Here is a 54,974-nt window from a genome sequence, read left to right as displayed (position 1 = left end):
GTGAGAGCGCCGCGGGCGACGGCAACCCGATCACCATCGGCGGCGTGGTGTACGACGCCGGGCTCGGCGTGCACGCGGCGAGCAGCATCGCCTACTACACGGGCGGGGACTGCGAGAAGGTCACCGCCGAGGTCGGCGTGGACGACGAGAAGGGCGCCAAGGGAACCGTCGCCTTCCAGATCTGGGCGGACGGCACCGAGGTGGCCTCGACCGGGGTCCTCACCAACGCGATGCCGGCCCAGCCGATCACCGCGGACGTGACCGGCGCCGAGGTGGTGCGGCTCGTCGTCACCGACGGCGGCGACAGCACCGACTCGGACCACGCCGACTGGGCGCAGGCCCGGCTGAGCTGCTGACCCGCGGTCGACGTGTCAGACCCCCGCCGCGGTCACGCCCGCCGTCCTGGTGAGCGCGGCCGCGGCGGCCCCGACCAGTCCCGCGTCCGTGCCCATCCGCGCGGGCACGACCGCCAGGCGCTGCACGAAGGACAGCGTCGCGTAGTCGGTCAGGGCCTTGCGCAGCGGCCCGAAGAGTACCTCTCCCGCCTTGCCCACACCCCCGCCGACCACGGCGATGTCGATCTCCACGAGGGTGGCGGTGGCGGCGATACCGGCGGCCAGCGCCTGTGCCGCCCGTTCGAAGGAGGCCACGGCGACGGGGTCGCCCAGGCGGGCGGCGGCGGCCACCGCGGCGGCGGACGTGTCGCCGTCCGGCCCCGGACGCCAGCCGTCGGCGAGGGCGCGCCGCGCGATGTTGGGACCGCTCGCCACCCGCTCCACACAGCCGCGCGAGCCGCACGGGCACGGGTCGCCGTCCAGGTCCACGCTGATGTGCCCGATGTGCCCGGCGTTGCCGGTGGGGCCGGGGTGGAGCGCCCCGTTCAGGACCAGACCGCCGCCGACGCCCGTCGAGACGACCATGCACAGCGCGTTGTCGTGCCCCCGGGCCGCGCCCTGCCAGTGTTCGGCCGCCGTGATCGCCACTCCGTCGCCGGTCAGCTCGACCGGCAGGCCATCGGCGGCGGCGCGGACCCGCCGGACCAGGGGGAAGTCGCGCCAGCCGGGCACGTTGACCGGGCTGACCGTGCCCGCGGAGGCGTCCACGGGTCCGGCGCTGCCGATACCGACGGCCGTGGCCCGTCCCCACAGCGGCGACGCGGTGAGCTCCGCGAGCACCGCGTCCACGGCCCGCATCACGGTCTCGCCGTCCTCCTGGGCGGGCGTCGCACGCTGCGCACGGGCCTGGATCCGGCCGTGGCCGTCCACCAGCGCCCCGGCGATCTTGGTACCGCCGATGTCCAGCGCTGCCACGAGGTCGGTGTGCATCAGAGTCGGATCTCCCCGTCAACCGAAAGAAAATGGAGGAACACGAGCGTGAGCAGCAGGCCGGCCACGCGGTGCGGGCGCGGACCGAAGAGTGCGATGGACAGTGTCTCCCGCATCTGACAACGTTGTCCAGGCTCTATGCTCGACGCCACATCCTCATACAAGCGGATGAGCGCCGCATCCCCCGTGGACGACAGGAGCCGACGCAAGCCCGTGGACGACAGGACAGGACACCGCACCGTGCCCGACACGCCCCGCCGCGCAGACCGGCTTCCCGGGAGCCGCTACGGCAACCGCCCCACCATGAAGGACGTCGCCGCCCGCGCGGGCGTCGGGCTGAAGACCGTCTCCCGGGTGGTCAACGGCGAACCGGGCGTCACCCCGGAGACCGAACGGCGCGTCCAGGAGGCCATCGACGCGCTCGGCTTCCGCCGCAACGACAGCGCGCGGGTGCTCCGCAAGGGCCGTACGGCGAGCATCGGGCTGGTGCTGGAGGATCTCGCGGACCCGTTCTACGGCCCGCTGAGCCGTGCGGTGGAGGAGGTGGCCCGCGCCCACGGAGCCCTGCTGATCAACGGCTCCAGCGCGGAGGACCCGGACCGCGAGCAGGAGTTGGTGCTGGCGCTGTGCGCGCGGCGCGTGGACGGGCTGCTGGTGATTCCGGCCGGGGACGACCACCGGTATCTGGAGCCCGAGCTCAAGGCCGGTGTCGCCACGGTGTTCGTCGACCGTCCGGCGGGGCGGATCGACGCGGACGTGGTGGTGTCCGACAACTTCGGCGGCGCCCGTGACGGCGTGGCCCACCTGATCGCGCACGGGCACCGCAGGATCGGCTTCATCGGCGACATGCCCCGCATCCACACCGCCGCCGAGCGGCTGCGCGGTTACCGGGCCGCCATGGAGGACGCGGGCATACCGGTGAAGGACTCCTGGATGTCGCTGGGCGTCACCGACCCCGAGCGGGTGCGCCGGGCCGCCGAGGAGATGCTCACCGGCCCGCACCCGGTGACCGCGATCTTCACGGGCAACAACCGGGTGACGGTCACCGTGATCCGCGTCCTCGCCGAGCACACCCGGCGCGTCGCCCTCGTCGGCTTCGACGACATCGAGCTCGCCGACCTGCTGCGGCCGGGCGTCACCGTGGTCGCCCAGGACGCTGCGGCCCTCGGACGCACGGCGGCCGAGCGGCTCTTCAGGCAACTGGACGGCACCCTCCTCGCCCCCGAGCGCATCGAACTGCCGACCCGGCTGGTCACCCGCGGCTCGGGCGAACTGCCACCGGCGGACTGAGCGGCCCGTGGACGACGTGGAGGACGCCGGGGAACGGGCGGGGAAGGAAGCCGGGCCGGCCGAGGCCCGTCAGCGGGCGGGAGCCTCCGCGACGACCGGGGACGGCCGTGCGCGGGCCGACGGGAACGGTGCGGACCGGACGCTCACGGCGCTCGGGCTGGCCGAGGCGCCGCGGGAGCATCCGCTGCTGTATCCGGGGGCGTGGCCGCGGGAGTCCGGTCTGCTCGACGGCGACCGGCTGCTGCCGCTGGAGCTGCTGGTGCACGAGGACCGCGCACCGGTACTGGCGATCGGCTCGAACGCCAGCCCGGGCCAGCTGCGGCACAAGATGACCGAGTTCGGGATCGCGTCACCGATCCCGATGGTCAAGGCCCGGATCACCGGCGTCGACATCGGCGTGTCCGCCCATGTGAGCCGCATGGGCTACGTGTCCGCGTCGCCGGTCCGCGCCCCGGGCGTCGTACGGGAGCTGTTCGTGCTCTGGCTCGACGCCGAGCAGCTCGCCGTGATCGACGCGAGCGAGGGCGTGCCGATGGCGGCCGGGAACTTCGACCGCGTCTGGCTGCCCGCGCCCGACGTCCGCGTGGAGCCGGCCGACGGCACGGTGCTGCGCGGCGTGTACGCGTACGTGAACCGGCACGGGGTCCTGCACGACGGCGCCGGGGCGCCCCGCCGGCACCCCGGCGAGCAGCGCCCCCTCCTCACGGAGCTGCTGCGCGGGTCGGCCCGGCTGCGCGAGCTGTTCGGGGCGACGCCCGAGGAGTTCTGCGCGCGGGCGCGGGCCGACCGGCGGCTGTGCGAACGCGGGACGCGGCTGTTCGCCGAGGAGCGGCGGGTGACGGCGTCCGGCCTGGAGCGCTACGTGGACTCCGGCCGGACGGACGGACCGCTTCCCGGGACTCGGCCGCCGCCTACTGCGCCGATGCCGTGAGGTCGCCGCGCCGGGGCGCGGAGAAGCCCTCCAGGTCGGCGCGGGTCAGGCCGGTCAGCCGGGCGACCTCTCCCGTGTCGAGGGCGCCGCAGTCCAGGCCGCGCAGCAGGTAGCCGCTGAGGGCCTTGGCGGTGGCGGGCTCGTCCATGACGTCGCCGCCGGCGTGGTTGGCGTAGCGGGCGAGGCGGCCGGCGGCCTGTTCGAAGCCCTCGCGGTAGAAGGCGAAGACCGCCGCGTACCGGGTGGGGATGTGGCCGGGGTGCATGTCCCAGCCCTGGTAGTAGGCGCGGGCCAGCGCGCGGCGGGTCAGCCCGAAGTGCAGGCGCCACGCGTCGTGGACCTTCTCCGTGGAACCGACCGGCAGGACGTTGGTGGAGCCGTCCGAGACCCGGACGCCGGTGCCGGCGGCGGCGACCTGCATGACCGCCTTGGCGTGGTCGGCGGCCGGGTGGTCGCTGGCCTGGTAGGCGGCGGAGACGCCGAGGCAGGCGCTGTAGTCGAAGGTGCCGTAGTGCAGTCCGGTGGCGCGGCCCTCGGCGGCCTGGATCATGCGGGCGACGGCGGCGGTGCCGTCGGCGGCCAGGATGGACTGGCTGGTCTCGATCTGGATCTCGAAGCCGATCCGGCCGGGCTCCAGGCCACGGGCCTTCTCGAAGGCCTCCAGGAGCCGCACCATGGCGGTGACCTGTTCGGGGTACGTCACCTTCGGCAGGGTGAGGACCAGCCCGTCGGGCAGGCCGCCGGCCTCCATCAGGCCGCTGAGGAAGACGTCGAGCGTGCGGATGCCCCGGGCGCGCACGGGGGCCTCCATGCACTTCATGCGGATGCCCATGTACGGGGCCGCCGTGCCCTGGTCGTAGGCCTCGGCGACGAGCCGGGCCGCGCGGGCCGCGGCTTCGTCCTCCTCGGCGTCGGACCGGTTGCCGTAGCCGTCCTCGAAGTCGATGCGCAGGTCCTCGATCGGCTCCCGCTCCAGCTTGGCGCGCACCCGGGAGTACACGGGCTCGGCGAGTTCGTCGGACAGGCCGAGGACGGCGGCGAAGGACGCGGCGTCGGGGGCGTGCTCGTCGAGCGCGGCGAGCGCCCGGTCGCCCCAGGAGCGGATCGTGTCGGCGGCGAAGGCGTCACCGGGTACGTAGACGGTGTGGACGGGCTGCCGGGTGCCCGGGTCCCCGGGGTAGCGGCGCTCCAGCTCCGCGTCGACCGGTGCGAGGGAGGCACTGATCTCCTCGCCGACGGCGCCCGCGAGACTCGTTGCCACCTTCTCCTGCTGACCCATCCCACACTCTCCTATTTTCCGCTGAACGGAATCAATAATCCGTAGAGCGAAGTTATCTGCCGCCTCTGCCCCGGTCAACCGCCCCCCGGGGCCCGCCCGGCGGCCCCCACCATCCTGCGCACACGACGAGGCCCCCGCGACCAGGGGCGGTCGCGGGGGCCTCGGCCTCATGCGAGGCGGATGCTCAGCCCTTGCGGGACTTCACTTCCTCGGTGAGCTGCGGGACGACGTCGAAGAGGTCGCCGACGACGCCGTAGTCGACCAGGTCGAAGATCGGGGCCTCGGCGTCCTTGTTGACCGCCACGATCGTCTTCGAGGTCTGCATGCCCGCGCGGTGCTGGATCGCGCCGGAGATGCCGTTGGCGATGTACAGCTGCGGCGACACGGACTTGCCGGTCTGGCCGACCTGGTTGGTGTGCGGGTACCAGCCCGCGTCCACCGCGGCGCGCGAGGCACCGACGGCCGCACCGAGCGAGTCGGCGAGCGCCTCGATGATCGCGAAGTTCTCCGCGCCGTTGACGCCACGGCCACCGGAGACCACGATCGCGGCCTCGGTCAGCTCCGGACGGCCGGTCGACTCACGCGGCGTGCGGGAGGTGACCTTGGTGCCGGTCGCGGCGTCGGAGAAGGTGACCGACAGGGCCTCGACCGCACCGGCGGCCGGGGCCGCCTCGACGGCCGCGCTGTTCGGCTTGACGGTGATGACCGGGGTGCCCTTGGAGACGCGGGACTTGGTGGTGAACGCGGCGGCGAACACCGACTGGGTCGCCACCGGACCCTCGTCGCCGGCCTCCAGGTCGACGGCGTCGGTGATGATGCCGGAGCCCAGGCGCAGGGCCAGACGGGCGGCGATCTCCTTGCCCTCGGCGGAGGACGGCACGAGCACGGCGGCCGGGGAGACGGCGGCGACGGCGGCCTGGAGGGCGTCGACCTTCGGTACGACCAGGTAGTCGGCGTACTCGGCGGCCTCGTGGGTGAGGACCTTGACCGCGCCGTGCTCGGCGAGGGCGGCGGCGGTGTCACCGGCACCGTTGCCCAGGGCGACGGCGACGGGCTCGCCGACGCGGCGGGCGAGGGTCAGCAGTTCCAGGGTGGGCTTGCGGACGGCGCCGTCCACGTGGTCGACGTAGACGAGAACTTCAGCCATGGGACTTCTTCTCTCCTGCTTGCGAGATGTGAGGGGCGGTCGGCGAATCCGGGGCTCAGATGAACTTCTGGCCCGCGAGGAACTCGGCGAGCTGCTTGCCGCCCTCGCCCTCGTCCTTGACGATGGTGCCCGCGGTGCGCGCCGGACGCTGGGCCGCCGACTCGACGACCGTGTAGGCGTTCTCGAGACCGACCTCGTCCTCGTCGATGTCGAGGTCGGACAGGTCCCAGGACTCCACCGGCTTCTTCTTGGCCGCCATGATGCCCTTGAAGGACGGGTAACGGGCCTCGCCGGACTGGTCGGTCACCGACACGACCGCCGGCAGCGACGCCTCCAGCTGCTCCGTGGCGGAGTCACCGTCACGGCGGCCCTTCACGACACCGTCCTCGACGGAGACCTCGGACAGCAGCGTCACCTGCGGCACACCCAGACGCTCGGCGACCAGCGCGGGGACGACGCCCATGGTGCCGTCGGTGGAGGCCATGCCGGAGACGACCAGGTCGTAGCCGGCCTTCTCGATCGCCTTGGCCAGAACCAGGGAGGTGCCGATGGCGTCGGTACCGTGCAGGTCGTCGTCCTCGACGTGGATCGCCTTGTCCGCGCCCATGGACAGCGCCTTGCGCAGCGCGTCCTTCGCGTCCTCCGGGCCCACCGTCAGGACGGTGATCTCCACGTCGTCGTCCGAGTTCTCCGAGATCTGCAGAGCCTGCTCGACCGCGTACTCGTCCAGCTCGGAGAGCAGACCGTCCACATCGTCACGGTCGACGGTCAGGTCATCGGCGAAGTGCCGGTCGCCGGTGGCGTCGGGCACGTACTTCACAGTGACAACGATCCTCAAGCTCACGCCGGCTCTCCTACTGCATCGTCATTTCAGTGCTGCCTGCTTGCAGGCAGCATAGGCGCCTCAAGCGGCCGATTCCGGTCGGGGCGACCCGCGCTTCCATCCGGAACATTACTCGTCAGTACACCCAGTTCTTTCCCGCTAAGCAAGCGCTTTGAACTGTGACCTTCGCAACGCAGCGTAACCGGAACTCGACCGTTCCGCAGAAGGAGCGGACGGAGGCAGACGGAGCCCGGGAGGCCTCAGTCGCGCAGGCCGCCGAAGCGTCCCTGGTGGTACAGCAGCGGGCTGCCGGTGCCCGAGGGGTCGCCGAGAAGTACCTCGGCCAGCACGATGCGATGGTCTCCGGCCGGGACGCGGCCGACGACCCGGCACACGAGCCAGGCGAGGACGTCGTCCAGCACGGGGACACCCTCGGGGCCCTCGCGCCAGACGGTGGGCGCGCCGAAGCGGTCGGCGCCGCTGCGGGCGAAGGTGGCGGCCAGCTCCTGCTGGTGCTCGCCGAGCAGGTGGACGCCGACGTACTCGGCCCCGGAGACCGTGGGCCAACTGGAGGAACCGGTGCCGATGCCGAAGGAGAGCAGCGGCGGCTCGGCGGAGACCGAGGTGAGGGAGGTGGCCGTGAAGCCGACCGGGCCCGCGTCGCCGCGCGCGGTGATCACCGCCACCCCCGCCGCGTGCCGCCGGAAGACGGACCGCAGGAGGTCACCGCCCGCGGCGGTCCGGGGCGCGGCGAGGTCGGGTGTGGCCGGCACGAGGGCTGTCCTTCCGCCGTGTGCCTCGGTCCGGGGAGGGGGGAGCGAAGGCATACGGGCAGGCTGTCGACGGTTGGCACACACAGTCAAATACGTCCCGGGATCTGGAAGCTGTGGAGAACGCCTCACCGGTGACGTGGTGATGATCACACCGCCTCCCCCAGGGCGGCGATCACGTCCGCCTTGCGCGGCAGGCCGGCGGCCCGCCGTACGACGCGGCCGTCGGCGTCGAGGACCAGCACGGTCGGGGTCTGGAGCACGTCCAGCGCGCGGACGAGTTCAAGCCGCGCCTCGGCGTCCAGCTCGACGTGGGCGACGCCGGGGACCATGCCGGCCACCTCGCCGAGGACCCTCCGGGTGGCCCGGCAGGGTGCGCAGAAGGCGCTGGAGAACTGCACGAGCGTGGCGCGCGCGCCCAGTTCCGCCCCCAGGTCGGCCGCGTCCAGACGCGGGCCGTCGCGCCGCTCGCCGTCGCTTCGCCCGCCCACTCGCACGTCTCCCGCTCCGCCGCCCTCGCGGCCTTTCATGGGCACGCCACGCGCGCGCCCCGGTCCGGTCGTGTTCACTTCCAGCGCCCGAGGGCGGGCGAAGATTCCCGGTTTACCGCCGGGTTTCGGCCATACGGCGGCAATGACGTGATGAGGATCTCGCCACGGCCGGGCACCGGGGCTGGTTCCCCGGCCGTTCTTGGGGCACGATCTCGACAAGCCGTAAACCTACGGCTGCGTAACTTTCGACTGGGAGTCCCCTTCCCAGCAGACAAGGAAGGGTCCGACCCGCCCATGGCAGAACTCGTCTACCGCCCGGTCATCGGTCTCGCCCGCACCATGTTCAAGGTGTGGGACCTCAAGATCGACTGCCGGGGGTCGGAGAACATCCCGCGCTCGGGCGGCGCAGTGCTGGTGAGCAACCACATCAGCTACCTGGACTTCATCTTCAACGGCCTGGCGGCACTTCCCCAGAAGCGGCTGGTCCGCTTCATGGCGAAGGAGTCGGTCTTCCGGCACCGGATCTCCGGTCCGCTGATGCGCGGGATGAAGCACATCCCGGTGGACCGCAAGCAGGGCGAGGCCGCCTACGCGCACGCCCTGGACTCGCTGCGGTCCGGCGAGATCATCGGGGTCTTCCCGGAGGCGACGATCTCCGAGTCGTTCACGCTCAAGACCTTCAAGTCGGGCGCCGCGCGCCTGGCCCAGGAGGCAGGCGTTCCGCTGGTGCCCATGGCGGTGTGGGGCACGCAGCGGCTGTGGACCAAGGGGCACCCCCGTAACTTCAAGCGCAGCCACACCCCCGTCACCATCCGGGTCGGCGAGCCGATGGAGGCTCCCCGCGACCAGTACGCGGGTGCCATCACCCGCCGTCTGCGCGAGCGCGTCCAGGAGCTCCTGGAGGCCGCCCAGCGCGCCTACCCGGTACGCCCCAGGGGCGCCGACGACACGTGGTGGATGCCGGCCCACCTCGGCGGCACGGCACCGACGCCCGAGCAGCTGCGCACGGCCGAGGCCCACTGAGCCGGGCGCGTCAGAGAGCGGCGGGCAGCGTCTCCCAAAGGTGCGCGCGGTCGGTGGCCGCCCGCAGAACGGCCAGCACGGTCGGATGCGGGGCCGCGTACAGCTCCGGACAGTCCGCCTCGCCCGCCTCACGGTCCGGCACGAAGGCCAGTTGCTCGCGCCCCAGGGAGAACCGGGCGTTCACCCCGGGCTTGTTGCCGCGCGGGTCCTGGCGGTGCCAGGACCCGTCGAACCGTACGGCGACGAGCCCGTGCACCACGTCGAAGCGCTGGTAGCACAGGGCGGTCGGGATGTCCTCGGCCCGCAGCAGCGCGGTCAGCGCGTGCGCCTTGGCGTAGCAGATGCCGGTGCGCTGCTCCAGGACGTCGGAGGCGCGCCAGGTGACGCGCGGGTCCCCGGCGTCCTGTGAGTGCGGGATGGTGTCGCGCACGAACTCGAACGCCAGTCGCGCATAGGCATACGAGTCCTCCGCCTCCTTCGCGAGGCGTCCGGCCACCTCCCGCACATACGGGTGGTCATGGTCGATGACCTCGTCGGCAGCCAAATAGGCGGACAGGTCTGGGGTTTCCTGGATGAGCTCCATGACGCCAGAGCATAGGAACGCGATCACCCGAGAGTCAATGACTTTTCAGGTGATCGCATACCTATGCATCGGCCGGGTGGCGTCCTCTAGCGGGCCATCTCCTCCTTGAGCGCGGCGACGAACGCGTCCACGTCGTCCTCCGTGGTGTCGAAGGCGCACATCCAGCGCACGTCGCCCGCGGCCTCGTCCCAGAAGTAGAAGCGGAACCGCTTCTGCAGGCGCTCGCTCACCTCGTGCGGCAGCCGGGCGAAGACGGCGTTGGCCTGCACGGGGTAGAGGATCTCCACGCCGTGCACGGCGCGTACGCCCTCGGCGAGACGCTGGGCCATCTCGTTGCCGTGCCGGGCGTTGCGCAGCCACAGGTCCTTGGCGAGCAGGGCCTCCAGCTGCACCGACACGAAGCGCATCTTCGAGGCGAGCTGCATCGACAGCTTGCGCAGGTGCTTCATGTGGCGCACGGCGTCCTGGTTGAGGACCACCACCGCCTCGCCGAACAGCGCGCCGTTCTTGGTGCCGCCGAGCGAGAGGAGGTCCACGCCGACCGCGTTGGTGAACGTCCGCATCGGGACGTCCAGGGAGGCGGCGGCGTTGGCTATCCGGGAGCCGTCCAGGTGCACCTTCATGCCGTGCGCGTGGGCGTGCTCGCAGATGGCCCGGATCTCGTCGGGCGTGTAGAGCGTGCCGAGTTCGGTGCTCTGGGTGATCGAGACGACCTGCGGCATCGCCCGGTGCTCGTCGTCCCAGCCGTACGCCTGCCGGTCGATCAGGTCGGGCGTGAGCTTCCCGTCGGGGGTGGGGACGGTGAGCAGCTTGAGGCCGCCCATGCGCTCGGGGGCGCCGCCCTCGTCGACGTTGATGTGCGCGCTCTCGGCGCAGATCACCGCGCCCCAGCGGTCGGTGACCGCCTGGAGCGCGACGACGTTGGCGCCGGTGCCGTTGAAGACCGGGAAGGCCTCGGCCGTCGGCCCGAAGTGGCTGCGGATCACCTGCTGGAGGTTCGCCGTGTAGTCGTCCTCGCCGTACGCGACCTGGTGCCCGCCGTTGGCCAGGGCCAGGGCGGCGAGCACCTCCGGGTGGGCGCCGGCGTAGTTGTCGCTGGCGAATCCGCGGACCCCGGGGTCGTGATGGCGACGGGCGTCGGTCTTCGGTGGGTTCACGGCTTCTCGGTCAGCCACAGACGGTTTCCGTTCACTTCCGCGGCGGGCTTCTCCCAGACTCCGGCGACCGCCTCGGCCAGGTCCTTGACGTCCGTGAAGCCCGCGAACTTCGCGTTGGGACGCTCGGCGCGCATCGCGTCGTGCACCAACGCCTTGACCACCAGGATCGCAGCCGCGGAGGTCGGCCCCTGCTCGCCCCCCGCCTTGCGGAAGTAGTCCGCCATGGCCAGCGTCCACGCCTCGGCGGCGGCCTTGGCGGCCGAGTACGCGGCGTTGCCCGCGGTCGGCTGCGACGCGCCCGCGGCGCTGATCAGCACGTAGCGGCCGCGGTCGCTGCGCTGGAGCGCCTCGTGGAACGCGAGGGAGGTGTGCTGAACGGTGCGCACCAGCAGCTTCTCCAAAAGGTCCCAGTCGCCGAGGTCCGTCTTGGTGAAGGTCTGGCTGCCGCGCCAGCCGCCGACGAGGTGGACCAGCCCGTCGACGTGGCCGAACTCCTTCTCGGTGCGGTCGGCCCAGGCCCTGGCGGAGTCCAGGTCGAGCAGGTCGACCGTCTCACCGGTGACCGTGGCGCCGCCGTGCGCGTAGCGCGCCGCGTCCACCGCCTCCGCCAGCCGCTCCGGGTCGTTGTCCGAGCCGACCACGGTCGCGCCCGCCTCGGCGAGCCGCAGCAGTGCGGCCCGTCCGGCGGGTCCGCCCGCTCCGGCCACCGCGATCACCGCGCCGTCGAGCGCCCCGTTCCCCATGATCCTCGCCTCCCGAGCCTGTTCCCGCGCGTCCGTGCCGTCGCTCACGCGGCGGCCCGCTCGGCGCCGTCCCTGGTGATGCCCCGGGTCGAGGCGATCACGCTCTTGAGCTTCTTGGCCAGTGCCTCGTAGAACATGCTCAGCGGAAACTCGTCCGGAAGCACGTCATCGACGAGTTTGCGCGGCGGCAGGGTCAGGTCCAGGGCGTCGGGGCCCTTGGCCCACTTCGAGCCCGGGTGCGGGGCGAGGTAGGTGGAGACCAGCTCGTACCCGGCGAACCAGTGCACGATCTTCGGGCGGTCGATGCCGTCGCGGTAGAGCGTCTCTATCTCGGCGCACAGCTGGTTGGTGACCTGCGGGGCGCGCTGCCAGTCGATGAAGAGCTTGTTGTCCGTCCAGCGGACGACGTCGTGCTTGTGCAGGTAGGCGAAGAGGAGCTGGCCGCCGAGACCGTCGTAGTTGCGCACGCGCTCGCCGGTGACCGGGAAGCGGAACATGCGGTCGAAGAGCACCGCGTACTGCACGTCACGGGCCTGCGGGACGCCGTCCGCCTCCAGCTTCACGGCCTCCCTGAAGGCGGTGAGGTCGCAGCGCAGCTCCTCCAGGCCGTACATCCAGAACGGCTGGCGCTGCTTGATCATGAAGGGGTCGAAGGGCAGGTCGCCGTGGCTGTGGGTGCGGTCGTGGACCATGTCCCACAGGACGAAGGCCTCCTCGCAGCGCTTCTGGTCGTGGACCATGGCGGCGATGTCCTCGGGCAGTTCGAGGCCGAGGATGTCGACGGCGGCGTCGGTGACGCGACGGAAGCGGGCGGCCTCGCGGTCGCAGAAGATGCCGCCCCAGGAGAAGCGTTCCGGTGCCTCGCGCACGGCGATGGTCTCCGGGAACAGCACGGCCGAGTTGGTGTCGTAGCCGGCCGTGAAGTCCTCGAAGGTGATGCCGCAGAACAGCGGGTTGTCGTAGCGGGTGCGCTCCAGTTCGGCCAGCCAGTCGGGCCAGACCATGCGCAGCACGACCGCCTCGAGGTTGCGGTCCGGGTTGCCGTTCTGCGTGTACATCGGGAAGACGACCAGGTGCTGGAGGCCGTCCGCGCGGTTCGCGGCGGGCTGGAAGGCCAGCAGCGAGTCGAGGAAGTCGGGCACCTGGAAACCGCCGTCGGCCCAACGGCCGAGGTCCTTCACCAGCGCCTCGTGGTAGGCGCTGTCGTGCGGCAGCAGCGGGGACAGCTCGCGCACGGCCTCGGCGACACGGGTCACGGCCTCCTCGGCGGCGGCGCGGTCCGGGGCGTCCTCGGCGTCGAAGTCGATCGACCCGTCCTTGGACTGCCATGGCCGGATCCGCTCCACGGCATCCTTGAGCACGGGCCACGCCGGGTGCTCCACCACCCTGCTCACCGGAGGAACCTTCTCCTCCGTACCCACCTGCACAAGAATTTCCGTCATGTCCCATCCTCCACAGGAGAAGCTTGCGTCAGGACACCGTAGGCATACGAGGTTTCTCCCAGCAAGGGGCACCCCCGTAAATTATCCTGCCCCACCCCGCTCATGACCGCATTTTTTCCTGCGGGGCACCACAGTCCGTATACCAGGCGCGGCAGAGGGGAAACGCTCCCGCAGGGCAGTTAGGCTGCCGCCCTGCCATCGCCGACGTCGACGGAAGCGAGTCGAGCCTTGAACTTCCTCACCATCGGTCACCGCGGAATCATGGGTGTCGAACCCGAGAACACCCTGCGTTCCTTCGTCGCAGCCGAGCAGGCCGGCCTCGACGTCGTCGAACTGGACCTGCATCTGAGCAAGGACGGCGCGCTCGTCGTCATGCACGACGCGGACGTGGACCGCACCACGGACGGCACCGGCGCGATCGCCGACAAGACGCTCGAGGAGCTGCGCGCGCTGGACGCGGGCCACGGGGAGCGGGTCCCGGTCTTCGAGGAGGTGCTGGACGCCGTCTCGGTGCCGTTGCAGGCCGAGATCAAGGACGCGGCGGCGGCACGGACACTGGCCGAGGTGATGCGCCGGCGCGACCTGGTGGACCGGGTGGAGGTGATCTCGTTCCACGACGAGGCCATCGTCGAGATCGCCCGGCTCGTGCCGGGGGTGCGGACCGCCCTGGTGGCGGAGCACTACGGGCCCGAGGTGGTGGACCGGGCCGTCGCGGCCGGCGCCGCGGCCCTGTGCCTGGACATCAACCGGATCACGCTGGAGATCGTGGAGCGCGCCCGCAAGGCGGGTCTGCGGGTCTTCTCCTGGACGGTGAACACCCAGGACCATCTGCGGCTGGTGCGCGCCCTGGGACTGGACGGCGCGACGACCGACTACCCGGAGATCAAACGCACCGGCCGCTTCACGGCGTGAGTCTCAGGTCAGCGGCTTGACCAGCAGCTCGAAGCGCAGGTCGTCCCGCTGCGGGATGCCGAAGCGCTCGTCGCCGTACGGGAAGGGGGTCATCTCTCCCGTACGGCGGTAGCCGCGGCGCTCGTACCAGGCGATGAGGTCCTCGCGCACCGAGATCACGGTCATGTGCATCTCCGTCACGCCCCACACCTCGCGGGCCTGGCGTTCGGCCTCGGCGATGACCGTCTTGCCGAGTCCTTCGCCCTGGAGCGCCGGGCTGACGGCGAACATCCCGAAGTAGGCGTGCCGGCCGCGGTGCTCGAGCTGGCAGCAGGCCACGACGGCGCCGTCCCGCTCGACCGTCAGCAGGCGGCTGTCCGGCGACTTGACGACCTCCAGCACGCCCTCCGGGTCGGTGCGCTGTCCCTGGAGGATGTCCGCCTCGGTGGTCCACCCGGCCCGGCTGGACTCGCCCCGGTACGCGGACTCTATGAGCGCGACGAGCGCGTCCACGTCGGCGTCGGTGGCGTCGCGGTAGATCAGTCGGCTGGCGGCGGTGTCCATGGGGGGCGTCTCTCCGGTTCGTTCTCGGGCGTCGGGCGCGGCGCGGGCACCGATGAGCGTAACGCTCCCGTTAGGCTCCGGACGCATGGTGCATGTACTCAGCAGCCGGATCCTGCTCCGTCCCACCGACCCCGGCCGGTCCCGAGCCTTCTACGGCGAGCAGCTCGGCCTCGCCGTCCACCGCGAGTTCGGCACCGGGCCCGAGCGGGGCACCGTGTACTTCCTGGGCGGCGGTTTCCTGGAGGTCTCCGGCCGTGCCGAGGCTCCCCCGTCCCCGGCGCTCGCGCTGTGGCTCCAGGTCGAGGACGCCGCGGCGGCGGAGGCGGAGCTGCGGGCGAAGGGCGTCGAGATCGTCCGGCCGCCGGTCAAGGAGCCCTGGGGACTGGTGGAGATGTGGATCGCGGACCCGGACGGCACGCGGATCGTGCTGGTGGAGGTGCCGGCGGACCATCCGCTGCGCTACCGGCCCGGGATCTGAGCCACAGGGGGGTCCGTGCCGGATGGCCGCGGTCCCCGCCCGGCCTTAGCGTGCTGGAGGGAGGGAACGGTCTGCGGCCCGGCGGAAGGACCCCGACGCGATGAAGCTCCACGAACCGGTGACCGGCGGGCCCTGCTGGGCCGAACTGGGGACCAGTGATCTGGAAGCGGCCAAGCGGTTCTACGCGAAGCTGTTCGGCTGGCGCCCCGAGACGGACCCCCGGCAGCAGGCGGGCGGTTACACGATCGCCCGTCTCGACGGCGCCGCCGTCGCCGCGCTGACGCCCTTGTCGCAGCAGGCGCGGCCCGTCGCGTGGAACGTCTCGTTCGCCGTGGCCGACGCGGACGCCGCCGTGCGGTGGGTGACCGCGGCGGGCGGGACGGTCCCGCAGGGCCCGGTGGACGTGTTCGACGCGGGCCGTTCCGCAGTGGCCGTGGATCCGGCCGGCGCGGTGTTCCAGCTGTGGCAGGCCGGAACCTTCCCCGGCGCCGGGCTGTTCAACGCCCCCGGCTCGCTCGGCTGGGTGGAACTGCTGACCCGGGAGCCGGACCGGGCGGCGGACTTCTACACCACCGTGTTCGGCTGGAGCGTCACCGCCTCCGCGCGCTATCCGCAGTGGGCGATCGACGGCGCTGACTTCGGCGGGATGGTGACGATGGACGAGAAGTTCCCGCACGAGGTACCGGCGCACTGGCTGCCGTACTTCGCCGTGGCGGACGTGAACACCGCCGCGGTCGACACGACCGACAGCGACGGCACCGTCCTCATGGAGCCCACCTCCCTGCCCGACGGGCCGCGCATCGCGGTGCTGCGGGACCCGCAGGGCGCGATGTTCGGCGTGTACCGGGCGGGCGACGAGTACTGAGCCGGTCACGTCACCCCCGCAAGGCGTCAGATCCGCAGCGCGTCCAGGCGGCCCTCCAGCCGGCCCAGCAGCGCCCCGAGGAGCGCGGCCAGCTCGTCCAGCTCGGCCCCGTCCACGCCGGACAGGACGGCCGACTCGTAGGCGAGCTGGTCGGGCAGGATGCCGTCGACCAGGTCGCGTCCGGCGTCGGTGAGACGGACGTGGGCGACCCGGCGGTCGCGGGTGTCGCCGCGCCGCTCGACCAGAGCGCGCTCGGTCAGCTGCTTGAGGCGCTTGGTGACGGCGGCGCCGGAGGAGAAGGTCTCGCGGGCCAGCTCGCCGGGGGTCAGTTCGTGCCCGGTGCGGCGCAGCGCGCCGAGCAGGTCGAACTCGGCGCGGCTGAGACCGGCCCGGCGCAGCGGGGCGTCCTCGGCCTGCTGGAGGAGGGCGGCGCAGCGGTTGATGCGGCCGATGATCTCCATCGGGCCGGTGTCGAGGTCGGGGCGGACGGCCCGCCACTGCCGGACGACGGCGGCGACGGTGTCCCCGCCCGGTCCCTCCGGTCCCCCCGGCCCGCCGGTCGCGCTGCCCCCGGTCGCCGAGCCCCCGTCGGTTGCGGTCATGGCCGTACGTCCTCCGTCCTCGTGCCCGTGTCCCGGTCCGCACGCACTGTCTGGCGTCGCACCGTTGCGGCGAGCGTACGGTGTCCGGCCTGCTCGGCGAGCACGACCCTCTCCTGGGGCAGGGCGCGCTGCCACCATTCGCCGGCCGCGGCGTCGGCCGTGGTGCGCAGGTCGGTCAGGGCGGCGGCCAGACGGCGGCGGGCCGCTTCCAGGGCGGCGGGCGCGGGCGCGGGCTCCGCGAGGAGGCGGGCGGCGCGCTCGCGGGCGCGGTCTGCGGCGGTCACCGCCCGCTCGACGCGGTCGCCGGCGCGCCGGTTGGTGACGACGACGGCGGCGAGGAAGCCCACCAGGGCGCCGACGAGGGTGTCCACCACCCGTTCGGTGATCAGGTCGCCGGGCTCCTGGTAGCCGGCGAACTCGGTGATGAGCAGGGCCATCGGCGTCACGCAGACGCTGCCGAGCCAGTAGTTGCGGGTGATGAGGGCCTCGGCGCCGAAGTTGAGGGCGAGGCAGAACAGGACGAGGAGGATCTGCCCCAGATGGGCGAGCGGCGCGAGGGCGGCGAACAGCAGCACCCCGGCGATGTTGCCGACGACGCGCTGGACGGCCCGGCTCCAGGTCAGGGCCATGTTGGCCTGGTAGAGCGCGGCGGCGGTGACGAGCGCCCAGTAGGGGCGGCCGATGCCGAGTGCCAGGGAGGCGTATCCGGCCAGTGCGCAGCCCAGGGCGGTGCGCAGGGCGATGGGGGCGAGCGGGCCGAGCCGCTGCCACAGGGGTGCGGGGCGGGCGGCGAGTTCGGCGTCCACGCCCAGCAGTTCCTCGGTGGCCGAGGCGTCGCCGTGGTCGGCGGTGCGGGGTATGCGCCCGGTGCCGCGCAGGGCGAGTGCCCAGCCGCGCAGCCGCTCGGGGTCCGTGTCGGCCGGCGCGGCGAGCGCGACCTCGGCGCGGACGACGAGGCGTTCCAGGGCGTGCCGGCTGGTGGCGCGGGTGCCGGTGACGGGCAGGGACAGCAGGGTCTGCCAGGCGGCCTGGACGGCGGCGTACCCGGCCGCCCGGGCCGGGGCGTGGCCGTCACCGGTGCCGCGGGTGTCGGCGTACGTGGCGGCGGCGTTCAGGGCCTGCGCGGTGGCGCGGCGTTCGGGGCCGTGCGGGCGGAGCAGGGCGGGGGCCATGCCGACGAGCCAGGCCCAGGCGCCGGCCGCGGCGCCCAGTGCCAGGTGGCCGGGGATCTGGCCGAGGGTCTGCGGGACGAAGAGGGAGGCGGAGCTGATGAAGGTGAGGACCACGTTGCCCGGCGGGCCGACGCGGGTGGCGTCGCACAGCGCCTTCTGCACGGCGGCCAGGAGGGCGCCGACGGTGACGAGGACGACGGCGTTGCGGGTGAGCGAGGCGGTGACCAGGGCGACGGCGACGCCGCCGAGCATGCCGAGCACCACCCACGCCAGGGTGCGGGCCCGGGCGGCGTACGGGCGGTTGTGGGCGTAGAGCGCGCACAGGGACCCGGCCATCGTGTACATCGCGAGGTCGAGCCGGCCGAGCGCCAGCAGGATCAGATTGGGCGGGGCGATGGCGGCGACCGAGCTGAGCGCGGGTTTGAACCAGATCTCGGAGGGACGGCGCAGCCGCAGTACGCCGGTCAGGGACAGGCGGCGGCCGAGTGAGGTGCCTGGGGTGGGGGTCGCACTGCTCATGAGATTGAGTTTAACAGGTGTTTTACTCGTGAAAGATGCTCATGGAAGGAGCGCGCGCCCGTCTCCGACCTGCTCCGACCCGATGTGCTCCGCCGAATGCCCCCCGTGCACTCCCTTGCGCTCGCGTGCGCACCGCATCGCCCGGGCAGGCCTTGACCGAGCGTCGAGCGGGGAGGTGCGTGTGCACGGACCGGCATCGTCCGGCTGGCTGCTGGTCGCGCTGTGCGCGGCGACCGGGGCCTACTGCCTGCTGCGCATGCGCAGCGACGTCGAGGAGCAGCGCCGTGCGGCGGGCGGCGAGGCCCTCATGGGATTCGGCATGGCCGCCATGGCCGTGCCCGCGGCGGTGTTCACTCCCCCCGCGTGGGTGTGGCCCGCCTACGCGGTGGTCTTCGGCGGCGCCGCGCTGCGCGCCCTGTGGGCGTCCCGCTCGTCCCGGCATCATCTTCACCATCTCGTCGGGGCCGCGGCCATGGTCTACATGGCGGTGGTGATGGCGGGCTCCCCCGCGGGTGCGCAGGGGCACGGCCACGGGCACGGCGGTTCCGGGATCCCGCTGCTGACCGGAACGCTGCTGCTCTACTTCACCGGGTACGTGCTGCTGACCGGCGTACGCCTGATACCCGTCGCGGCCGTGGCGGGCGGCGGCCCGGCGGCCGGGTGGGGCGACCGGCCGGAACTGGCACGGGCCTGCCGGCTGTCGATGGGGATCGCGATGCTGGGGATGCTGCTGACGATGTGACGCCGGGCGGGCGGTCCGGCCCGTCCCGGGGTGCCGCGCGCCCTTCCGCTGCTGCCCGGCACTCCCCCGCAACTGGTCGTCACGAGCGCCGCGTTGCGCCTGCGCCGTGTCCCGGCCGCACCGGCTGACGGCTTCCCGCAGGTCCCGGTGTCCGCCGCGGTCCGCGACGAGACGCACCGTCTGCTCCCAACTCGCCGAGGAGGGCGGCGCGTTCATGCCTCTGACGGACGGCACAGGGTGGCGTGCGCACGGGGGCTGCCGGTGCGGGGCCATCCGCTCCGACCGTCCCCTCCGTCCATCCCCTCCGTCCGTCCCCGACACCCCTGCCGTACGGATCACTTGCGGACGGAGTGGCCCCCCGCCCCTCGGGTCGGCGAGTATCGCAGCATGCACTCGCCGCCCGTCGACTCCCCGCCCCGTCCGCCGCAGCCCCGCACCGTCGTCCGCACGGCCTGGGTCCTGGGCCTGTGCTCCCTGGTGCTGCTCGCCCTCGTCGCCGCCGAGTGGCGCCCGTTGACCGGCCTGGACGACGACATCGCACGGACCACGCACCGCTGGGCGGTCGACGAAACGGGCGTCACGCACGCCATGCGCATCCTCACCGACTGGGTGTGGGACCCGTGGACGATGCGCCTGTTGTGCGCACTGGTGGTGGTGTGGCTGTGGTGGCGGCGCGGGGACCGACGGACGGCCGTGTGGCTGGCGGCGACCTGTCTGCTGGGCAGCCTGCTGCAACAGCTCCTCAAGGCCGCGGTGGACCGTCCGCGCCCCGTCTGGCCCGACCCCGTGGACTCCGCGCACTACGCGGCCTTTCCGTCGGGCCACGCCATGACCGCCACCTTCGTGTGCGGCCTCCTGGTGTGGCTGCTCCACCACCACGGCGCCCCCCGCGGTCCGCGCCTGACCGCACTGGCAGCGGCGGTGATCTCCGTGGCCGGCGTCGGCGTGACCCGGGTGTGGCTGGGCGTCCACTGGACGACGGACGTCGTCGCCGGCTGGCTCCTGGGCGCGCTGGTGGTGGCCCTCGCGGTACTCGCCCACGGGCGGTGGGTGCGGTGAGCACCGTGGCGGCACGCTCGCGCGGTGCTGCCCCGTAGGATCCGCCCATGGCTGCCGTCCTGTTCGACTTCTCCGGGACCCTCGGCGACGACCGGCGGGCGGACGGCGGCGCGGCCGCCCTCGGATGCGGCGTGCACTTCGTGGACCATCTGCCGGTGACCGAGCGGCCGGACGCGCTGCGGGCGGTGCTGGACCTGGTGCGCTGATCCGCCCGAGGTCTCATCCGCGCCCGCGCAGGTACGCGTCCGGCTCGGCGGCCCCGGTCGGCATCGCCCGCCCGCGGGCGGAGAGCCGGGCGTGCCGGTCGCCCGGCGCGCCCTCCTGCGGCTCCAGCCCGCCGGCCGCCCGCACCTGGGCGATCGGTCGACGGCCCCTTGGAGATCACGGCCGCCGCGAGTCCGCGGCAGGCCCTCACCGCGCTCCACGGCTACCTCGCGGCCCGGATGGACGCCGGCCTGCTCTCCTGCGCCGGGGAGACCCTCGACCGCCTGCTCGGCGCCGACGAGCCGTGGACCGGTCCCGCCGCGACGACGGGCCCGGCCCGGTCCGTGGGGCGGTCGGCCGAGGCCGCCCGGCTGTGGCTGCCGGCCGACGACCTGGTGGCGCTGCTCGACACGCAGGCGCCGCAGCTGAGCACGGCGGACCCGCGGGACGACTGGGACCGGGCGTGCCTGTCCGCCCGGACGGCGACCGGCCCGGCCCACCTGGCGGGCAGCGACGGCATCGTGTTCGTCGAGGACGTCCCGCAGAAGTGAGGCCGCGGTGACGCGTCGGCCGCCCGGACCACCAGGGCCGTAGCCCGAAGCAACCATCGGTGCGTTCGCCCGTCCCGGGCGATCCCCCGTGTCGCCCGGGACAGACGGTAGCCGGACGGACCCCACCGGGGGCCGGTCCGCCTGCGCTGAGTATAGTTGGCTGCCAGCCAGTCAACGCAGGAGTACAGCATGTCCCCGCGCAGCGCCTCGGTCAATGAAGAGTTGCGGAGGCGTTCGCAGGAGCGGCTCCTGCAGGCCGCTGTGGAGCTGGTCGGTGAGCACGGGTACGACGCGACCACGCTCGGCGACATCGCCGACCGGGCGGGGTCGGCACGCGGTCTGGTCTCGTACTACTTCCCCGGCAAACGCCAGCTGGTGCAGTCCGCGGTGCACCGGCTGATGCACCGCACGCTGGAGGAGGCCCTGGAGCGCGAGCCGCGCACCGATGAGGGCCCGGAGCGGATGGCGCGGGCCATCGACGCGATCCTGGGACTCGCCCGGGACAGGCCGGTGCTCATGCGCCAGCACATGGCCGGCCTGCTCCAGGCCGAGGTGGGCTTCGTGCCCTGCGCCGAGCAGCGGCGGCTGGCCGAACTGCTGCGGGACACCGTGGCCCGGCACGGCTCCCGGGACGTCGACAACGACTATCCGATGCTGCGGGCGCTGCTGATGGGCGCCGTCTTCGCGGCTCTGGTGCCCGGGGTGCCGATGCCCGTGCCGGTGCTGCGCGCCGAGTTGTTCAAGCGCTACCGGCTGGACTGGGAACTGGGTGTCCCGCCGGACGCGGAGGCGCCCGACGGGACGTGCGACACGGATCTGTCGCGGTTCTTCGCGACCGGCGCGGCACCAGGGTGCCCGCCGCCGGCCGGTCCGGCGGAACGGATGGAGCCGACGGATCAGTCGAAGTAGTCCGGCTGCGTCTGCACGTTGAGCTCACGCAGGTGGACCCGCTTGGCCGGGTCCGTGCGCCGGTCGCTGAGCTTCAGGACGTCGAAGCCCTTGGCGATGTCGTTCGAGTAGATGTAGCCGTTGTAGTAGTACGCCGACCAGGCACCGCCCGTGACGAGCGATTCGGTGCTCAGCGGGCCGCGCTCGAAGTAGGCGATCTCCTTCGGACGCGAGGAGTCGGTGAAGTCCCACACGGAGACGCCGCCCTGGTACCAGGCCTGGACCATGAGGTCCTTGCCCTTGACCGGGATCAGCGAGCCGTTGTGGGCCACGCAGTTCTCGGTGTCCGCCTGGTGGCGGGGGATCTTGAAGTAACTGCGGAAGACCAGCTTGCGGTGGTCACCCTTGCCGACGATGTCGTAGATGCCGTCGGCGCCGCGGTTCGGGCCGATCTCCGCGTTGCAGGTGGGCGCGCCGCCGCCGCCCAGCTCGTCGGTGAAGACGACCTTGTTCGCCTGCTGGTTGAAGGTCGCCGAGTGCCAGAACGCGAAGTTGACGTTGTCCTGGACCCGGTCGATGACCTTCGGGTGCTCGGGGTCCTCGATGGAGAACAGGATGCCGTCGCCCATGCAGGCGCCCGCGGCCAGGTCCTTCGAGGGCAGGACCGTCAGGTCGTGGCAGCCGGTGGTCTTGGAGACGCCCGGGTTGGTGGGTCCGCCCGGGTTGCCGCCGCCGTCGGGGCCCTCACCGGGGAACAGCACCGGGAAGTTGACGACCGCCGCCCGCTCGGGGGCGTTGCGCGGCACCTTGATGACCGAGATGCCGTCGTGCGGCGGCTGGCAGTCGGGGTAGGCGGCGTTGGGCGAGTACGAGGAGACGTAGACGTAGACGTTCTTGCGCTCGGGCACCAGCGTGTGGGTGTGCGAGCCGCAGGCGGTCTCGACGGCGGCGACGTACTTCGGGTTGCGCTTGTCGCTGATGTCGAAGACCTTCATGCCCTCCCAGGAGGACTTCTCCGTCGCGGGCTGGGTGGTGCTGTTGCAACTGCTGTCGCTGCGCGAGGAGTCGGTCGACAGGAACAGCAGGTCACCGGAGACGGAGACGTCGTTCTGCGAGCCCGGGCAGAGGACCTGGGCGACGGTCTTCGGCTTCTTCGGGTTGCTGATGTCGAAGATGCGGAAGCCGTCGTAGTTGCCGGCGAAGGCGTAGTCGCCCTGGAAGGCCAGGTCGGAGTTGGTGCCGGGCAGCGCGTCCTTGGGGATGTTGGTCAGGTGCTGGATGTTGTCCGAGTGGACGATCTCGTCCTGGCCGGGTATCTCGCCGCTCGCGATGGCCTCGCGCGCCTCGGCGCGAGCACTCGAGGAGACGCCCTTCGACGTGGCCGGGCCGTCCCCCGGGTCGGGGGTCGCCGCGGCCGGGACGGCCGTGAGCAGCGCGGCCATGAGTCCGGCGGCGGCTGCCGCGACTCCCATTCGTCTGCGCCGTGTTCGCGGCTCGCTCAACAGGATCACTGTTTCCTCCCTACGTCCGTTCCCGTTGGAACGGTTCACGCATCCCCGCAGTATCGTCTTCACCATGCACATATCAACAGGGGGCAACAAACACGTAATGAAGTTTTCTGCTCGGTAAGGCGCGGAAGCGTGCTAGGACGGTCATCGCACTCACGAGGTGTTCCGTGCCCCACCCGCAGAGGGGACACCCCCGGCCACAGGAGGTTGCCGTGCCTTTCCGTCCCGCGTCGATCCGCGCGTCGCTCGTCACGGCGTCGCTGACCGCACTGGCCGTCCTCGGGCTCGGGGCCTGCGACTCCGCTCCGGACGCCAAGTCGGCGGCGGCGGCCGGGCCTTCGGTGATCGTTCCGGGCGGGCCCGGCGAGGCCAACCGGACACTCTCGGCCGAGGAGGCGGAGCGGCAGCGCACCGACGACGACTCCCCCAACTCGGCGGACGTCGCCTACGCGCGGATGATGATCCAGCACCACGCCCAGGCGCTGGAGATGACCGAACTCGCGCCCGAGCACGCAGAGTCGAAGCAGGTGAAGAAGCTCGCCGAACGGATCGCCGCCGCACAGGGCCCGGAGATCACGGCGATGAAGGGCTGGCTGAAGTCCCACGGCCGGCAGGAGACGGGCGGCGGGCACGACCACGCCACGATGCCGGGGATGGCGACCGAGGCTCAGCTCGGGACGTTGCGCGCGGCGGACGGCAAGGCCTTCGACCAGCTCTTCCTCACGCTGATGATCACCCATCACGAGGGTGCGATCAGCATGGCCACGGACGTGAAGGCGCAGGGCAACAACGTGCAGATCGAGGAGATGGCCGACGACGTGGTCGCCCAGCAGACGAGCGAGATCTCGCGGATGCGCGGGATGCTCTGACCGGTCTTCGGCAGCGTCCCGCCGGGCGGGTCAGCGCCGTGCGCGGCGAGGGGTCAGGAGGCCGTCGTCGCGGGCCTGGCCGATCAGCCTGAGCGACCTGCGCCGGCCGTACCCGGTCGCGCGCATCACCGCGAGGACCGGGTCGGCGCCCTCCTCCCGGGCCGCCCGGTACTCCTGTGCGGCGAGCCGGCGCTCCGCACTGCCGTGCGGCCCGGCGGGACGGGCCCGCCGCGAGGCCGTGGCAGCCTCCGCGGAGGGCCGCACACAGGCCTCGAAGAGCGGATTCTCCAGCCACTCGGCGAGCACGGACAGGTCGTCGAGGGACAGGGCCGGCTCCGCCCGCACGTCCTCGACCCGGACGCCGTCCCCGCAGAGCACGGCGAGCGCGTCGATGCGCGCGCCGTCGGGGAACGTCCACCGGACGTCGAACCACGACGTGGTCGTGTCTCCCTCCCGCACGGCCCATGTGTGCCGTACGGACACCTCACTGTCGTCCGGGCAGCGATCGGAAAGCTGAAGAGAACGATCAACAAAGGATGCTTCGAGCACGTCCGCAACGTAACCGCACGATCAGATTCCGTACGAACGACACACTCGCCCGCCCCCTCGGGGGGCACCCCGTCAGCGCATCGGCGCGCGGTCAGCCGGTGCCGAGGCGGGCGGCCTGGCGGTCGGCCGCGGCCAGCAGGGCGTCGAGGAGTCCCGGGAAGAGGGTGTCCAGGTCGTCCCGGCGCAGCCCGTTCATCTTGGCCGTGCCCCGGTAGATCTGCCGGATCACCCCGCTCTCGCGCAGCACCCGGAAGTGGTGGGTGGTGGTCGACTTGGTGACGGGCAGGTCGAAGTACGAACAGGAGTAGAGCTCGTCGCTGCCGGCGGCGAGATCCCGCACGATCCGCAGCCGCATCGGATCGGACAGGGCGTGCAGCACGCCCTCCAGCCGGATCTCCGCGCGCGCCGGATGCGGCAGATCACGGCTGCTGACGGCGGTGGCGGGGGTCACGGCGGCTCCAGTTCGTCCGGGAGGTCCCACCGCTCGGGAGCGATGCGGAAGGGGGGTTCCCATTGTACGAGAACTGCCGTAGTTTGACATCCGCCGTACTACGAGGGTTACCGTACGAGTCGTTCCCCGCCCCGCGACAGATGGAGCAGCCCCCATGAGCGCCCTCTTCCAGCCCCTGAAGCTGCGCGACGTCACCATTGCCCACCGGGTGTGGATGCCTCCGATGTGCCAGTACTCGGCCGAGCCGGTGGGTCCGTCGGCGGGCGTTCCGGGCGACTGGCACTTCGCGCACTACGGCGCACGCGCGACGGGCGGCACCGCCCTGATCGTCGTCGAGGCCACGGCCGTGTCGCCGGAGGGGCGCATCTCCCCGCAGGACCTCGGTCTGTGGAACGACACCCAGGCCGAGGCGTTCCGCCGGATCACGGGCTTCCTCCGCGCGCACGGCACGGTTCCCGCGGTCCAGCTGGCGCACGCCGGCCGCAAGGCGTCGACCGACCGGCCCTGGAAGGGCGGGGCGCCGGTGGGCACGGACGCGCACGGCTGGCAGCCGCTGGCGCCCAGCGCGCTGCCCTTCGACGAGCGGCACCCGGTGCCGACCGAGCTGACGGCCGGGCAGATCCAGGAGATCGTGGGCCGGTTCGCGGACGCCGCCCGCCGCGCCCTGGCGGCCGGGTTCGAGATCGTCGAGATCCACGGCGCCCACGGATACCTGATCCACGAGTTCCTCTCCCCGCACTCCAACCACCGCACCGACGGCTACGGCGGCTCCTACGAGAACCGCACCCGGTTCGCCCTCGAGGTGGTCGACGCCGTCCGCGAGGTGTGGCCCGAGGACAAGCCGCTGTTCTTCCGCGTCTCCGCGACCGACTGGCTGGACGAGGGCGGCTGGACGCCGGACGAGACCGTCCGCTTCGCCCGTGACCTCCAGGCCCACGGCGTCGACCTCCTCGACGTGTCGACCGGCGGCAACGCCGCCGGGGTGCGCATCCCGACCGGGCCCGGCTACCAGGTTCCGTTCGCCGCGCGCGTGAAGGCGGAGACGTCGCTGCCGGTCGCCGCCGTCGGTCTGATCACCGACGTCGAGCAGGCGGAGAAGATCCTGGCCAACGGCGAGGCCGACGCGGTACTGCTGGGCCGCGAACTGCTGCGCGACCCGTCGTGGGCGCAGCGGGCGGCGCGGGAACTGGACGGCGGGGCCCGGGTGCCGGACCAGTACGGCTGGGCCGTGTGAGCCGGCCGCGCAGGGCCTGAGGGGACGACGGCCTGCCCGGTACTACGAGTGACCGGGCGATTCTGCCGGCCGGGTCCGGGCGTCGTCCGTCCGGATGCGGCCGGCCTGCTCGCGCTGGTAGTCCGTGTACGCGTCGCGCAGGGCCGCGCCCGGCCAGTCGGACGGCAGGAGCTCCGGGGGCAGGACCGGGTCGGCGAGCAGATGGCGCACGACAGCCGCGAAGGCGGTGAGCCGGTCGGCCGGCCGCCGCGCCCCGTCGACGTGGGCGAGCAGCGCCCGGGCCGTCGCGGACCAGGCGTCCAGCGGCCACAGGTCCGCGGCCAGCCCGCCGGCCGCCCGCTCGGGGCGGGCGGTGCAGCGCTCGGCCACCGCGTCGAGGTCGCCGGGCAGCGGGCGGCTCAGGTTGGCGGGGCGCAGCCACACGCCCTCGCGGAGTTCGGCGAGGCGCAGGCCGGCCAGCCGGGTGCGCAGTTCGGCGCGTTCGGCGGGGCCGCGCCCGGTCGCGGTGATCACGACCAACTCCCAGTCGCCGTCCCACGCGCGCGTGTGCGGACGTACGGCCTCGTCCTGGCGTCGCTGCCGCTCCAGCAGCCGCTCGCTGAGGCGGTAACCGGTGTCCGTGCGCCGCAGGTCGCCGGCGTTCACCATCCGGCTGAGCGCCGCCCGCACGGTGGATCCGCCGACGTCGAAGCGCTCCACGAGCCGCACCAGGTCCCTCACCGGCAGTTCGGCCGGGTGGGTACCGAGCAGCAGGCTCAGCACGACGGACCGCGCGGACAGCGGGCGCAGCGCGGGCTCGCCCGGGGGCGCGGGGTCGTTCATCCGCAGGGACACGGCACGTACTGTACGTGCGCGTTCCGCGTGTTGCACTATTGCTGCGGTTGTAGAAATAGTGCAACACTCGCCGTATGACGACACGCGCGCAGGAGCGGTACGAGTACCGGGGAACCGCGGACCGGCCCGAGGGGTACGCCACGCACGACGTCACCAACCAGCCCCCTCCCGCGGCCCCGTACGACGCGTCCGAGGACGCGGCCCTGCTGGAGGGGCTGCGGCGGGAGGGCGCGGGGTGGGCCGAGGAGGCGCTGCGGCGGCTCGGTCCCCGGGCCGGCAGCGCCCAGGCACAGGAGTGGGGCGAGCTGGCCAATCGGCACGAGCCCGTGCTGCACACCCACGACCGGTACGGGAACCGGATCGACGAGGTCGAGTACCACCCGAGCTGGCACCACCTGATGAGCGTGGCGGTCGGCGAGGGCCTGGCCGCCTCGCCCTGGGCGGACGACCGGCCGGGCGCCCATGTGGCGCGGACCGCGGGCGGACTCGTCTGGGGGCACACCGAGGCGGGGCACGGCTGTCCGACGTCCATGACGTACGCGGCCGTCCCGGCGCTGCGCCGGCAGCCGGAGCTCGCGAAGGTCTACGAGCCGCTGCTGACCAGCCGGGAGTACGAGCCGGGACTGCGCACGCCCACGGAGAAGCGGGGGCTGCTGGCCGGCATGGGGATGACCGAGAAGCAGGGCGGCTCGGACGTCCGGACCAACACCACCGCGGCCACCCCGACCGCCGAACCCGGCGTCTACACGCTGCGCGGGCACAAGTGGTTCACCTCGGCGCCGATGTGCGACGTGTTCCTGGTGCTGGCCCAGGCGCCCGGCGGGCTCTCCTGCTTCCTGGTGCCGCGGGTCCTGCCCGACGGCACCCGCAACACCTTCCGCATCCAGCGGCTGAAGGACAAGCTCGGCAACCGGTCCAACGCCTCCTCGGAACCGGAGTTCGACGGGACGGTCGCCTGGCTGGTGGGGCCCGAGGGGCAGGGCGTCAAGACGATCATCGAGATGGTCAACTGCACCCGGCTCGACTGCGTGATGGCATCGGCGACGCTGATGCGCAAGACGCTGGTCGAGGCCGGTCACCACGTACGGCACCGCAGCGCGTTCGGCGCCCGGCTGATCGACCAGCCTCTGATGCGCAACGTCCTGGCCGATCTGGCGCTGGAGTCGGAGGCGGCGACGACGCTCACCCTGCGGCTGGCCGGCGCCGCCGACCGGGCCGTGCGCGGGGACGCCGGGGAGGCGGCCTTCCGGCGGATCGCCACCGCCGTCGGCAAGTACTGGGTGACCAAGCGGGGCCCGGCGTTCACCGCGGAGGCCCTGGAGTGCCTGGGCGGCAACGGCTACGTGGAGGAGTCGGGCATGCCCCGGCACTACCGGGAGGCGCCGCTGCTGTCGATCTGGGAGGGCTCGGGGAACGTGAACGCCCTCGACGTCCTGCGGGCGCTCGGCCGCTCGCCGGAGACCACGCACGCCCTCTTCGGGGAACTGGCCCTCGCGCGCGGGGCGGACGCCCGGCTGGACGCGGCCGTGGCCCGGCTGGAGACGGGGCTGACCACGGCGTCCGAGACCAGCGCCCGCCGCCTGGTGGAGCTGATGGCCCTCACCCTCCAGGCGTCCCTCCTGGTCCGGCACGCCCCGCCCGCCGTCGCCGACGCCTTCTGCGCCAGCCGGCTGGGCGGCGACTGGGGGCACGCCTTCGGCACGCTGCCGGAGGGGGCCGACCTCGGCGGCATCCTCGGGCGGGCACTGCCGGGCGAAGGGTGAGCGGCGGGCTCGCGGGCACTTCGCCGGGCCCGACACCACCGCGGTGACCTGCGGCGGAGGCCCTTGGGGAGGTGACTGTCAGTGGTGGGGTGCAGACTGGCCGGTGTCCGAGACAAAGGCGTCAATGACGACGCCGCGGAGGTGATCGGCATGACCGAGGTACTGCTCGCCGTGGGCACCCGCAAGGGCCTGTTCATCGGGCGCCGGCGCGGTGGCACCTGGGAGTTCGACGCGAGTCCCTACTTCACCGCACAGGCCGTCTACTCGGTCGCCGTCGACACCCGCGGCGACACCCCGCGGCTGCTGGCCGGCGGCGACAGCTCGCACTGGGGCCCGTCGGTGTTCCACTCCGACGACCTGGGCCGGACCTGGACGGAACCGGCCCGGCCTGCCGTCAAGTTCCCGCAGGACACGGGTGCCTCGCTGGAGCGGGTCTGGCAGCTCCACCCGGCCGCCGCGGAACCGGACGTGGTGTACGCGGGCACGGAACCGGCCGCGCTGTACCGCTCGGAGGACCGCGGGGAGAGCTTCGAGCTGGTCCGCCCCCTGTGGGAGCACCCCACGCGGTCGCGGTGGGTGCCGGGCGGCGGCGGTGAGGGGCTGCACACCGTGCTCACCGACCGGCGCGACCCCCGGGCGGTGACGGTCGCGGTCTCGACCGCGGGCGTCTTCCGCACCACCGACGGCGGCGCGAGCTGGGCGCCGTCCAACTCGGGTGTCTCCGCGGTGTTCCTGCCGGACCCGGACCCGGAGTTCGGCCAGTGCGTGCACAAGGTCGCGCGGGACGCGGCCACCCCGGACCGGCTGTATCTGCAGAACCACTGGGGGGTGTACCGCAGCGACGACGCGGGCGCCCACTGGACGGACATCGGCGAGGGGCTGCCGTCCACGTTCGGTTTCGCGGTGGCCGCCCACCCGCACCGCGGTGACACCGCGTACGTGTTCCCGATCAACGCCGACTCGGACCGGGTCCCGGCCGGCCGCCGCTGCCGGGTGTTCCGCACAGCCGACGCGGGCAAGAGCTGGGAGCCGCTGACGGCGGGGCTGCCGCAGGAGGACCACTACGGCACGGTGCTGCGCGACGCGATGAGCACCGACGACGCGGAGCAGGCCGGCGTGTACTTCGGCAACCGCAACGGCGAGGTGTTCGCCTCGGCCGACGACGGCGACAGCTGGCGGCAGCTCGCCTCCCACCTGCCGGACGTCCTGTGCGTCCGGGCCGCAGTGGTCGGCTGACCCGCCGCCACCGGTCGGACGGCGTCACCCGCGCGGCAGGGTGATGCCGGCGCACCACGCCCACGCCGGTCGGGCCGTCGCGGGGGCGCGCCCTAGGGCAGTCGCCAGTCCACCGGCTCGGCTCCCTGCTGCGCCAGCAGGTCGTTGGCCCGGCTGAACGGACGGGAGCCGAAGAACCCCCGGTCCGCGGACATCGGCGAGGGATGCGCCGACTCGATCGCCGGACAGCCCTCGAGCAGGGGACGCAGATTGCGCGCGTCGCGTCCCCACAGGATGGACACCAGCGGCTTGCCGCGGGCGGCGAGGGCACGGATGGCCTGCTCCGTGACCTCCTCCCAGCCCTTGCCGCGATGCGCTCCCGGCTTGCGCGGGGCCGTGGTCAGCGCCCGGTTCAGCAGCAGCACACCCTGGCGGGTCCACGGGGTCAGATCGCCGTTGGAGGGCCGGGGAAGGCCCAGGTCCGTGTGCATCTCCCGGTAGATGTTCTCCAGGCTGCCCGGCAGTGACCGCACCTCCGGCGAGACCGCGAAGCTCAGGCCGATCGCCATTCCCGGTGTGGGATAGGGGTCCTGACCGACGATCAGGACCCGTACGTCGTCGAAGGGTTGCTGGAACGCCCGCAGGACATTCGCCCCCGACGGGAGATACGTCCGGCCCGCCGCCACCTCCGCGCGCAGGAAGTCCCCCATGCCCGCGATACGTCCGGCGACCGGGTCGAGGGCCTTCGCCCAGCCGGCTTCAACAAGTTCATGCAACGGTCGTGGTGCCACGCTGCGTCACTCTACTGGCCGACACCGACAGACCGTACCGGCGGACCGGCCCCCGGGGGTCCACCGCGTCACCGGGCGCTACTCTTCCTCCTCATCAGTGTCGGCCGGCGGTCGGAGCGCCTGCCCGGCCGGTCAGCGGGGAGGGAGATACGCAGTGCGTCCTGTGCCCCACGCGGCCGCCGGTGCCGGTTTCCTGGCCGTGGACTCCGGTGGTTCCGGGCTCCGTGCCGTCGTCGGCACCGTCGGCGAGGGCGGGCGCGGTCCGCTGGGACGGCGGGCGTCGCGGGAGCCCGTACGTACCGGGACACGCGGCATCGATCCCGGACATCTGCTGGAACAACTGGTGCCCATGGCCCGGGCGCTGACCGAAGAGACCGGCGTGGACCGCGTCGGCACCGTCGTGGTCGGGGCCGCCGGGCTCGCCACCCTGGGCGACGCCCTGCGCGCCGAACTGCCGGGCGCCCTGGGCCGGGAGCTGGGTGTGCGGACGGTCGCGCTCGTCGCCGACGCCGTCACCGCCTACGTGGGCGCCCTCGGCCCCCGCCCCGGAGCCGTGGTGGCCGCCGGCACGGGTCTGATCGCGATCGGCACCGACCTGACCCGCTGGCGCCGGGCGGACGGCTGGGGGCATCTGCTCGGCGACTGCGGCGGCGGCGCCTGGATCGGGCGGGCCGGTCTGGAGGCGGCGTTGCGCGCCCACGACGGGCGAGAGGACGGTTCCGCCGCGCTGCTGGCCCGCGCCGAGGAGCGGTTCGGGCCGGTCGCAGGCCTGCCGGCGGCGCTGTATCCGCGCCCCGACCGTCCGGCGGTCCTCGCCTCCTTCGCGCCCGAGGTGGCCGCCTGCGCGGACGGCGACCCCGTCGCCCGGGGCATCCTGCGCGCCGCCGCCCGGCACATGGCCGACTCGGCCGCCGCGGTCTGCCCGCCGCGGGGCGAGCCCCGGATCGCGGTCACCGGCGGCCTGCTGAAGATGGGCGATCCTCTCGTCGTACCGCTTCGGGAGGAGCTGGAGAAGCGGCTGCCGCACGCACGGCGGGTGGCGGCCGAGGGCGATCCGCTGGACGGTTCCGTGCGCATCGCGACCGCTCTGGCGACGGGTTCTCTCACCCTTCCGGGTGAGGAACGGATGCTGTTCACGACGACGGTGCCGGGCGGCTGACAACCGTCCCCCGGAGAGGGGAATCGTACCGATGTCGTCCGATCCGTACATCACTCATCAGACAAAACCGGACGGATACCGCTCACCTGCACCCTCCCCGAACAGGGAAGCCCAGGAAACCAGTAACATGCGGCGCCATGAGCTCCCCCACTGGGCCCGCGTCCGGCCTGCCAGTACGAATGCCGCGCCCCCGCCAGCCCGGGCGGCACCGCCGACCCGAGCCCCTGGTGGCTCCCGAGGGCGCGCCCGCGCTCGTCCTCGCGGTGCCGGGCACGCCCAGTAGCGCCACCCGGGGCCTCGCCGACGAGATCGTGAGCATCGCCCGCTCCGAGCTGCCCGGCATCGACGCCCGCATCGGATACCTCGACGGTGACGACGAGGAGTTCCTGTCGCTGTCGGCCGTGCTGGTGCGGGCCGGGGAGGAGCGCACGGCCCGCTACGAGCAGGCACGCGCCGCCGGCCTCGACGTGAAGGAGCCCGAGGGCCCCGTCGCCGTCGTCGTGCCGCTGCTGGCCGGTCCGGACGGTGCGCTGCTGCGCCGGATCCGGCAGGCGGTCATGGACAGCCGGATCGCGGCCGAGCTGACCGACGTGCTCGGCCCGCACCCGCTGCTGGCCGAGGCGCTGCACGTGCGGCTCTCCGAGGCCGGTCTGGCCCGCGCCGACCGGGCGCGCCTGTTCACCGTGGCGACCGCCGCGGACGGCATCATCCTCGCCTCCGTCGGCGGCGACGAGGCCGTGCAGGCGGCCGGGATCACGGGCATGCTGCTGGCCGCGCGCCTCGCCGTGCCGGTGATGGCGGCGGCGCTGGACCAGGAGGGCTCGATCGCGTCCGTGGCCGAGCAGCTTCGCTCCTCGGGCTCGCAGCAGCTCGCGCTGGCGCCGTACCTGGTCGGGCCGGAGATCGACGCGGCCCTGCTGGAGGAGGCGGCGAGGGAGGCGGGCTGCTCCACCGCCGAGCCGCTCGGCCCGTACCCGGCGATCGGCAAGCTGACGCTGGCCAAGTACACGACGGCGCTGGGCATCTCGCCGCAGCAGCCGCAGGGCACGCCGGTCCGCTAGGGCCTGTCGTCCGGATCAGGCCGGCTGAGTGCGACGGCGCGTCTCGGCTGCCCGAGCGGCGTGCCACACCCCGCGACCAGCGTGATCCAAACGGCAGACCCCGGGCGCACGGCACCCGCAGGACCACGGCACGTACGGCCGAAAGGGCCCGCTCCGTACGGGAGCGGGCCCTTCGCCGTGCCGTGCTGCGGCGGGACCTCAGCCGAAGACCACGCAGGACGCCGCGGGCACCGCGAGCGAGCCGGCGCGGCGGGGCACTCCCGTCGCCGGGTCGAGCGCGAACCAGGTGACGTCTCCGGAGCGCTCGTTGGCCGCGTAGAGGAAGCCGTCCGACACGGCGATCGCCCGTGGCCAGTGGCCGCCGCAGGGGACGGTGCCGGTCAGCCGGAGCCCGTCGGGTTCGACGGCGAAGACGGACAGCACGTCCTCCCCGCGGGTCGCGGTCCACACGAAGCGGCCGTCGGGCGAGACGACGATGCCCGACGGATAGGCGTCCCCGGCCGGGGCGCCGGACAGCGCCGGAACCTCGGTGAGCGGCCGCAGCGTGCCCTCGGCGGCGTCCCACCGGCAGACGGTGACGGTCGGCACGAGTTCGTTGGCCACGTAGGCGTGGGTGCCGTCCGGGTGGAAGGCCAGGTGCCGGGGTCCCGAGCCGGGGCGCAGCGCGATCTCCCGGTGCACGGCGAGGGCGCCGTCCGTCAGGGTGCACACGCGCACCGAGTCGGTACCGAGGTCCACGCTGACGGCCCACCGCCCGCTGGGGTCCGGCTGCACCTGGTGGGCGTGCGGCCCCTGCTGGCGCTGGGCGTGCGGGCCGGAGCCGGTGTGCCGGAGCACGCCGGACGCGGACCGGGCGAGGGTGCCGTCGGAGCGGACGGGCACGGCGGTGACGCTTCCGGAGCCGTAGTTGGCGGTCAGGACGTGTCCGGCGAACAGACTGAGGTGGGTCGGCCCGTCGCCGGCGACCGGTACCGGCCGCCCGGCCGGCTCGGGCTTGTCCCCGGCGACGCGGTACGCCGCCACGGCCCCCTCGGCGGTCTCGCTGACGGCGTAGAGCGTGCCGCCGTCGGGGGCGAGGGCCAGATAGGAGGGGTCGCGAACGCCGTTCACGCTGCTCAGGACCGTCAGTGCGCCCTGGCCGGGGGTGACGGCCGCCGTCACGATCCCGGGGCCCCCGGCCGCCGTGAACGACCCGATGAACGCCCGCCGCTGCCGCCTGCCGCCGTCCGCCACCGCTGACCCCTCTCGTCCCGTGCCCCGTCGGGCACCGCGTCGAGTGCCGACTGATCGTCCGCCCTGGGGCGACGGTAGCAGTCGATCACGTGCGGTCTAGACCAAATGGGGGGTCCGGCCCCGGCGGGGTCAGGCACCGACCAGCGGAGAGCCGGACGGGCTGCGCAGCGGCGCGGCGAGTTCGGCCAGGGCGCGTTCCAGGCCGTGCAGGTGGGCCAGCGCCGGTTCGGCGGCGAGCGGCCGTTCCTGGTGGGCGGGGACGGCTCCGCCGCCGGTGAGCGCCTCGACCGCGGTCTCGACGCGCCAGCAGGCCGCGGCCAGGCGGGCGTCGTGCGAGGCTTCCGGGTCGGCGGCGACGGCGACCAGGCCGCGGATCTCCCGGGCGCAGTCGTCGAGGAGGGCGAGCACGCGCCGGGCGCGGCGCTTGCGGCCGTGCATCGGGTTGAGCGGGTGCACGAGCGGCGCGACCGACAGCCGGACCCGGCCGAGCAGCTGCTCCAGTTCGGCCACGCGGGGCGCCGGGTCGGCGTCCTCCGTGCCGGCGAGGCGGGCGGCGGCCTCGGCGGTGCAGGCGTGGACGCAGCGCAGGGCGCGCTGGATCCAGGCGTCGGTGACGGCGTGCGTGGTGACGGGCAGGACGAAGAGCACCGCGAGCACGGCACCGAGCGCGCCGACGCCGGTCTCGGCGATCCGCAGGGCGAGCAGCCCGGGGCTGAGGACGCCGAGGAGGCCGTAGAGCAGCTCGGCGAGCAGCGTCACGCAGAGCATCATCCAGGTGTAGGACACCGCGGCGGTGTAGAAGATGCCGAAGACGCAGGCGGCGGCGAGGACGGCCGTGGGCACCGCGGACCCGGCGACGGGGACGGCGATCAGGAAGCCGAGGCCGATGCCGACCACGGTGCCGAGCACCCGCCGGAAGCCGCGGACCAGGGTCTCGCCGCGCGAGGTGGTGTTGACGAAGACCCACCAGGTGGCGCCGACGGCCCAGTACCAGCGGTCGCCGGACACCAGCTGGCCCACGACCAGCGCGAAGCCCGCGCCGACGGTGGCCTGCACGGCCTGGCGGGTGGTGATGCGGGCGAGCCCGGTGCCGGCGGGCGGGGCGGGCACGGCCGCCGGGGGCAGGCGGCGCTCGTAGCACCACAGGCCGAAGCGGACGGCCGCGGCGGTGGCCACGGACAGCAGGACGGCGGCGTACATCTCGGGCAGCCGGTCCACGGTCGCGTGCAGGAACTGGGCGATGAAGAAGGTCATGAACGCGAACACGCCGAGGCTGTGACCGCGCGGGCCCCAGCGCCGGGCGTACACGCCCGCGCCGACCACGGCGAGGAAGGCGAGGTCGCGGGCCACGGGGTGGCCGTGCAGTCCGGCTGCGGCGGTCAGCACGGGCAGCCCCACCGCCGGCAGCAGCGCGGTGGTGACGGCCTGGCCGCGCACGGTGGTGTCGGTGACGGTGAACAGGGCGAGCAGCGCGGCGAGCCCGCCGATGACGGCGCCCACGAGGGAGATGCCTGCCAGGCCGCAGACGACGACGGCCAGGCCGATGCCGACGACGGCCCGCGCGGCGAAGCGCAGCCGCGCCCGCCCCGGGTCCGGGCTCACGAACACCCTCTTCAGCACTGACTACCGCCCCCTCGCACACTGACCCGAACATCACTGGCATGAAAAAGGCGCCGCGGGATCCGCAGCGCCATCGACCCCTCCATATCAGCATCCTTTCCACCAGTGGCTCAACTGCCGCTCCCGCGACTGGACCATTGGTACAGTGATCACGGCACTTCCACGGCCACCGAAGAGCCATTGGCCGACGAGAGGAACCAGGACGCCATGGCCGTCGACGAACTCGACACCCGCATCCTGCGGCTGCTGCTGGAGCAGCCGCGCACCAGCGTGCGCGAGTACGCCCGTCTCCTCGGGGTCGCCCGCGGGACGCTCCAGGCCCGGCTGGACCGCCTGGAGCGCGACGGTGTGATCACCGGTACCGCGCCCTCCCTCTCCCCCGCCGCGCTGGGTCATCCCGTGCTCGCGTTCGTGCACATCGAGGTCACCCAGGGCCACCTGGACGACGTGGGCGAGGCGCTGGCCGCCGTGCCGGAGATCGTCGAGGCGTTCTCCATCACGGGCGGCGGCGACCTGCTGACCCGGGTGGTGGCCCGGGACAACGCGCATCTGGAGGATGTCGTCCAGAAGCTGATCAGCCTGCCCGGCGTGGTCCGTACCCGCAGCGAGGTCGCCCTGCGCGAGCGCGTCGCGCACCGGCTGCTTCCGCTGGTGGAGTCGATCGGGCGCACGGCGCGGAAATGAGCCTTGGCATCCTGGTCCCATGAGCACTCTCGGTGGCATCTCGGTGGTCTTCGACCTCGACGGAACGCTCGTGGACAGCGAGCCGAACTACTACGAGGCGGGCCGGCGGACCCTCGCCGCGTACGGCGTGCCGGACTTCACCTGGGCCGACCACGAGGAGTACGTGGGCATCAGCACCCAGGAGACGGTCGCCGACTGGAAGCGGAGGTACGGCCTGAGCGCCCCGGTCGAGGAGCTGCTCGCCGCCAAGAACCGCCGCTATCTGGAGCTGGCCCGCACCTCCACGCGCGCGTACCCCGAGATGCGGAAGTTCGTCGAGCTGCTCGCGGGCGAGGGGGTGCCGCTGGCCGTGGCCTCGGGCTCCTCGCCGCAGGCCATCGAGGCGATCCTGTCCTGCACCGGACTGGACGCGTATCTGCGCACCGTCGTCTCGGCCGACGAGGTCGCGCACGGCAAGCCGGCCCCGGACGTCTTCCTGGAGGCGGCCCGCCGCCTCGGGGCGTCCCCGGCCGACTGCGTGGTCCTGGAGGACGCGGCCCCGGGGGCCGCCGCGGCGCACGCCGCCGGCATGCGCTGCATCGCCGTCCCGTACGTCGCCGCGCAGGCCGACGCCCCGGAGTTCGCCACCGCCGGGCTGCTGCTGCGTGGCGGGCAGGCGGAGTTCACCGCGCGGGCGGCGTACGACTGGCTCACGCGCGAGCCACGGGCCTCCTGACCCTACTCGTCAGTACCGTTGACGCTCCCTTTCCCCTTGCCTATCTTCTGGGCGACCTTTCGAACGCCGATCGATATATCGAACGACTTCGGGCAGCACGCCCCCAGGTGACAACCGAAGAAACGAGGAGCACATGGCAGCGCCCCTCTCCCGGCGGACCCTTCTGCTGGCCACCGCGATCGCCGCGGCAACACCCGGTGCGGCGCACGCGGCGAGCGGCCGGTCCGGCGCCGCTCCCCCGGCGCCGGCCGCGCTCGCGGGCCCCGCGGCACCGGCGACCTGGTCCGTACGGCCGTTCGGGCTGGAGGACGTGACGCTCGGCAAGGGGATCTTCGACGACAAGCGGCGGCTGATGCTGGACCACGCCCGCGGCTACGACGTGAACCGGCTGCTGCAGGTGTTCCGCGCCAACGCCGGCCTCTCCACCCTCGGCGCGGTCGCCCCCGGCGGCTGGGAGGGGCTGGACGGCGAGGCCAACGGCAATCTGCGCGGCCACTACACCGGCCACTTCCTGACCATGCTGTCCCAGGCGTACCGCGGGACCGGGGAGCGGCTGTTCGCCGAGCGGATCGGCACCATGGTCGGGGCGCTGGCCGAGGTGCGCGAAGCCCTGCGGCACGACCCCGCCGTGCTGAGCACGGACGGACGTTTCGGCACCGCCGCGGAGCACGTGCGCGGCTCCTGCCATTACGTCGAGCTGCCCACCGGCGTCCTCGCCGGCACCCCCGCGATCACCCTCGCCGCCTGGGTACGGCCCGCCCACGCCGGCGACTGGGCCCGGGTCCTCGACTTCGGCGACGACACCCGGCGCTACCTCTACCTCGCCGCCCGCAACGCCGCCGGGGTGCCGCGCTTCGCCATCACCGGCAGCGGCGCCGCGGGAGAGCAGAGCCTCGACGGCACGGCCGCGCTGCCGCTGAACGCGTGGAGCCACCTGGCCGTGACCCTGGCGGACGGCACCGGCACCCTCTACGTCGACGGCACCGCCGTGGCCCGCAACACGGGCATGACCCTGACGCCGGCGACCCTCGGCCCGCTCGCCCACCACTGGCTCGGCCGCTCGCACTACGCCGCCGACCCGGTGTTCGCGGGCGCCTTCGAGGAGTTCAACGTCTGGTCGCGCGCCCTGAGCGCCGCCGAGATCGCCGCCCTGCAGGGCAGCCGCGCGGCCGACGCCCCGGCCGGCCGGGGCGACCTCGCCTCGTACGCCTTCGACGAGACCCGCGGCGGCACCTTCGCGGACGCCTCGGGACGGGGCCTGACCGCCACGCTGCGCCGCACCTGGGGCGGGCCCAGCCACCCGGGGTTCCTCGCGGCGTACCCGGAGACCCAGTTCATCCAGCTGGAGTCGATGACCGGCAGCGACTACACCAAGGTCTGGGCGCCGTACTACACGGCGCACAAGATCCTCCGCGGCCTGCTGGACGCCCACCTCGCCACCGGCGACGACCGGGCGCTGGACCTCGCGTCCGGCATGGGCGACTGGATGCACTCCCGCCTGGTGAAGCTGCCCGCCGCCACGCTGCAACGCATGTGGGGCATCTTCTCCAGCGGGGAGTTCGGCGGCATCGCCGAGGCGGTCTGCGATCTGCACGCCCTCACCGGAAGGGCCGAACACCTCGCGCTGGCCCGGATGTTCGACCTCGACCGGCTGATCGACGCCTGCGCAGCGAACACCGACGTCCTCGACGGACTGCACGCCAACCAGCACATACCGATCTTCACCGGTCTGGTGCGGCTGTACGACGAGACGGGCGAGGAGCGCTACCTCACCGCGGCGAAGAACTTCTGGCGCATGGTCGTACCGCACCGCATGTACGCCATCGGCGGCACCAGCACCGGCGAGTTCTGGAAGGCCCGGGACGTGATCGCGGGCACGATCGGCGCCACCACGGCGGAGAGCTGCTGCGCGTACAACATGCTCAAGCTGAGCCGGGCCCTGTTCTTCCACGACCAGGATCCGGCGTACATGGACTACTACGAGCGGGCGCTGTACAACCAGGTGCTCGGCTCGAAGCAGGACGAGCCGGACGCCGAGAAGCCCCTCGTCACCTATTTCATCGGGCTGACGCCCGGTCATGTGCGGGACTACACCCCCAAGCAGGGCACGACGTGCTGCGAGGGCACGGGGATGGAGAGCGCCACCAAGTACCAGGACTCGGTGTACTTCGCCGCTGCCGACGGCAGCGCCCTGTACGTCAACCTCTACAGCCCCTCCACGCTCACCTGGGCGGAGAAGGGCGTCACCGTCACACAGACCACGGACTATCCCCGCGAGCAGGGCAGCACCCTGACGATCGGCGGCGGCAGCGCCTCCTTCGCGCTGCGGCTGCGCGTGCCGTCCTGGGCCTCCTCGGGCTTCCGGGTCACCGTCAACGGCCGTGCGGTACCGGGGACTGCCACGCCCGGCAGCTACGTCACCGTGTCCCGGACCTGGCGCCGGGGCGACACCGTGCGCGTCGGCATCCCCTTCCGGCTGCGGGTGGAGAGGGCCCCCGACGACCCGTCGCTGCAGGCCCTGTTCTACGGCCCCGTCAACCTGGTCGCCCGCAGCGCCGCCACCGGCCACCTCCACGTCGGGCTGTACCGCAACGCGGCGCTCTCCGGCGACCTGCTGCCCACCCTGACGCCCGTGCCCGGCAAGCCGCTCCACTACACGCTGGACGGCATCGAGTGGGCCCCGTTCGCCGAGGGGACCGAGGACCCGACGCACGCCTACGTGCGCCGCTCGGAACCCCGGGTCGTCCTGGGCGGCACCGACGCAGGCGTCACCAACCCGGCAAAGGAGGACGGCACCACGCTGCTCGACGAGATCTGGGCCGCGGCCCCGTTCCGCGGCAAGGGCGCCCTGGTGGCGCACGTACGGTCGACGGTGGACGCCTGGGTGGGCGCCGGACTGCTCGGGCGCGACGCGGGCGAGCGGGTGGTGGGGACCGCGCGGAAGGCGTCGTACGTGCCGTGACCGAGGCCGGCGAGAGACGGAACACATCTGCCCGTGCGGTTTTTACCCCCAGCGGTGATCAGACGGCTGTCCGCATCCGTACCTCCTGGTGTCCGAGCCTGTCGTCGCCCCAGGAGGCACGATGCGCATCACGCGCACCACGGCAGGGACGGCCTTCGTGGCCGGTTCCCTGGTCCTCACCCTCACCGCGCTCGCCTACCCGACCATGCTCGGCGTGCAGAACGCGGGCAGCGACCAGGCCCGCGTCGTCACCGAGACGCGGTACGGGCCGCTCACCGAGGCCGACCGGGACTTCGTGGTGAAGGTCCGTGCCGCCGGGCTGTGGGAGCACCCGCTCGGGCTGCTGGCCATGGAGCGGGGGACGACACCGGAGATGAGGGAGGCCGGTGAGCACCTGGTCGCCGGTCACTCGCGGCTCGACGCCACGTGCCGGCGGATCGCTCCGGAGCTGGGCATCACCCTGCCCAACCTGGCGTCCCCGCAGCAGCAGCAGTTCGTGGCGACCGTGAACGGGACCACGGGAAAGCAGTTCGACACCACCGCGGTCAACATCATGCGCATCACGCACGGCCAGATCTTCCCGGTGATCGCCAAGATCCGCGCCAACACCAAGAACTCCCTGGTGCGGCAGCTGGCCGACCAGGCCAACGACACCGTCCTGGATCACATCACCGTGCTGGAGAAGACCGGCCTGGTCAACTTCGACCAGGTCAACTTCCAGCAGTCGGCCCCGCCGAACCTGCCCAAGGCGCAGCTCACCCCGCCGGCTCCGCAGCCGGGCGAGCCGGTGCTGTCCCTCACCGAGCCGCCCGGGCTGGACGTCAACACGACGGCTCCGACGCCCGCTCCGACGGTCCGCTGAGGCCGGCGGGCGTCGCCCTCGTCACCGGCGGCTCACCTGCCGCGGGGCTTGCCTCGCCGGCCGCCGCCCTTGGCACTGCCGCCGGAGCCGCGCCGCGCGCCGCCGCCCTGCTTCCCGGCGGCCGGCTTCTTCGCGGCCGGTTTGCGCCGCACCGACGCCGTGGCGGTGCGCTCGTCCTTCGCCTGTGCCGGGGCGGAGCGCCGGCCCCGGGTGCTGTTGACGGTCCTGCCACGGACGATCCCGATGAACTCCTCCACCAGGTCGGTGTGCGCGTCCTCGGGCCACGACAGTGCCACGCCCGATCCGGGGGCGTCGGTGACCGGCCGGTACGTGAGGTCCTTGCGGTGGTGCAGGCGGGCCAGCGACAGGGGGACGACGAGGACGCCGATGCCGGCCGCCACCAGCTCGACGGCGTCCGCGGTGGTGGCCGGGCGCTCCAGGGCGGGCCGGCCGGGCGGCCGCTCCCAGCCGAGCACGTCGTCGAGGGGGTGCAGCACGATCTCGTCGGCCAGGTCCTCGACGGTCACCTCGTCGGCCGCGGTCACCAGGTGGTCCTTGGGGATCACCACGACGGTGGTCTCGGTGTAGAGGGGGATCGCGCTGAGCACGGCCCGGTCGACGGGCAGGCGCACCAGTCCGGCGTCCGCGTCGCCGCCCAGCAGCGCCCCGCCCGCCTCGCCGGGGGAGACCTGGGTCAGGGACAGCGGGACGTCCGGCAGCCGCTCGTTCCAGATGCGCACCCATTTGTCGGGCGTCACCCCCGGGACGTACGCGAGCCGGAACGAGGGGGGTTCTTCCGAGCCTGTCACCCCGCCAGGTTACCGGGCGTGGTCAGGAGCCGCTCACACGCTCGATACCCTTGACATCATGACGTCGCACCAGAACACCCAGACCATGAAGCCCGCGACCGCGGCGAAGAAGCTGGGTGTGTACCTCGAGGCCACACCCGCCGAGTTCCAGGAGGGCGTCGTCACGCGCGCCGAGCTGAACGCGCTGCAGGCCGATCCGCCGGAGTGGCTGCGCGAGCTGCGGCGCGAGGGGCCGCACCCGCGGCCGGTGGTGGCGGCCAAGCTGGGCGTGTCCATCGCGGGCCTGCGCCGCGGCGGCGTCGACGAACCGCTGACCACGGCGCAGATCGACGCGCTGAAGCAGGAGCGTCCCGAGTGGCTGGAGCGGGAGCAGGCCGTCCAGGCCGACGTCCGCAAGGAGGCCGCCCGCGTGAAGGAGCTCCACGCGGAGCGCGCCGCGCGCGCCGAACGCGGCTGACCGTCCGGGGCCACGGGCCCCCGGCTCAGCCCTCGGCCTTCTGCTCGGTCAGGCTCCACGCGTACTGCAGCCAGTCCGACAGCGCGACGGCGCTCAGCCCCGCGCTCAGCATGCGGCCGGTCCGGGGCGCGACCGCGTAGGTGCCGACCAGTCCGCCGGCCACCCAGGCCGAGGTGCAGAACGGGCAGGACACCAGGTCGCCGACGGCACGGCGCAACCCGCCGCCGCGCGGGGCGTCCATCACCTCGTTGGCCTCGCTGTCGCGTTCCCGGCGGGTGAACGGCGCCCGCACGAAGCTCGTCACCTTGTCCTTGGTCAGCAGCCGGGACGCCTTGAACGTCGCCGTCCCCAGCAGGGCCACGTCCCAGGGCGGGACGGTGTCGGGCAGTCGGACCCCACGGCGCCACGCCACCGCGGCGAACGTTCCGACAGCGGCCGCGAAGGTCGTCGCGAGCGTCGCGTATCCCGCGAGGGGGGTGTCGTCGTCGGCGCCGTAGCGCTGCTCACCGTCCGTCATGAATGCCTTCCTTTCGGGCGACGCCGCCCGGGGCCGCCTCGTCGACCGGGGCCGAGTGCCCTGTTGCGGCCGCCTGCAACGCCCGCCGCCGCGTCCGGCGCGGACGCGGGCGGCGCCGTCAGCCCGTCGCGGAACCGTCCGCCGGCCTGTCGCGGGACCGCTCGTCAGCCCGTCGCGGGGCCGCCGAAGAGGTCCGCGCAGTCGGCCGGCAGCGCGTCGCGGAGGCCGTCGGCGCGGTCGCCGGGCACCGCTTCGGCGAGGGTGGAGAGCACCGCGCCCGCGTCCCACTCCGCGGTGCGCGGCCGGGCGCCGGTCTGCTGGGCCACGCGCCGCAGGAACTCCTCACGGCCGAAGGACTCGGGGCGTCCCCGTTCCAGGCGCAGCGCGTCGTCCAGGGGCGCCGGCAGGTGGGCGGCCAGGGACGCGGCCTCCTGAGGCGCGATCCGGGACGCGATCACCCACAGCACGGCCGTGGTGACCTGCTCGGCCTCTTCCTCGCTGTGGTACTCCCCGCGGTCACGGACCCGGGTCAGGAATTCGTCGAGCCGCACGATGTCGCCTCCTTCCGCCGGTTCTCGCCCGGCCCCGGGTGCCCCCGGCCGGGGCGGGGGAAACGGACGCCGGCCCACCGGGCGGTCTCCGCGGCGCGGTCCGGGCTCACCGGCGTGCGCGCAACGCGTCGGCGACGTCGGTCACCCGGGTCACGGCGTCGGCGTCGTCCCGGAACAGCGCGCGTCCGGCGGCGATCCTCTCCCGGCGGGCGGGGCCCGGGGCGGTCAGCCGCCGCAGCGCCCCGAGCAGCGCGGCGTCGTCCTCGGCCACCTCCGACACGCCGAGCGCGGCCATCCGGTGGACGCCGTCCGCGCCGTGGCCGGGGATCGGACGGTGCCCCACGACCGGCAGTCCCGCGGCGAGTGCCTGGACGGCGGTCTGGCCGGCCGCGTTGTCCACCAGGGCGCGCGCGGCGTGCAGCAGGCCGGGCATGTCCGTCACCCAGCCGAGGGCGACCACGCCCGGGACGCCGGACAGTTCACGGCGCAGCCGCGCGTTGTCCCCGCAGAGCACGACCGGGAGGAAGCCGTGGTCCGACAGCAGCCGGACGGTGGCGCCCAGACGCGTGCCGACGCCCCAGGCACCGGCCGAGACCACGACGGGCGGCCGCCCGGGGCCGTGCCGTGCGAACAGCCCGCGCCACTCGTCCGCTCCGGGCGCGTCGGCGAAGAACTCGGGGGCCACCACCGGGCCGCAGGTCCCGGCGGGCGTGCCGGTGCTCCGCCGCACCTGGCGCGCGGCGTCCTGCGTGAGGCACAGACAGTGGTCGTTGCCGGGATGGAGCCACTGCCGGTGGACGACGAAGTCGATCACCAGCACGACGCTGGGCACGGGCAGCCGGCCGCGGGCGCGCAGATGTCCGGTCAGCTGGGCACCGAGGTGGAAGACGGGGACCACCACGTCCGCGCCCGTGCGGTCGGCCAGCCCTCGCAGCCGGGCGCCGGCGAGCCGGGCCAGGGGCGTTCCACTGGGCCGGCGCCCGCCGCCGGGGCGCAGGAACAGGCGGTACAGGGCGGCGTACGCCCAGGGGAAGTGCCGTACCGACCCGCGGTAGAAGAGCCGTAGCGCGGCGCCCAGGCCGTACGGCAGGAGCGCGAGGACGTCGACGACCAGGGCGTCGCCACCGCGTTCGCGGATCCGGCGGGCGAGTTCGGCCGCGACCGTGTCGTGCCCGGCGCCCATGCTCGCGCTGATCAGCAGCAGACGTCTGGTGTCCTGCGGGGCGCGCGGGGGCGCGGTCCGGCGGGGCGCGGATGAGCTGGGAGGATGCACGGCGCTTCAAGTTGCCCGCCCGACGTGTTCCAAACCGCGACACAAGCGGGCGTTTCGGACCTTCCACCAGGGATACTCCGTGACCGCCCGTCCGGCCGGACCCCGGGGGGCCCGACCAGCCGGTCGGGTCGTCTCCCGGACCCCGCCCCGAGCCAAGGTGGTCCCCATGGTCGATGCGTTCTCCCGCACCCGGTCCGCCCCCGGACCGCGGATCGCCGCACCCGACGCGGACTGCGCGAAGCGCCGGCCGCCCGTCGGCGAGCGGGATACACGGACACGAGCGGCGCTCGTGACCGGGGCCTCCTCCGGCATCGGCGCGGCCGTCGCCCGGCGGCTGGCCGACGGGGGCGACTGGCGGCTGGTGCTCAGCGGGCGCGACCCCTCCCGGCTGCGCGAGGTGGCGGAGGCCGCGTCGGCCACCGCCTTCGCCGCGGACCTCACCCTGCCCGGCGCCGACCGGCAGCTCGCCGACTTCGCCCTGGCCACGGTGGGTCGTGTGGACCTCCTGGTGGCGGGGGCCGGGATCGGCTGGGCCGGCGAGTTCCGCGACATGCCGCCGCACGCCATCGACGAGGTCTTCGGCATCGACGTCCTGGCCACGCTGCGACTGGTGCGGCTGCTGCTGCCGGGCATGATCGAGGCGGGCTCGGGGCGGGTGGTGCTCATCGGATCGCTGGCCGGCTGCGTGGGGGTGCGCGACGAGGCCGTGTACTCGGCCGCCAAGGCCGCGCTGGGCGCCTTCGCCGACGCCCTGCGGTACGAGGTGCGGGGCACGGGGGTCGGGGTGACCCATGTGGTGCCCGGTGTCGTCGACACGCCCTTCTTCGAGCGCCGCGGTGCGCCCTACCGGCGGTCCAGGCCGCGGCCGGTGCCGCCGGAGCGGGTCGCCGACGCGGTGCTCAGGGCGGTGGTGCGGGGCCGGGACGAGGTGTACGTGCCCGGCTGGCTGCGGCTGCCGTGCCGGGTCCGGGGCGCGGCGCCCGGACTGTACCGACGGATGGCCTCCCGGTTCGGATGAGCGGGAGCTCGCCGCGGTGAGTGTCCTCACCGTCGTCCTCGCCCTGTTCGCGGCGCTGTCCAACGCTGCGGCGTCGGTGCTGCAGCGCCGGGCCGCGGCACAGGACGAGGACCGGGCCGGCGCCGTCCACACGGTGGTGCACTCGCTGCTGCGGTTGATACGCGACCCGTACTGGGTGGGCGGCGCGGCGCTGCTCGCCCTGACGACGGTGCTGCAGGCGGCCGCCCTGGCGGTGGGCAGTCTGGCCGTCGTCCAACCGCTGATGGCGACCGAGCTGCTGTTCACTCTGGTCGTCGGCAGCATGATCTTCCATCGGCGCCCCGACCGGCGGACCTGGCTGGCGTTCGTGGCGCTGGCCGTCGGGCTGGCCCTGTTCCTCGGCGCCGCGTCCCCGTCGGCCGGGCACGACACCGCGACGCCGGGCCGCTGGCCCTGGGCGCTCCTGGCGCTGTTCTGCGTGGTGACGGGCTTCGCCGCCGCCGGCCGGCTGGTGCACGGAGCGCCCCGTGCCGCCCTGTTCGGATCGGCGTCCGCGGTGGCGTTCGGCGGTACGGCGGCGCTGCTGAAGGAGGTCACGGGGCGGTTCCCGCAGGGGGCGGGCGCCGTGCTGACGCAGTGGCCGCTGTACGCCACGGGAGTCGTGGGCGTGATCAGCTTCCTGCTCCTGCAGAGCGCGCTGCGGGCCGGGACCCTCGCCGCGTCGCAGCCCGCGCTCACCCTCGGGGACGCGCTGACCAGCGTCGGCCTCGGCTGGGGTCTGTTCGGGGAGGAGATCGGCCTCGGGGTGCGGGTGCTGCCCGAGCTGATCGGGGTGGCGCTGATCGGCCTCGGCAGTGTGGGGCTGGCCCGGGCGCCGTCGGTGCAGGGTGCCTGGGACACCGCACCGGCGGCGCGCGACGGGCCGGGTGGAGGGCGGCCCCGTCAGGAGCAGCAGAAATCGTGACCACCGGGACTTCCGGCACACCATGAACGTGATGTCCGGCGACAGGAGTGAGGCGGATGCGGGACAGGACCGGGGCCGTGCGGGTGGCGTACGCCGTCGTGCCGGTGGCCGCCGCGCTGGCCCACATCGGTCCGGCCGCGACCTGGCTGCCGGATCTGCGCCGCCGCTGGTTCCCCGCGCTGGCCGGACAGGGCCGTCCCGACCACGTCGCCCTCACCTTCGACGACGGCCCCGACCCGGCGTCCACGCCCCGCTTCCTCGACGCGCTGGAGGTGCTCGGCGTGCGGGCGACGTTCTTCGTACTGGGCGAGAACGTCGTACGGCATCCCGCGACGGCCCGTGAGCTGGTCCGGCGGGGTCACGAACTCGCCGTCCACGGCTGGTCGCACGACCGTCCCTGGCTGCCGTCGCCGGCGCGGGACGCGCGCGAGCTGCTGCGGGCCGTCCGCTCGGTGGCCGAGGTCACCGGCCGTCCACCGCGCTGGTACCGGCCGCCCTACGGCATCCTCACCTCCGGCCGCTGGGCCGCCGCCCGGCTGGCCGGGCTGCGCCCGGTCCTGTGGACGGCGTGGGGCAAGGACTGGCGGCACGACGCCACGCCCGCCTCCGTGCGGGCCACCGTCGCGGCGGACCTGCGCCCGGGCGGCACGGTCCTCCTGCACGACACCGACCACGTCTGCGCCCCGGGCAGCTGGCGGGCCGCCCTCGGCGCCCTCCCGGACCTCGTCGACGACTGCCGCGCGGCGGGTCTCACGGTGGGGCCGCTGGCCGCGCACGGGGTGGGCGGGGCTCGGCGCGACGGGCCGGGAGCGGCACCGCTTCGGCCACCGGTGCCGGGGCGGCCCTAGCGCCACGGAGCACAGCGCGGCCCAGTCCGCGCAGGAGCCCGATGCGTCCTCTCCCCCGTGGGTGCCGCGCGAGTACGCCGTGATCGCCGACGGTGAGCGCGGCGCGGTGCAGGACCCCCAGGTCCGGGCCGGGTGGCTGTCCGCCCCGGCGCCGGCACGACGACGCGGTGTACGGCAGCGACTGTGCGGCAACCTCCCCCAGGCCTTCGTGCACCCGACGATGCTGGAGTCCCCGGTCCACCCGGCCGGCGTGTCGACACGGCCGTCAGGCGGCGGCCCCGGACAGGTCCCGGTGGATCGGCGCCGCCCCGCCGGTCAGCGGCAGGCCGGTGCCGCCGCGCCGGGCGGCGACGATCTCCGCCGCGATGGACAGGGCCGTCTCCTCGGGGGTGCGGGCGCCGAGGTCCAGGCCGATGGGCGACCGCAGCCGGGCCAGCTCGTGCTCACCCAGGCCTGCTTCGCGCAGCCGTCGCTCCCGGTCCTCGTGGGTGCGCCGCGAGCCCATCGCGCCGACGTACGCGACCGGCATCCGCAGGGCCTCGGTCAGCAGCGGTACGTCGAACTTGGCGTCGTGGGTGAGGACGCACAGCACCGTGCGCCCGTCGGTCGGCGTGCCCCGCAGATAGCGGTGCGGCCAGTCGACGACGACCTCGTCGGCCTCGGGGAAGCGGGCCCGCGTCGCGAAGACGGGCCGGGCGTCGCACACGGTCACGTGGTGGCCGAGGAACTTGCCGGCGCGCACCAGCGCCGCGGCGAAGTCGACCGCGCCGAAGACGATCATGCGAGGCGGCGGCACCCGTGACTCGACGAGCAGCGTGAGCCCGCCGGGGCAGTGCGAACCGTCCTCCGACAGGCCGACCGTGCCGGTGCGCCCCGCGTCCAGCAGCGCCCGGGTCTCGGTCACCGCCGTGCGGTCCAGCTCCCGGTGGCCGCCGAGTCCGCCCTCGTACGAGCCGTCGGCGCGGACGAGCAGCGCCCGCCCGAGGAGCCCGGCCGGGCCCCGGACGACCCGGGCGAGGGCGGCCGGCTCGTCCCGGACGGCGGCCGACAGCGCCGCCCGGAACACCGCTCGCGAGGGTGCGTCGGAACCGACCGGGGTGATCAGCACGTCGATGACCCCGCCGCAGGTCAGCCCGACCGCGAAGGCGTCCTCGTCGCTGTACCCGAACCGTTCGCGCACCGTCTCGCCGTCGCGCAGGGCCGCGGTGCACAGGTCGTACACCGCGCCCTCCACGCAGCCGCCGGAGACCGAGCCGAGCGCCGTGCCCTCGCTGTCGACGGCGAGGGCCGCGCCGGGTCCGCGCGGCGCGCTGCCGCCGACGGAGACGACGGTGGCGACGGCGAACTCCCGTCCCTCCTCGATCCAGCGGTGCAGCTCACCGGCGATGTCAAGCATCCGCCGCTCCCCCGTCCGCGGGTCCCGCTCCCGCCAGCACGCGGTCGGGCCGGATCGGCAGGTGGCGGTGGCGGACGCCGGTGGCGTGCCGGACGGCGTTGGCGACGGCCGCGGCGGCGCCCACGATGCCGATCTCGCCGACGCCCTTGATGCCGACCGGGTCGTCGGGGTCGGGGTCATCCACCCAGTCCGCCTCGATGTCCGGGACGTCGGCGTGCGTGGCGACGTGGTAGCCGGCGAGGTCGGGGCCGTAGAGGCCGCCGGTGGTCCGGTCCCGGACCGCTTCCTCGTGCAGGGCCATGGAGATGCCCCAGACCATGCCGCCGACGAGCTGGTTGCGGGCGGTGAGCGGGTTGACGATCCGGCCCGCGGCGAAGATGCCGAGCATGCGGCGCACCCGCACCTCGCCGGTGGTGGTGTCCACGGCGACCTCGGCGAACTGCGCCCCGAAGGAGTGCCGTTCCTTCTGTGCGAGGGCGCCGAGGGCGGCGGTGGTGTCGGAGCGCACGGTGATGCCCTCGGGCGGGATGTCGGTGCCGAGGGCGAGCCGCTCGCGCAGTTCCGCGACGGCGGCCGTGATCGCCCAGGCCCAGGAGCGGGTGCCCATGGAGCCGCCGGCGATCATCGCCGGTCCGAAGTCGCTGTCCCCGATGCGGACGCGGACCCTGTCCGGCGTGACGTCCAGCGCGTCGGCGGCGACCAGGGTGAGGGCGGTGCGGGCGCCGGTGCCGATGTCGGCGGCGGCGATCCGCACGGTGAAGGTGCCGTCGGCCTCCGCGGTCACCAGGGCCGTGGAGGGCCCGGCGCCGGCGGGGAAGGAGGCGGCGGCCGTGCCGGTGCCCAGCAGCCAGCGCCCGTCACGGCGCACGCCGGGGCGCGGGTCCCGGTCCGCCCAGCCGAACCTGCGGGCGCCCTCGCGGAAGCAGGCGGCGAGGTTGCGGCTGCTGAACGGGTGCCCGGAGACCGGGCCCACCTCGGGCTCGTTGCGCAGACGCAGCTCGATCGGGTCGACGCCGCAGCGCTCGGCGAGTTCGTCGAGCGCCGACTCGATCGCGAACGACCCCGGTGCCTCGCCCGGCGCCCGCATGTAGGTCGGGGACGGCACGTCGAGGCGTGCGACGTGGTTGACGGTGCGGTGGGCCTCGGCGTCGTACATCACCCGGGCCACACCTGCGCCGGGCTCGACGAACTCGTACACCGTGGACGTCTGGTTCAGCGAGCGGTGCTCCAGCGCGCGGAGCCGGCCGTCGGTGTCGGCGCCGAGCCTGACGCGCTGGGCGGTGGGGCTGCGGTACCCGGCCAGCGAGAACATCTGACGCCGGGTCATGACGACGCGCACCGGCCGCTGGAGGACGGTCGCGGCCATCACGGCGGACACCTGGTGGGCGCGCAGACCCTTGCTGCCGAACCCGCCGCCGATGTGCTCCGAACGGACCCGCACCGCGGACTCGTCGAGGGAGAACATCTTCGCGAGTTCGCTCTGCACCCAGGTGGTGCCCTGGTTGGAGTCGACGACCTCGAGCCGTCCACCGTCCCAGAGCGCGGTCGCCGCGTGCGGCTCCATCATGCTGTGGTGCTCTTCGGGGGTGGTGTACTCGGCGTCCAGGACGACGGCGGACGCGGCGAGGGCGGCGTCCAGGTCGCCCTTCTCCGTCTCGGCGGGCATGTGTCCGCCCACGGGGTGGGCGTCGGGGTGGTCGGCGCGCAGGACGGTGTCGTGCGGCTCCTCGTCGTAGGTCACGGCGAGGGCCTCGGCGGCCTCCCGGGCCTGCTCGGGCGTCTCGGCGACGACGAGGGCGACGGGCCATCCGGCGTGCGGCACCCGGTCGTGCTGGAAGACGGCGGCGGTCGGGTCCGGGACGCCCAGCATGCCGACGTATTCGGTGTCGAGGCGCGGGGAGTTGCCGTGGTGCAGGACGGCCAGCACGCCCGGCATGGCGAGGACGGCGTCCGTGTCGAGGGAGCGGATGCGGCCACGCGTGACGGTGGACAGCACCAGCCAGCCGTGGGCGAGGTCGGCGAAGGGGATCTCACCGGCGTAGCGGGCCGCTCCGGTGACCTTGTCGCGGCCCTCCACGCGGGTGTGCGCGGTGCCGACGGCGCCCTGCACCGGCGTACGGCCGGTCGTGGCGGTGGTCATCGGGTGGCCTCCTCGGCGAGTTCGGTGAGCACGGCGATCACGAGGTTGCGCATGAGGGTCACCTTGTACGCGTTGTCGGGCAGGGGCCTCGCCGCGGCCAGTTCGGCGTCCGCGGCGGCGGCGAAGGTGTCGCCGCCGGCGGGTGCGCCGGTCAGCACGGCCTCGGCCGCGCGGGCCCGCCAGGGACGGGAGGCGACGGCGCCCAGGGCCAGCCGTGCCTCGCGGACGACGCCGTCCTCGATGTCGAGCGCGGCGGCGACCGACCCGATCGCGAAGGCGTACGAGGCGCGTTCGCGGACCTTGCGGTAGCGGGAGCGGGCGGCGACGGGGGCGGGCGGCAGGGTGACGCCGGTGATCAGCGCGCCGGGCGGCAGGGCGGTCTCCCGGTGCGGGGTGTCACCGACGGGGAGGTAGAAGTCGGCGAGCGGCAGCTCTCCCGGCCCGTCGGCGGTTTCGTAGGTGACGACCCCGTCGAAGGCGGTGAGGGCGACGCCCATGTCGGAAGGGTGCACGGCCACGCAGTGGTCGGAGGCGCCCAGCACGGCGTGGTTGTGGTGCTCGCCGGTGATCGCGGGGCAGCCGCTGCCGGGGACGCGCTTGTTGCACGGCTTGCTGACGTCGGTGAAGTAGCCGCAGCGGGTGCGCTGGAGCAGGTTCCCGCCGACGGTGGCCATGTTGCGCAGCTGCCCGGAGGCACCGGCCAGGACGGCCTGGGTCAACGCCGGGTAGCGGCGGCGGACTTCGGGGTGCGCGGCGAGGTCGCTGTTGGTGACGGTCGCGCCGATGCGCAGGCCGCCGTCAGCGGTCGGTTCGATGCCGTCCAGGGGGAGTTCGCGGACGTCGACGAGCAGGGCGGGCCGTTCGACGCCGGTCTTCATCAGGTCGACGAGGTTGGTGCCGCCGCCGAGGAAACGGGCGTCCGGGTCGGCGGCGAGCAGCGCCACGGCTCCGGAGACGTCGTCGGCGCGCTGGTAGCCGAACTCCCTCATACGGCGGCCTCCTCGGCGTTTTCCGCCCCGGTCTTCCCGTGGGCCTCGGCGGCGCGGGCGACGGCCTGGACGATCGAGACGTAGGCGCCGCAGCGGCACAGGTTGCCGCTCATCCGCTCACGGATCTCGTCGGGCGTCAGGGGTGGCGGTCCGGCCTCGGGCCGTACGTCGTCGGTGACGGCGCTCGGCCACCCGGCGGCGTGCTCCTCGATGACGGCGACGGCCGAGCAGATCTGGCCGGGCGTGCAGTAGCCGCACTGGTAACCGTCGAGGTCGAGGAAGGCCTGCTGCACCGGGTGCAGCCGGTCACCCTCGGCCATGCCTTCGATGGTGGTGATCTCGCGCCCCTCGGCCGCGACGGCGAGGTTGAGACAGGAGACGGCGCGACGCCCGTCGACCAGGACGGTGCAGGCGCCGCACTGCCCCTGGTCGCAGCCCTTCTTGGTACCGGTGAGGTCGAGGCGCTCGCGCAGGGCGTCGAGCAGGGTGGTGCGGTGGTCGACGGTCAGCTGGTGCTTCTCGCCGTTGATGTTCAGGGTGATGGCACTGGACGTCGATGAGGGCGCTGGGGCCATGGTCAGCCTTCTTTGGTGTCTGGTGACAGGGAAAACGGGCTGGAGGCGTGAGTTCATCGAGGGGCGGAGGTCACCGGCCGGTCCCGCCGGCCGGCATCCGCCGCTAAAGTGGGCAGAGAACCGGACAACTGTCCGTTCACCGAAAACGTAACGGACAGTTGTCCGGTTAGCAAGAACGGGATTCGGCCACGGACCCGGAAGGAGTACGGGTGTCGCAGGCGAAGAGGGACAATCCGGACGCTCCGCTGCGCTCGGACGCCCAGCGCAACCGTGAGCGGATCCTGCACGTGGCCACGGAGGAACTGACGCGCTGCGCGGACGCGCCGTTGAGCGCCATCGCCAAGAAGGCGGGCGTCGGGCAGGGCACCTTCTACCGCAACTTCCCGAGCCGCGAGGCCCTCGTCCTGGAGGTCTACCGCTACGAGATGCAGCAGGTGGCCGATGCGGCGCCCCAGCTGCTGGCCACCCGTGAGCCCGATCGGGCCCTGCGCGAGTGGATGGACCGCCTCGCCGGGTTCGCCATGACCAAGGCCGGCCTGGCGGACGCGATCCGGCTGGTCACCAGCGCGCCCGGCAGCCCGGAGAAGCCGCACCCCACCCCGGTCATGGACGCGGCCGGGCTCCTCCTGCGCGCCAACGAGGAGGCCGGCACCATCCGGCCCGGGATCACCGCGGACGACTTCTTCCTCGTCATCGGCGGTCTGTGGCTGATCGACCCAGGCGAGGACTGGCAGCCGCGGGCCACCCGGTTCCTGGACTTCGTCATGGACGGCCTGCGGGCGGGAGCGCCAGGCCGGTGACCGCGCCCCGGAAGCGGTAGCGGCGTTCGGGACGGCCCGCCACCCCGTAGCGCAGGGACACCTCCGCGGTGCCCACGGTGTGGAAGTACTCCAGGTAGCGGCGGGCGCTGACCCGGGAGACGCCGGTCAGCGCCGCGCACTCGCTGGCGGACAGCGTTCCCTCGGCGTCGCGGAGGGTCCGTTCGACCAGCTCGGCCGTCTCCACGCTCATCCCCTTGGGCAGCGCCGGGACGGCGGCGACCGGTGCCGCCGCCCCGGCCAGCACGCGGTCGACGTCGGCCTGGCTGCGCACGACGGTGCCGAGCAGCCGGCCGCGCTGCACGGCGTAGCGCTCCAGCCGGGCCCGCAGGTCCTCGAAGTCGAACGGCTTGAGCAGGTAGTCGACGACTCCGTGGCGTACGGCGCCGCGCACCGTGTCCGCCTCCCGGGCCGCGCTGATGACCATGACGTCGCAGTCGTGGCCGGCCGCGCGCAGCCGGGGGATGACGTCGAGGCCGAAGAGGTCGGGCAGGTACAGATCGAGCAGGATCAGATCGGGGCGGAGTTCGCCGACGGCGGCGAGGGCCTGTTCGCCGGTACCGGCGACTCCCACGACCCGGAAGGGCTCGACGCGTTCCACATAGGCGCGGTGGACCCGGGCCACCATGAAGTCGTCGTCGACGACGAGCACGCCGATCGCGTCGATGGCGGCCCTCGCGCCGCCGATGCCGCTCGTCCCCTTCATGGTGCTGCTCCTTCCGCCACCGCGTCGGTGAGGTGGCTGACCGTCATGCGTGCCGTGAACACGGCCCCTTCGGAGGTGTTGGTCACCGAGATCTCGCCGCCGTGACGTTCGCAGACCAGCCGGGTCAGCGCCAGGCCGATGCCGCGCTCGCCCTGCCGGGCGGCCTTGGTGGTGAAGCCGTGGGAGAAGACCTCGCGGGCCAGTGCGGGCGCCACGCCGGGCCCCGAGTCACGGACCACGATCTCCACGCCGGTGGCGTCCTGCCTCAGCTCGACCTCGACCCAGGCGGCTTCGTCCCCGTGCGTCGCGGCGGCGTCCACCGCGTTGTCGACGAGGTTGCCGACCACGGTCGCCACATCGGCGGCGTCCTCGGGGGCGAGCCGGCCCAGGGCGGTGCGCTCGGAGACGCACAGGGCGACCTTCCGTTCGGCCGCCAGGGAGGACTTCGCCGTCAGCAGTGCGGCGACGGCGGTGTCGCGGACCCGGCGGCTGAGGGTGACGTCGAGGGACTGGCGGCGCTGGTTGAGCGCCCTGATGTAGCGCACCACCTCGTCCTGCTCGCCGATCTGGATCAGCCCGGAGATGGTGTGCAGCTGGTTGGCGAACTCGTGGGCCTGGGCGCGCAGCAGCTCGGAGGTGCTGCGGAAGGCGCCGATCTCCCGTTCCAGACGGGCCAGTTCGGTGCGGTCGCGCAGGGTGGTGACCGAGCCGAGCGGGCGGCCGTCCTTGGTGACGGTCATGCGGTTCATCACCAGGACCCGGCCGTGGCGGACGACGACCTCGTCACGCCGCCCGCCCGTCTCGTGCCGTTCGACAGCGTCCGCCGTGGCACCGGTCAGGACCTCCAGGAGGCGCCCGTCGATGCCCAGGCCGTCCAGGCTCTGG

General features: G+C 73.6%; 55 protein-coding genes and 2 pseudogenes (2 of these 57 only partly in view). 27 read left to right on the top strand and 30 right to left on the bottom strand.

Annotated elements, in window-relative coordinates; genetic code table 11:
- Positions 1–356, top strand: partial view of an NPCBM/NEW2 domain-containing protein gene (locus ACIRG6_RS23180; protein WP_403324369.1) — the 3' end only. Its footprint begins 1,675 nt before the window's first position; 356 of the gene's 2,031 nt are visible here — the last part of the coding sequence; the start codon falls outside the window, past its left edge; the stop codon is at positions 354–356.
- 15 nt (positions 357–371) lie between these two features.
- Here ACIRG6_RS23180 and ACIRG6_RS23175 read toward each other — a convergent pair whose 3' ends face one another.
- Positions 372–1,325, bottom strand: a complete 954-nt coding sequence (locus tag ACIRG6_RS23175) for an ROK family protein (protein WP_403324366.1) — start codon at positions 1,323–1,325, stop codon at positions 372–374.
- Positions 1,326–1,538: 213 nt separating this feature from the next.
- Here ACIRG6_RS23175 and ACIRG6_RS23170 point away from each other — a divergent pair, with 213 nt between their 5' ends.
- Entirely contained in the window at positions 1,539–2,615 is a 1,077-nt protein-coding gene (locus ACIRG6_RS23170) for a LacI family DNA-binding transcriptional regulator (protein WP_239767002.1), read from the top strand.
- 157 nt (positions 2,616–2,772) lie between these two features.
- Positions 2,773–3,546, top strand: a complete 774-nt coding sequence (locus ACIRG6_RS23165; protein ID WP_364678744.1) for a hypothetical protein — start codon at positions 2,773–2,775, stop codon at positions 3,544–3,546.
- Here ACIRG6_RS23165 and ACIRG6_RS23160 read toward each other — a convergent pair.
- The 5 genes from ACIRG6_RS23160 to ACIRG6_RS23140 all read right to left on the bottom strand — a co-directional run bounded on the left by ACIRG6_RS23160 (position 3,527) and on the right by ACIRG6_RS23140 (position 8,095).
- Positions 3,527–4,825: a DUF6986 family protein gene (locus tag ACIRG6_RS23160; RefSeq protein WP_403324363.1), complete on the bottom strand. Its 1,299-nt coding sequence runs from the start codon at positions 4,823–4,825 to the stop codon at positions 3,527–3,529. The genes ACIRG6_RS23165 and ACIRG6_RS23160 overlap by 20 nt on opposite strands.
- Before the next feature lie 184 nt (positions 4,826–5,009).
- Positions 5,010–5,972 (bottom strand): electron transfer flavoprotein subunit alpha/FixB family protein, encoded by a 963-nt coding sequence (locus ACIRG6_RS23155; RefSeq protein WP_225630263.1) that lies wholly within the window; start codon positions 5,970–5,972, stop codon positions 5,010–5,012.
- A gap of 55 nt (positions 5,973–6,027) precedes the next feature.
- Positions 6,028–6,816, bottom strand: coding sequence for an electron transfer flavoprotein subunit beta/FixA family protein (locus ACIRG6_RS23150; RefSeq protein WP_350717813.1), 789 nt, complete (start codon positions 6,814–6,816; stop codon positions 6,028–6,030).
- Positions 6,817–7,055: 239 nt separating this feature from the next.
- Positions 7,056–7,568: a flavin reductase family protein gene (locus ACIRG6_RS23145; RefSeq protein WP_364678650.1), complete on the bottom strand. Its 513-nt coding sequence runs from the start codon at positions 7,566–7,568 to the stop codon at positions 7,056–7,058.
- 146 nt (positions 7,569–7,714) lie between these two features.
- Complete coding sequence (locus ACIRG6_RS23140) at positions 7,715–8,095, bottom strand: TlpA family protein disulfide reductase (protein WP_350717809.1); 381 nt, start codon at positions 8,093–8,095, stop codon at positions 7,715–7,717.
- A 255-nt stretch (positions 8,096–8,350) separates the two neighbouring features.
- Here ACIRG6_RS23140 and ACIRG6_RS23135 point away from each other — a divergent pair, with 255 nt between their 5' ends.
- Positions 8,351–9,079 (top strand): lysophospholipid acyltransferase family protein, encoded by a 729-nt coding sequence (locus ACIRG6_RS23135; RefSeq protein ID WP_350717807.1) that lies wholly within the window; start codon positions 8,351–8,353, stop codon positions 9,077–9,079.
- 10 nt (positions 9,080–9,089) lie between these two features.
- Here the strand turns inward: ACIRG6_RS23135 and ACIRG6_RS23130 are convergent, their stop codons facing one another.
- The 4 genes from ACIRG6_RS23130 to ACIRG6_RS23115 form a co-directional block, all read right to left on the bottom strand.
- Entirely contained in the window at positions 9,090–9,662 is a 573-nt protein-coding gene (locus tag ACIRG6_RS23130; protein ID WP_403324359.1) for a transglutaminase-like domain-containing protein, read from the bottom strand.
- Between the two features lie 86 nt (positions 9,663–9,748).
- Positions 9,749–10,819, bottom strand: coding sequence for a threonine aldolase family protein (locus tag ACIRG6_RS23125; RefSeq protein ID WP_189231344.1), 1,071 nt, complete (start codon positions 10,817–10,819; stop codon positions 9,749–9,751).
- Positions 10,816–11,562: an SDR family NAD(P)-dependent oxidoreductase gene (locus ACIRG6_RS23120; RefSeq protein WP_239766991.1), complete on the bottom strand. Its 747-nt coding sequence runs from the start codon at positions 11,560–11,562 to the stop codon at positions 10,816–10,818. Before ACIRG6_RS23120 ends, ACIRG6_RS23125 begins: the two co-directional genes overlap by 4 nt.
- A gap of 44 nt (positions 11,563–11,606) precedes the next feature.
- Entirely contained in the window at positions 11,607–13,004 is a 1,398-nt protein-coding gene (locus ACIRG6_RS23115) for a DUF6421 family protein (RefSeq protein ID WP_318217452.1), read from the bottom strand.
- Between the two features lie 228 nt (positions 13,005–13,232).
- Between ACIRG6_RS23115 and ACIRG6_RS23110 the strand changes: the two genes are divergently transcribed.
- A complete protein-coding gene (locus tag ACIRG6_RS23110) occupies positions 13,233–13,916 on the top strand; it encodes a glycerophosphodiester phosphodiesterase (RefSeq protein WP_350717798.1) in 684 nt (227 codons plus the stop codon).
- Between the two features lie 3 nt (positions 13,917–13,919).
- Here the strand turns inward: ACIRG6_RS23110 and ACIRG6_RS23105 are convergent, their stop codons facing one another.
- Positions 13,920–14,459, bottom strand: a complete 540-nt coding sequence (locus ACIRG6_RS23105; RefSeq protein WP_364678638.1) for a GNAT family N-acetyltransferase — start codon at positions 14,457–14,459, stop codon at positions 13,920–13,922.
- A gap of 85 nt (positions 14,460–14,544) precedes the next feature.
- Here ACIRG6_RS23105 and ACIRG6_RS23100 point away from each other — a divergent pair, with 85 nt between their 5' ends.
- Both ACIRG6_RS23100 and ACIRG6_RS23095 read left to right on the top strand, forming a co-directional pair.
- A complete protein-coding gene (locus tag ACIRG6_RS23100) occupies positions 14,545–14,937 on the top strand; it encodes a VOC family protein (RefSeq protein WP_318217455.1) in 393 nt (130 codons plus the stop codon).
- 100 nt (positions 14,938–15,037) lie between these two features.
- A complete protein-coding gene (locus ACIRG6_RS23095; RefSeq protein ID WP_364678636.1) occupies positions 15,038–15,802 on the top strand; it encodes a VOC family protein in 765 nt (254 codons plus the stop codon).
- A 26-nt stretch (positions 15,803–15,828) separates the two neighbouring features.
- Here ACIRG6_RS23095 and ACIRG6_RS23090 read toward each other — a convergent pair whose 3' ends face one another.
- Complete coding sequence (locus ACIRG6_RS23090) at positions 15,829–16,404, bottom strand: MarR family winged helix-turn-helix transcriptional regulator (RefSeq protein WP_364678633.1); 576 nt, start codon at positions 16,402–16,404, stop codon at positions 15,829–15,831.
- Positions 16,401–18,095, bottom strand: coding sequence for an FUSC family protein (locus ACIRG6_RS23085; protein WP_403324354.1), 1,695 nt, complete (start codon positions 18,093–18,095; stop codon positions 16,401–16,403). Before ACIRG6_RS23085 ends, ACIRG6_RS23090 begins: the two co-directional genes overlap by 4 nt.
- 181 nt (positions 18,096–18,276) lie before the next feature.
- Between ACIRG6_RS23085 and ACIRG6_RS23080 the strand changes: the two genes are divergently transcribed.
- The 5 genes and pseudogenes from ACIRG6_RS23080 (at position 18,277) to ACIRG6_RS23060 (ending at position 21,560) form a co-directional block, all read left to right on the top strand.
- On the top strand, positions 18,277–18,837 hold the full coding sequence (locus ACIRG6_RS23080) for a DUF5134 domain-containing protein (protein ID WP_403324352.1): 561 nt from the start codon (positions 18,277–18,279) through the stop codon (positions 18,835–18,837).
- Positions 18,838–19,224: 387 nt separating this feature from the next.
- On the top strand, positions 19,225–19,896 hold the full coding sequence (locus ACIRG6_RS23075) for a phosphatase PAP2 family protein (protein ID WP_364678625.1): 672 nt from the start codon (positions 19,225–19,227) through the stop codon (positions 19,894–19,896).
- Between the two features lie 80 nt (positions 19,897–19,976).
- Positions 19,977–20,102: pseudogene (locus ACIRG6_RS23070) on the top strand (hydrolase); the annotation flags it as partial.
- A gap of 72 nt (positions 20,103–20,174) precedes the next feature.
- Positions 20,175–20,591: pseudogene (locus ACIRG6_RS23065) on the top strand (erythromycin esterase family protein); the annotation flags it as partial.
- Between the two features lie 249 nt (positions 20,592–20,840).
- Positions 20,841–21,560 carry a TetR/AcrR family transcriptional regulator gene (locus tag ACIRG6_RS23060; RefSeq protein ID WP_350717779.1) on the top strand — a complete coding sequence of 240 codons (720 nt, stop codon included), beginning with the start codon at positions 20,841–20,843 and terminating at the stop codon, positions 21,558–21,560.
- Here ACIRG6_RS23060 and ACIRG6_RS23055 read toward each other — a convergent pair.
- Complete coding sequence (locus ACIRG6_RS23055; protein WP_364678622.1) at positions 21,548–23,050, bottom strand: LVIVD repeat-containing protein; 1,503 nt, start codon at positions 23,048–23,050, stop codon at positions 21,548–21,550. The genes ACIRG6_RS23060 and ACIRG6_RS23055 overlap by 13 nt on opposite strands.
- 209 nt (positions 23,051–23,259) lie before the next feature.
- Here ACIRG6_RS23055 and ACIRG6_RS23050 point away from each other — a divergent pair, with 209 nt between their 5' ends.
- Entirely contained in the window at positions 23,260–23,916 is a 657-nt protein-coding gene (locus tag ACIRG6_RS23050; protein ID WP_364819017.1) for a DUF305 domain-containing protein, read from the top strand.
- Between the two features lie 30 nt (positions 23,917–23,946).
- Here ACIRG6_RS23050 and ACIRG6_RS23045 read toward each other — a convergent pair whose 3' ends face one another.
- Together ACIRG6_RS23045 and ACIRG6_RS23040 are read right to left on the bottom strand one after the other, a co-directional pair.
- A complete protein-coding gene (locus ACIRG6_RS23045; protein ID WP_403324348.1) occupies positions 23,947–24,399 on the bottom strand; it encodes a DUF6214 family protein in 453 nt (150 codons plus the stop codon).
- A 157-nt stretch (positions 24,400–24,556) separates the two neighbouring features.
- Entirely contained in the window at positions 24,557–24,916 is a 360-nt protein-coding gene (locus ACIRG6_RS23040) for an ArsR/SmtB family transcription factor (protein WP_365023720.1), read from the bottom strand.
- 154 nt (positions 24,917–25,070) lie between these two features.
- On the opposite strand from ACIRG6_RS23040, the gene ACIRG6_RS23035 reads away from it, so the two are divergent.
- Positions 25,071–26,150 carry an NADH:flavin oxidoreductase/NADH oxidase gene (locus ACIRG6_RS23035; protein ID WP_365023723.1) on the top strand — a complete coding sequence of 360 codons (1,080 nt, stop codon included), beginning with the start codon at positions 25,071–25,073 and terminating at the stop codon, positions 26,148–26,150.
- A 42-nt stretch (positions 26,151–26,192) separates the two neighbouring features.
- Here ACIRG6_RS23035 and ACIRG6_RS23030 read toward each other — a convergent pair whose 3' ends face one another.
- Complete coding sequence (locus ACIRG6_RS23030; protein ID WP_364678741.1) at positions 26,193–26,972, bottom strand: PaaX family transcriptional regulator C-terminal domain-containing protein; 780 nt, start codon at positions 26,970–26,972, stop codon at positions 26,193–26,195.
- A gap of 86 nt (positions 26,973–27,058) precedes the next feature.
- Here ACIRG6_RS23030 and ACIRG6_RS23025 point away from each other — a divergent pair, with 86 nt between their 5' ends.
- A complete protein-coding gene (locus ACIRG6_RS23025) occupies positions 27,059–28,747 on the top strand; it encodes an acyl-CoA dehydrogenase family protein (RefSeq protein WP_365023440.1) in 1,689 nt (562 codons plus the stop codon).
- An 81-nt stretch (positions 28,748–28,828) separates the two neighbouring features.
- Positions 28,829–29,983 carry a WD40/YVTN/BNR-like repeat-containing protein gene (locus tag ACIRG6_RS23020; RefSeq protein ID WP_403324345.1) on the top strand — a complete coding sequence of 385 codons (1,155 nt, stop codon included), beginning with the start codon at positions 28,829–28,831 and terminating at the stop codon, positions 29,981–29,983.
- A gap of 92 nt (positions 29,984–30,075) precedes the next feature.
- On the opposite strand, the gene ACIRG6_RS23015 is transcribed toward ACIRG6_RS23020, so the two are convergent.
- Positions 30,076–30,753 carry a uracil-DNA glycosylase gene (locus ACIRG6_RS23015; protein WP_318217470.1) on the bottom strand — a complete coding sequence of 226 codons (678 nt, stop codon included), beginning with the start codon at positions 30,751–30,753 and terminating at the stop codon, positions 30,076–30,078.
- Between the two features lie 154 nt (positions 30,754–30,907).
- Here ACIRG6_RS23015 and ACIRG6_RS23010 point away from each other — a divergent pair, with 154 nt between their 5' ends.
- Positions 30,908–31,912, top strand: a complete 1,005-nt coding sequence (locus ACIRG6_RS23010; RefSeq protein ID WP_403324343.1) for an N-acetylglucosamine kinase — start codon at positions 30,908–30,910, stop codon at positions 31,910–31,912.
- 137 nt (positions 31,913–32,049) lie between these two features.
- On the top strand, positions 32,050–32,973 hold the full coding sequence (locus ACIRG6_RS23005; RefSeq protein WP_350717760.1) for a sirohydrochlorin chelatase: 924 nt from the start codon (positions 32,050–32,052) through the stop codon (positions 32,971–32,973).
- 198 nt (positions 32,974–33,171) lie between these two features.
- On the opposite strand, the gene ACIRG6_RS23000 is transcribed toward ACIRG6_RS23005, so the two are convergent.
- Together ACIRG6_RS23000 and ACIRG6_RS22995 are read right to left on the bottom strand one after the other, a co-directional pair.
- Positions 33,172–34,206, bottom strand: coding sequence for a lactonase family protein (locus ACIRG6_RS23000; RefSeq protein ID WP_403324340.1), 1,035 nt, complete (start codon positions 34,204–34,206; stop codon positions 33,172–33,174).
- Positions 34,207–34,335: 129 nt separating this feature from the next.
- Complete coding sequence (locus ACIRG6_RS22995) at positions 34,336–35,826, bottom strand: FUSC family protein (protein ID WP_403324338.1); 1,491 nt, start codon at positions 35,824–35,826, stop codon at positions 34,336–34,338.
- Between the two features lie 207 nt (positions 35,827–36,033).
- Here ACIRG6_RS22995 and ACIRG6_RS22990 point away from each other — a divergent pair, with 207 nt between their 5' ends.
- The 4 genes from ACIRG6_RS22990 (at position 36,034) to ACIRG6_RS22975 (ending at position 41,049) form a co-directional block, all read left to right on the top strand.
- The gene (locus ACIRG6_RS22990) at positions 36,034–36,510 is read left to right on the top strand and encodes an Lrp/AsnC family transcriptional regulator (protein ID WP_364678738.1); all 477 of its coding nucleotides are present in this window, start codon (positions 36,034–36,036) and stop codon (positions 36,508–36,510) included.
- Positions 36,511–36,529: 19 nt separating this feature from the next.
- Positions 36,530–37,225, top strand: coding sequence for an HAD family hydrolase (locus ACIRG6_RS22985; RefSeq protein ID WP_403324336.1), 696 nt, complete (start codon positions 36,530–36,532; stop codon positions 37,223–37,225).
- A 133-nt stretch (positions 37,226–37,358) separates the two neighbouring features.
- Positions 37,359–40,187: a beta-L-arabinofuranosidase domain-containing protein gene (locus ACIRG6_RS22980; protein ID WP_364678596.1), complete on the top strand. Its 2,829-nt coding sequence runs from the start codon at positions 37,359–37,361 to the stop codon at positions 40,185–40,187.
- A 121-nt stretch (positions 40,188–40,308) separates the two neighbouring features.
- Positions 40,309–41,049, top strand: coding sequence for a DUF4142 domain-containing protein (locus ACIRG6_RS22975; protein ID WP_239766937.1), 741 nt, complete (start codon positions 40,309–40,311; stop codon positions 41,047–41,049).
- 32 nt (positions 41,050–41,081) lie between these two features.
- On the opposite strand, the gene ACIRG6_RS22970 is transcribed toward ACIRG6_RS22975, so the two are convergent.
- Positions 41,082–41,858 (bottom strand): LysR substrate-binding domain-containing protein, encoded by a 777-nt coding sequence (locus tag ACIRG6_RS22970; RefSeq protein WP_403324333.1) that lies wholly within the window; start codon positions 41,856–41,858, stop codon positions 41,082–41,084.
- Between the two features lie 58 nt (positions 41,859–41,916).
- On the opposite strand from ACIRG6_RS22970, the gene ACIRG6_RS22965 reads away from it, so the two are divergent.
- Positions 41,917–42,315, top strand: a complete 399-nt coding sequence (locus tag ACIRG6_RS22965) for a DUF5997 family protein (RefSeq protein WP_239766933.1) — start codon at positions 41,917–41,919, stop codon at positions 42,313–42,315.
- Between the two features lie 25 nt (positions 42,316–42,340).
- Here ACIRG6_RS22965 and ACIRG6_RS22960 read toward each other — a convergent pair whose 3' ends face one another.
- The 3 genes from ACIRG6_RS22960 to ACIRG6_RS22950 form a co-directional block, all read right to left on the bottom strand.
- Positions 42,341–42,832: a DUF1360 domain-containing protein gene (locus ACIRG6_RS22960; protein WP_225630221.1), complete on the bottom strand. Its 492-nt coding sequence runs from the start codon at positions 42,830–42,832 to the stop codon at positions 42,341–42,343.
- A gap of 164 nt (positions 42,833–42,996) precedes the next feature.
- Positions 42,997–43,383 carry a DUF2267 domain-containing protein gene (locus tag ACIRG6_RS22955; protein ID WP_364678590.1) on the bottom strand — a complete coding sequence of 129 codons (387 nt, stop codon included), beginning with the start codon at positions 43,381–43,383 and terminating at the stop codon, positions 42,997–42,999.
- Positions 43,384–43,489: 106 nt separating this feature from the next.
- A complete protein-coding gene (locus ACIRG6_RS22950; RefSeq protein ID WP_450152411.1) occupies positions 43,490–44,656 on the bottom strand; it encodes an MGDG synthase family glycosyltransferase in 1,167 nt (388 codons plus the stop codon).
- Between the two features lie 166 nt (positions 44,657–44,822).
- Here ACIRG6_RS22950 and ACIRG6_RS22945 point away from each other — a divergent pair, with 166 nt between their 5' ends.
- From ACIRG6_RS22945 to ACIRG6_RS22935, 3 genes are read left to right on the top strand one after another with little or no spacing between them, the layout of a single operon-like run.
- On the top strand, positions 44,823–45,674 hold the full coding sequence (locus ACIRG6_RS22945; protein ID WP_403324330.1) for an SDR family NAD(P)-dependent oxidoreductase: 852 nt from the start codon (positions 44,823–44,825) through the stop codon (positions 45,672–45,674).
- Between the two features lie 16 nt (positions 45,675–45,690).
- Positions 45,691–46,617, top strand: coding sequence for a DMT family transporter (locus ACIRG6_RS22940; protein WP_350717742.1), 927 nt, complete (start codon positions 45,691–45,693; stop codon positions 46,615–46,617).
- A 56-nt stretch (positions 46,618–46,673) separates the two neighbouring features.
- Positions 46,674–47,465 (top strand): polysaccharide deacetylase family protein, encoded by a 792-nt coding sequence (locus ACIRG6_RS22935; RefSeq protein ID WP_403324328.1) that lies wholly within the window; start codon positions 46,674–46,676, stop codon positions 47,463–47,465.
- Positions 47,466–47,730: 265 nt separating this feature from the next.
- Here the strand turns inward: ACIRG6_RS22935 and ACIRG6_RS22930 are convergent, their stop codons facing one another.
- Genes ACIRG6_RS22930 through ACIRG6_RS22915 form a run of 4 tightly spaced genes read right to left on the bottom strand, consistent with a single transcriptional unit; the run spans position 47,731 to position 52,565 of the window.
- Positions 47,731–48,861, bottom strand: coding sequence for an XdhC/CoxI family protein (locus tag ACIRG6_RS22930; protein WP_364678581.1), 1,131 nt, complete (start codon positions 48,859–48,861; stop codon positions 47,731–47,733).
- Positions 48,854–51,001 (bottom strand): xanthine dehydrogenase family protein molybdopterin-binding subunit, encoded by a 2,148-nt coding sequence (locus tag ACIRG6_RS22925; protein ID WP_391984399.1) that lies wholly within the window; start codon positions 50,999–51,001, stop codon positions 48,854–48,856. The genes ACIRG6_RS22930 and ACIRG6_RS22925 overlap by 8 nt, the downstream gene beginning before the upstream one ends.
- The gene (locus ACIRG6_RS22920) at positions 50,998–51,990 is read right to left on the bottom strand and encodes an FAD binding domain-containing protein (protein ID WP_318217484.1); all 993 of its coding nucleotides are present in this window, start codon (positions 51,988–51,990) and stop codon (positions 50,998–51,000) included. The genes ACIRG6_RS22925 and ACIRG6_RS22920 overlap by 4 nt, the downstream gene beginning before the upstream one ends.
- The gene (locus ACIRG6_RS22915; RefSeq protein ID WP_239766918.1) at positions 51,987–52,565 is read right to left on the bottom strand and encodes a 2Fe-2S iron-sulfur cluster-binding protein; all 579 of its coding nucleotides are present in this window, start codon (positions 52,563–52,565) and stop codon (positions 51,987–51,989) included. The genes ACIRG6_RS22920 and ACIRG6_RS22915 overlap by 4 nt, the downstream gene beginning before the upstream one ends.
- A gap of 209 nt (positions 52,566–52,774) precedes the next feature.
- Between ACIRG6_RS22915 and ACIRG6_RS22910 the strand changes: the two genes are divergently transcribed.
- A complete protein-coding gene (locus ACIRG6_RS22910; protein ID WP_364678573.1) occupies positions 52,775–53,365 on the top strand; it encodes a TetR/AcrR family transcriptional regulator in 591 nt (196 codons plus the stop codon).
- Here ACIRG6_RS22910 and ACIRG6_RS22905 read toward each other — a convergent pair.
- Together ACIRG6_RS22905 and ACIRG6_RS22900 are read right to left on the bottom strand one after the other, a co-directional pair.
- Positions 53,328–54,089, bottom strand: a complete 762-nt coding sequence (locus ACIRG6_RS22905) for a response regulator (protein ID WP_364678570.1) — start codon at positions 54,087–54,089, stop codon at positions 53,328–53,330. The two genes, ACIRG6_RS22910 and ACIRG6_RS22905, sit on opposite strands and share 38 nt — an antisense overlap.
- On the bottom strand, positions 54,086–54,974 hold the 3' portion of the coding sequence (locus ACIRG6_RS22900; protein ID WP_403324323.1) for a sensor histidine kinase. It continues 773 nt past the right edge of the window; 889 of the gene's 1,662 nt are visible here — the last part of the coding sequence; its start codon lies off the right edge, out of view; its stop codon occupies positions 54,086–54,088. Before ACIRG6_RS22900 ends, ACIRG6_RS22905 begins: the two co-directional genes overlap by 4 nt.

The sequence above is a fragment of the Streptomyces flaveolus genome, assembly GCF_044765825.1.
GTDB classification, from domain to species: Bacteria; Actinomycetota; Actinomycetes; order Streptomycetales; family Streptomycetaceae; genus Streptomyces; species Streptomyces flaveolus.
This window is presented reverse-complemented; position numbering and strand designations above follow the sequence as displayed.

Coding starts and splice junctions, on each gene's coding strand:
- ACIRG6_RS23175 (WP_403324366.1), bottom strand. CDS start 1,325: ATGCACACCGACCTCGTGGCAGCGCTGGACATCGGCGGTACCAAGATC.
- ACIRG6_RS23160 (WP_403324363.1), bottom strand. CDS start 4,825: ATGGGTCAGCAGGAGAAGGTGGCAACGAGTCTCGCGGGCGCCGTCGGC.
- ACIRG6_RS23155 (WP_225630263.1), bottom strand. CDS start 5,972: ATGGCTGAAGTTCTCGTCTACGTCGACCACGTGGACGGCGCCGTCCGC.
- ACIRG6_RS23140 (WP_350717809.1), bottom strand. CDS start 8,095: ATGAAAGGCCGCGAGGGCGGCGGAGCGGGAGACGTGCGAGTGGGCGGG.
- ACIRG6_RS23135 (WP_350717807.1), top strand. CDS start 8,351: ATGGCAGAACTCGTCTACCGCCCGGTCATCGGTCTCGCCCGCACCATG.
- ACIRG6_RS23130 (WP_403324359.1), bottom strand. CDS start 9,662: ATGGAGCTCATCCAGGAAACCCCAGACCTGTCCGCCTATTTGGCTGCC.
- ACIRG6_RS23120 (WP_239766991.1), bottom strand. CDS start 11,562: ATGGGGAACGGGGCGCTCGACGGCGCGGTGATCGCGGTGGCCGGAGCG.
- ACIRG6_RS23115 (WP_318217452.1), bottom strand. CDS start 13,004: ATGACGGAAATTCTTGTGCAGGTGGGTACGGAGGAGAAGGTTCCTCCG.
- ACIRG6_RS23105 (WP_364678638.1), bottom strand. CDS start 14,459: ATGGACACCGCCGCCAGCCGACTGATCTACCGCGACGCCACCGACGCC.
- ACIRG6_RS23100 (WP_318217455.1), top strand. CDS start 14,545: ATGGTGCATGTACTCAGCAGCCGGATCCTGCTCCGTCCCACCGACCCC.
- ACIRG6_RS23095 (WP_364678636.1), top strand. CDS start 15,038: ATGAAGCTCCACGAACCGGTGACCGGCGGGCCCTGCTGGGCCGAACTG.
- ACIRG6_RS23090 (WP_364678633.1), bottom strand. CDS start 16,404: ATGACCGCAACCGACGGGGGCTCGGCGACCGGGGGCAGCGCGACCGGC.
- ACIRG6_RS23085 (WP_403324354.1), bottom strand. CDS start 18,095: ATGAGCAGTGCGACCCCCACCCCAGGCACCTCACTCGGCCGCCGCCTG.
- ACIRG6_RS23075 (WP_364678625.1), top strand. CDS start 19,225: ATGCACTCGCCGCCCGTCGACTCCCCGCCCCGTCCGCCGCAGCCCCGC.
- ACIRG6_RS23060 (WP_350717779.1), top strand. CDS start 20,841: ATGTCCCCGCGCAGCGCCTCGGTCAATGAAGAGTTGCGGAGGCGTTCG.
- ACIRG6_RS23035 (WP_365023723.1), top strand. CDS start 25,071: ATGAGCGCCCTCTTCCAGCCCCTGAAGCTGCGCGACGTCACCATTGCC.
- ACIRG6_RS23030 (WP_364678741.1), bottom strand. CDS start 26,972: ATGAACGACCCCGCGCCCCCGGGCGAGCCCGCGCTGCGCCCGCTGTCC.
- ACIRG6_RS23025 (WP_365023440.1), top strand. CDS start 27,059: ATGACGACACGCGCGCAGGAGCGGTACGAGTACCGGGGAACCGCGGAC.
- ACIRG6_RS23005 (WP_350717760.1), top strand. CDS start 32,050: ATGAGCTCCCCCACTGGGCCCGCGTCCGGCCTGCCAGTACGAATGCCG.
- ACIRG6_RS22990 (WP_364678738.1), top strand. CDS start 36,034: ATGGCCGTCGACGAACTCGACACCCGCATCCTGCGGCTGCTGCTGGAG.
- ACIRG6_RS22985 (WP_403324336.1), top strand. CDS start 36,530: ATGAGCACTCTCGGTGGCATCTCGGTGGTCTTCGACCTCGACGGAACG.
- ACIRG6_RS22980 (WP_364678596.1), top strand. CDS start 37,359: ATGGCAGCGCCCCTCTCCCGGCGGACCCTTCTGCTGGCCACCGCGATC.
- ACIRG6_RS22975 (WP_239766937.1), top strand. CDS start 40,309: ATGCGCATCACGCGCACCACGGCAGGGACGGCCTTCGTGGCCGGTTCC.
- ACIRG6_RS22965 (WP_239766933.1), top strand. CDS start 41,917: ATGACGTCGCACCAGAACACCCAGACCATGAAGCCCGCGACCGCGGCG.
- ACIRG6_RS22960 (WP_225630221.1), bottom strand. CDS start 42,832: ATGACGGACGGTGAGCAGCGCTACGGCGCCGACGACGACACCCCCCTC.
- ACIRG6_RS22945 (WP_403324330.1), top strand. CDS start 44,823: ATGGTCGATGCGTTCTCCCGCACCCGGTCCGCCCCCGGACCGCGGATC.
- ACIRG6_RS22935 (WP_403324328.1), top strand. CDS start 46,674: ATGCGGGACAGGACCGGGGCCGTGCGGGTGGCGTACGCCGTCGTGCCG.
- ACIRG6_RS22930 (WP_364678581.1), bottom strand. CDS start 48,861: ATGCTTGACATCGCCGGTGAGCTGCACCGCTGGATCGAGGAGGGACGG.
- ACIRG6_RS22925 (WP_391984399.1), bottom strand. CDS start 51,001: ATGACCACCGCCACGACCGGCCGTACGCCGGTGCAGGGCGCCGTCGGC.
- ACIRG6_RS22920 (WP_318217484.1), bottom strand. CDS start 51,990: ATGAGGGAGTTCGGCTACCAGCGCGCCGACGACGTCTCCGGAGCCGTG.
- ACIRG6_RS22915 (WP_239766918.1), bottom strand. CDS start 52,565: ATGGCCCCAGCGCCCTCATCGACGTCCAGTGCCATCACCCTGAACATC.
- ACIRG6_RS22905 (WP_364678570.1), bottom strand. CDS start 54,089: ATGAAGGGGACGAGCGGCATCGGCGGCGCGAGGGCCGCCATCGACGCG.